This window comes from Flavisolibacter nicotianae, assembly GCF_003628535.1.
In the GTDB taxonomy this organism is placed as follows: domain Bacteria; phylum Bacteroidota; class Bacteroidia; order Chitinophagales; family Chitinophagaceae; genus Flavisolibacter; species Flavisolibacter nicotianae.
This window is the reverse complement of sequence record NZ_RBCI01000017.1, coordinates 1-57,671: the sequence shown is the minus strand read 5'-3', so window position 1 is coordinate 57,671 and position 57,671 is coordinate 1. Positions and strand designations below refer to the sequence as shown.

The 57,671-nt window shown below is 48.2% G+C and carries 51 protein-coding genes (1 of these 51 running past the window's edge); 5 read left to right on the top strand and 46 right to left on the bottom strand.

What is annotated here, in order from left to right:
• The 31 genes from D6024_RS24915 to D6024_RS24765 all read right to left on the bottom strand — a co-directional run.
• Nucleotides 1–1,121, bottom strand: partial view of a glycosyltransferase family 4 protein gene (locus D6024_RS24915; protein ID WP_121357544.1) — the 5' portion only. 73 nt of this gene lie to the left of the window's left edge; only the first 1,121 of its 1,194 coding nucleotides appear in the window; it begins with the start codon at nt 1,119–1,121; the stop codon falls past the left edge of the window.
• 99 nt (nt 1,122–1,220) lie between these two features.
• Entirely contained in the window at nt 1,221–2,414 is a 1,194-nt protein-coding gene (locus D6024_RS24910) for a glycosyltransferase family 4 protein (RefSeq protein WP_121357543.1), read from the bottom strand.
• A gap of 152 nt (nt 2,415–2,566) precedes the next feature.
• Nucleotides 2,567–3,499, bottom strand: a complete 933-nt coding sequence (locus tag D6024_RS24905) for an SGNH/GDSL hydrolase family protein (protein ID WP_121357542.1) — start codon at nt 3,497–3,499, stop codon at nt 2,567–2,569.
• A 6-nt stretch (nt 3,500–3,505) separates the two neighbouring features.
• Nucleotides 3,506–4,936, bottom strand: a complete 1,431-nt coding sequence (locus D6024_RS24900; RefSeq protein ID WP_121357541.1) for an MBOAT family O-acyltransferase — start codon at nt 4,934–4,936, stop codon at nt 3,506–3,508.
• 75 nt (nt 4,937–5,011) lie between these two features.
• The gene (locus D6024_RS24895) at nt 5,012–5,635 is read right to left on the bottom strand and encodes an acyltransferase (RefSeq protein ID WP_121357540.1); all 624 of its coding nucleotides are present in this window, start codon (nt 5,633–5,635) and stop codon (nt 5,012–5,014) included.
• Entirely contained in the window at nt 5,628–6,893 is a 1,266-nt protein-coding gene (locus D6024_RS24890; RefSeq protein ID WP_121357539.1) for an O-antigen ligase family protein, read from the bottom strand. The genes D6024_RS24895 and D6024_RS24890 overlap by 8 nt, the downstream gene beginning before the upstream one ends.
• Nucleotides 6,894–6,962: 69 nt before the next feature.
• Complete coding sequence (locus D6024_RS24885) at nt 6,963–8,279, bottom strand: glycosyltransferase family 4 protein (RefSeq protein WP_121357538.1); 1,317 nt, start codon at nt 8,277–8,279, stop codon at nt 6,963–6,965.
• Nucleotides 8,266–9,078 carry an FkbM family methyltransferase gene (locus D6024_RS24880; RefSeq protein WP_121357537.1) on the bottom strand — a complete coding sequence of 271 codons (813 nt, stop codon included), beginning with the start codon at nt 9,076–9,078 and terminating at the stop codon, nt 8,266–8,268. Before D6024_RS24880 ends, D6024_RS24885 begins: the two co-directional genes overlap by 14 nt.
• Nucleotides 9,066–10,436 (bottom strand): lipopolysaccharide biosynthesis protein, encoded by a 1,371-nt coding sequence (locus D6024_RS24875; protein WP_162945014.1) that lies wholly within the window; start codon nt 10,434–10,436, stop codon nt 9,066–9,068. Before D6024_RS24875 ends, D6024_RS24880 begins: the two co-directional genes overlap by 13 nt.
• A gap of 302 nt (nt 10,437–10,738) precedes the next feature.
• The gene (locus D6024_RS24870) at nt 10,739–13,066 is read right to left on the bottom strand and encodes a GumC family protein (protein WP_121357535.1); all 2,328 of its coding nucleotides are present in this window, start codon (nt 13,064–13,066) and stop codon (nt 10,739–10,741) included.
• A 770-nt stretch (nt 13,067–13,836) separates the two neighbouring features.
• Nucleotides 13,837–14,010, bottom strand: a complete 174-nt coding sequence (locus tag D6024_RS26935) for a hypothetical protein (protein WP_162945013.1) — start codon at nt 14,008–14,010, stop codon at nt 13,837–13,839.
• Nucleotides 14,011–14,282: 272 nt separating this feature from the next.
• Nucleotides 14,283–14,687: a hypothetical protein gene (locus tag D6024_RS24860; RefSeq protein ID WP_162945012.1), complete on the bottom strand. Its 405-nt coding sequence runs from the start codon at nt 14,685–14,687 to the stop codon at nt 14,283–14,285.
• 314 nt (nt 14,688–15,001) lie between these two features.
• Nucleotides 15,002–15,346, bottom strand: a complete 345-nt coding sequence (locus D6024_RS24855; protein ID WP_162945011.1) for a hypothetical protein — start codon at nt 15,344–15,346, stop codon at nt 15,002–15,004.
• Nucleotides 15,347–15,436: 90 nt separating this feature from the next.
• Nucleotides 15,437–16,273, bottom strand: coding sequence for a hypothetical protein (locus D6024_RS24850; protein WP_121357531.1), 837 nt, complete (start codon nt 16,271–16,273; stop codon nt 15,437–15,439).
• A gap of 107 nt (nt 16,274–16,380) precedes the next feature.
• Nucleotides 16,381–16,770, bottom strand: coding sequence for a hypothetical protein (locus D6024_RS24845; RefSeq protein ID WP_121357530.1), 390 nt, complete (start codon nt 16,768–16,770; stop codon nt 16,381–16,383).
• 40 nt (nt 16,771–16,810) lie between these two features.
• Nucleotides 16,811–18,223 carry an NADH-quinone oxidoreductase subunit N gene (locus D6024_RS24840; RefSeq protein ID WP_205573368.1) on the bottom strand — a complete coding sequence of 471 codons (1,413 nt, stop codon included), beginning with the start codon at nt 18,221–18,223 and terminating at the stop codon, nt 16,811–16,813.
• 8 nt (nt 18,224–18,231) lie between these two features.
• Nucleotides 18,232–19,713, bottom strand: coding sequence for a complex I subunit 4 family protein (locus D6024_RS24835; RefSeq protein WP_121357529.1), 1,482 nt, complete (start codon nt 19,711–19,713; stop codon nt 18,232–18,234).
• An 87-nt stretch (nt 19,714–19,800) separates the two neighbouring features.
• Nucleotides 19,801–20,262: an IS200/IS605 family transposase gene (tnpA, locus tag D6024_RS24830; RefSeq protein WP_121357528.1), complete on the bottom strand. Its 462-nt coding sequence runs from the start codon at nt 20,260–20,262 to the stop codon at nt 19,801–19,803.
• Between the two features lie 114 nt (nt 20,263–20,376).
• Complete coding sequence (gene nuoL / locus D6024_RS24825; protein ID WP_121357527.1) at nt 20,377–22,305, bottom strand: NADH-quinone oxidoreductase subunit L; 1,929 nt, start codon at nt 22,303–22,305, stop codon at nt 20,377–20,379.
• 48 nt (nt 22,306–22,353) lie between these two features.
• A complete protein-coding gene (gene nuoK, locus D6024_RS24820) occupies nt 22,354–22,668 on the bottom strand; it encodes an NADH-quinone oxidoreductase subunit NuoK (protein ID WP_121357526.1) in 315 nt (104 codons plus the stop codon).
• On the bottom strand, nt 22,665–23,285 hold the full coding sequence (locus D6024_RS24815; RefSeq protein ID WP_121357525.1) for an NADH-quinone oxidoreductase subunit J family protein: 621 nt from the start codon (nt 23,283–23,285) through the stop codon (nt 22,665–22,667). The genes nuoK and D6024_RS24815 overlap by 4 nt, the downstream gene beginning before the upstream one ends.
• Before the next feature lie 51 nt (nt 23,286–23,336).
• On the bottom strand, nt 23,337–23,813 hold the full coding sequence (locus tag D6024_RS24810) for a 4Fe-4S binding protein (RefSeq protein WP_121357524.1): 477 nt from the start codon (nt 23,811–23,813) through the stop codon (nt 23,337–23,339).
• A 13-nt stretch (nt 23,814–23,826) separates the two neighbouring features.
• Nucleotides 23,827–24,252, bottom strand: a complete 426-nt coding sequence (locus D6024_RS24805) for a four helix bundle protein (RefSeq protein ID WP_240410157.1) — start codon at nt 24,250–24,252, stop codon at nt 23,827–23,829.
• Between the two features lie 45 nt (nt 24,253–24,297).
• Nucleotides 24,298–25,374 (bottom strand): NADH-quinone oxidoreductase subunit NuoH, encoded by a 1,077-nt coding sequence (gene nuoH, locus D6024_RS24800; RefSeq protein WP_121357523.1) that lies wholly within the window; start codon nt 25,372–25,374, stop codon nt 24,298–24,300.
• A 74-nt stretch (nt 25,375–25,448) separates the two neighbouring features.
• The gene (locus D6024_RS24795) at nt 25,449–26,594 is read right to left on the bottom strand and encodes an NADH-quinone oxidoreductase subunit D (protein WP_121357522.1); all 1,146 of its coding nucleotides are present in this window, start codon (nt 26,592–26,594) and stop codon (nt 25,449–25,451) included.
• Nucleotides 26,595–26,750: 156 nt separating this feature from the next.
• Nucleotides 26,751–27,203, bottom strand: a complete 453-nt coding sequence (locus tag D6024_RS24790; RefSeq protein ID WP_121357521.1) for an NADH-quinone oxidoreductase subunit C — start codon at nt 27,201–27,203, stop codon at nt 26,751–26,753.
• Nucleotides 27,200–27,751 carry an NADH-quinone oxidoreductase subunit B gene (locus tag D6024_RS24785; protein ID WP_121357520.1) on the bottom strand — a complete coding sequence of 184 codons (552 nt, stop codon included), beginning with the start codon at nt 27,749–27,751 and terminating at the stop codon, nt 27,200–27,202. Before D6024_RS24785 ends, D6024_RS24790 begins: the two co-directional genes overlap by 4 nt.
• Nucleotides 27,742–28,092, bottom strand: a complete 351-nt coding sequence (locus D6024_RS24780) for an NADH-quinone oxidoreductase subunit A (protein WP_121357519.1) — start codon at nt 28,090–28,092, stop codon at nt 27,742–27,744. The genes D6024_RS24785 and D6024_RS24780 overlap by 10 nt, the downstream gene beginning before the upstream one ends.
• 76 nt (nt 28,093–28,168) lie before the next feature.
• Complete coding sequence (locus D6024_RS24775; RefSeq protein WP_121357518.1) at nt 28,169–29,203, bottom strand: 2-oxoacid:ferredoxin oxidoreductase subunit beta; 1,035 nt, start codon at nt 29,201–29,203, stop codon at nt 28,169–28,171.
• 3 nt (nt 29,204–29,206) lie between these two features.
• Nucleotides 29,207–31,069, bottom strand: coding sequence for a 2-oxoacid:acceptor oxidoreductase subunit alpha (locus D6024_RS24770; protein WP_121357517.1), 1,863 nt, complete (start codon nt 31,067–31,069; stop codon nt 29,207–29,209).
• Between the two features lie 9 nt (nt 31,070–31,078).
• Nucleotides 31,079–31,426 carry a 4Fe-4S dicluster domain-containing protein gene (locus tag D6024_RS24765; RefSeq protein WP_121357516.1) on the bottom strand — a complete coding sequence of 116 codons (348 nt, stop codon included), beginning with the start codon at nt 31,424–31,426 and terminating at the stop codon, nt 31,079–31,081.
• A gap of 199 nt (nt 31,427–31,625) precedes the next feature.
• Between D6024_RS24765 and D6024_RS24760 the strand changes: the two genes are divergently transcribed.
• Together D6024_RS24760 and nifJ are read left to right on the top strand one after the other, a co-directional pair.
• Complete coding sequence (locus D6024_RS24760) at nt 31,626–32,090, top strand: pyridoxamine 5'-phosphate oxidase family protein (protein ID WP_162945010.1); 465 nt, start codon at nt 31,626–31,628, stop codon at nt 32,088–32,090.
• 12 nt (nt 32,091–32,102) lie between these two features.
• The gene (nifJ, locus tag D6024_RS24755) at nt 32,103–35,675 is read left to right on the top strand and encodes a pyruvate:ferredoxin (flavodoxin) oxidoreductase (protein ID WP_205573367.1); all 3,573 of its coding nucleotides are present in this window, start codon (nt 32,103–32,105) and stop codon (nt 35,673–35,675) included.
• Between the two features lie 305 nt (nt 35,676–35,980).
• Here nifJ and D6024_RS24750 read toward each other — a convergent pair whose 3' ends face one another.
• The 15 genes from D6024_RS24750 to D6024_RS24680 form a co-directional block, all read right to left on the bottom strand.
• On the bottom strand, nt 35,981–37,624 hold the full coding sequence (locus D6024_RS24750; protein WP_162945009.1) for a capsule assembly Wzi family protein: 1,644 nt from the start codon (nt 37,622–37,624) through the stop codon (nt 35,981–35,983).
• A 21-nt stretch (nt 37,625–37,645) separates the two neighbouring features.
• Nucleotides 37,646–39,049, bottom strand: a complete 1,404-nt coding sequence (locus D6024_RS24745) for an undecaprenyl-phosphate glucose phosphotransferase (RefSeq protein WP_121357513.1) — start codon at nt 39,047–39,049, stop codon at nt 37,646–37,648.
• 384 nt (nt 39,050–39,433) lie between these two features.
• Complete coding sequence (locus D6024_RS24740) at nt 39,434–40,219, bottom strand: glycosyltransferase family 2 protein (RefSeq protein WP_121357512.1); 786 nt, start codon at nt 40,217–40,219, stop codon at nt 39,434–39,436.
• A 2-nt stretch (nt 40,220–40,221) separates the two neighbouring features.
• Nucleotides 40,222–41,397 carry a glycosyltransferase gene (locus tag D6024_RS24735; protein ID WP_121357511.1) on the bottom strand — a complete coding sequence of 392 codons (1,176 nt, stop codon included), beginning with the start codon at nt 41,395–41,397 and terminating at the stop codon, nt 40,222–40,224.
• 99 nt (nt 41,398–41,496) lie between these two features.
• Nucleotides 41,497–42,876, bottom strand: coding sequence for a hypothetical protein (locus D6024_RS24730; RefSeq protein WP_121357510.1), 1,380 nt, complete (start codon nt 42,874–42,876; stop codon nt 41,497–41,499).
• Nucleotides 42,877–43,034: 158 nt separating this feature from the next.
• The gene (locus tag D6024_RS24725; protein WP_121357509.1) at nt 43,035–44,087 is read right to left on the bottom strand and encodes a glycosyl transferase; all 1,053 of its coding nucleotides are present in this window, start codon (nt 44,085–44,087) and stop codon (nt 43,035–43,037) included.
• A 57-nt stretch (nt 44,088–44,144) separates the two neighbouring features.
• Nucleotides 44,145–44,867 (bottom strand): class I SAM-dependent methyltransferase, encoded by a 723-nt coding sequence (locus D6024_RS24720; RefSeq protein ID WP_121357508.1) that lies wholly within the window; start codon nt 44,865–44,867, stop codon nt 44,145–44,147.
• Between the two features lie 5 nt (nt 44,868–44,872).
• Nucleotides 44,873–45,676, bottom strand: coding sequence for a methyltransferase, TIGR04325 family (locus D6024_RS24715; protein ID WP_121357507.1), 804 nt, complete (start codon nt 45,674–45,676; stop codon nt 44,873–44,875).
• A 100-nt stretch (nt 45,677–45,776) separates the two neighbouring features.
• Entirely contained in the window at nt 45,777–46,673 is an 897-nt protein-coding gene (locus D6024_RS24710; protein WP_121357506.1) for a glycosyltransferase family protein, read from the bottom strand.
• Between the two features lie 44 nt (nt 46,674–46,717).
• Nucleotides 46,718–48,040 (bottom strand): lipopolysaccharide biosynthesis protein, encoded by a 1,323-nt coding sequence (locus D6024_RS24705; RefSeq protein ID WP_121357505.1) that lies wholly within the window; start codon nt 48,038–48,040, stop codon nt 46,718–46,720.
• A gap of 52 nt (nt 48,041–48,092) precedes the next feature.
• Nucleotides 48,093–48,878, bottom strand: a complete 786-nt coding sequence (locus D6024_RS24700) for a glycosyltransferase family 2 protein (protein ID WP_121357504.1) — start codon at nt 48,876–48,878, stop codon at nt 48,093–48,095.
• Nucleotides 48,879–48,881: 3 nt separating this feature from the next.
• Nucleotides 48,882–49,610: an FkbM family methyltransferase gene (locus tag D6024_RS24695; RefSeq protein ID WP_240410156.1), complete on the bottom strand. Its 729-nt coding sequence runs from the start codon at nt 49,608–49,610 to the stop codon at nt 48,882–48,884.
• Between the two features lie 106 nt (nt 49,611–49,716).
• Nucleotides 49,717–50,796, bottom strand: coding sequence for a Wzz/FepE/Etk N-terminal domain-containing protein (locus D6024_RS24690; RefSeq protein ID WP_121357503.1), 1,080 nt, complete (start codon nt 50,794–50,796; stop codon nt 49,717–49,719).
• A 233-nt stretch (nt 50,797–51,029) separates the two neighbouring features.
• Nucleotides 51,030–53,462: an SLBB domain-containing protein gene (locus D6024_RS24685; RefSeq protein WP_121357502.1), complete on the bottom strand. Its 2,433-nt coding sequence runs from the start codon at nt 53,460–53,462 to the stop codon at nt 51,030–51,032.
• Nucleotides 53,463–53,765: 303 nt separating this feature from the next.
• Nucleotides 53,766–54,737 carry a glycosyltransferase family protein gene (locus D6024_RS24680; RefSeq protein WP_121357501.1) on the bottom strand — a complete coding sequence of 324 codons (972 nt, stop codon included), beginning with the start codon at nt 54,735–54,737 and terminating at the stop codon, nt 53,766–53,768.
• Between the two features lie 360 nt (nt 54,738–55,097).
• Between D6024_RS24680 and epsC the strand changes: the two genes are divergently transcribed.
• The 3 genes from epsC to D6024_RS24665 all read left to right on the top strand — a co-directional run bounded on the left by epsC (nt 55,098) and on the right by D6024_RS24665 (nt 57,578).
• On the top strand, nt 55,098–55,934 hold the full coding sequence (gene epsC / locus D6024_RS24675) for a serine O-acetyltransferase EpsC (RefSeq protein WP_121357500.1): 837 nt from the start codon (nt 55,098–55,100) through the stop codon (nt 55,932–55,934).
• Nucleotides 55,931–56,803, top strand: a complete 873-nt coding sequence (gene cysM / locus D6024_RS24670) for a cysteine synthase CysM (RefSeq protein WP_121357499.1) — start codon at nt 55,931–55,933, stop codon at nt 56,801–56,803. The genes epsC and cysM overlap by 4 nt, the downstream gene beginning before the upstream one ends.
• 346 nt (nt 56,804–57,149) lie before the next feature.
• Nucleotides 57,150–57,578 carry a DUF3322 domain-containing protein gene (locus D6024_RS24665; RefSeq protein WP_121357498.1) on the top strand — a complete coding sequence of 143 codons (429 nt, stop codon included), beginning with the start codon at nt 57,150–57,152 and terminating at the stop codon, nt 57,576–57,578.
• Nucleotides 57,579–57,671: the final 93 nt, after the last annotated feature.

Below are 57,671 nucleotides of genomic sequence, written 5' to 3'. Positions count from 1 at the left end.
GTCAGCAAGGTCAGCAACCGGTCGGCCGCTGTTGAAAAGTCATGGTATTGATCGATGTATGATCGTACTTGCTCTTTGTCCATTTCATCAACCGTGTTTGTCTCCATAGCTGCTTTCATTTTCGTGAAATCGCCGTCGCAATAAACGCCCAGCGGATAGCGGTTGAAAACATTACCCGGGTTCACATTCAGCGAGATCACCGGCACCCCGCTGGCCCAGGCTTCAAGGAAGATATTGGGAAAGCCTTCGAAATTCGATGTATTGATCAGGGCTTTTGCGTTGGCGATAACCTCCAGGGTTTCGGTGTGCGAAAGCCGTCCACGTAAAATGACGTTTTTCTTTTCCCGTAGCTTTTGCAGGATGATTTCCGATTTGCTGTCGTTGGCTTGCCCTACGACGACGATCGGCAGGCTGTCGTTTACCAGGTTAACAAGGCGGTGAAGGTTATCGGCACCTTTCAACATACTCAGCGACCCCACATGCACAAAATAGTCTTTTGCCGGCTGCGATGCGGTGGGAACTTTTGTTTTGTCGATGATATTCGGGAACACCGCCACTTTTCCCCGGGCAGATTCCAGGTTGCTGTTTTGACCGGCGTGCTGCAGGAGAACAATGTCGGCATTTCGCTGCAGGAACTTGGTTGCAATGTCGTTGGGCAAGTTCACGCCCAGGTAATTGGCAAGGCTTAAACTGCCTTTATATTCATTGCGGTATTGCTGGCTGTAACGCTGCACATCGATATCGGATGCAACAGCCACAATCAGCTTCCCTCCTGTTTTACGGGCGGCAAGGTAATTGGCGAGATGAACATAAGCCCGTGTACGCACATAATAGAAATCGGCTTTTTGTGCACGAAACAGTTTGTACAGAGCCGGCAGCCGGTTGGTGAACATGCGGAGACCCGGGAGACCGTTGTTCCAACCGGGTACAGTCAACAACCGTACACCTTCTGGCGTTACAAAGTCTTCCCCATTTGAAAAAGGATCTATCACAACCACATCATGACCTTTCAGGGCAAGGGCTTTTGCCAGCAGGGCAATCTGGACCTGCGCACCCCCGGATGTTCGACCAACCAAAGCACCGGCAACCTCTCCGAAAAAACAGAACTTATATTTCCTCATATCAGCACCAGTTATTCAGTTTGCAAGTTTTCTGTTTCAAAATGTAACGGATTATTCTTTCTCCTCTCACGAAACGGCTTTTAAATTTTTGCTTTTGTGCTATCGATTTCCGCTCTTTTTCTTTTTCAGGGATTCAATAAATGACAACAGCCTTTCTACCTGCACACGGTAATGAAATGTCGTTGTCGTCAGCTCGTAGCCTTTTTGTCCTACGGATGCGGCCTGCTGGTAATTGTTGAAAATGAACGCCAGCTTTTGCGCCAGCCCATCGGTGTCACCCGGTTCCACCAGGTAGGCATGCACGCCGTCGTTCAGGTAGGCAGGCACATCTCCCACCTTAACCGCGACAACTGGCTTCGACGTGGCCAGGAATTCCGACAATTTAGAGGGATACGACGCTTCCGATTGCAGGTCTTTGCCCCGTACCATGACCAATGCCCCGGCGTGGGTGATGTAGCGTGTAATTTCCTCCCGCGGCAAAAAGCCGAGCACCTGCACTTTGTCGGAAATGCCAAGTTCGGAAACAAGGTTCCGGATCTTTTCTTTTTCTGTCTGCGACGCCAACCCGCCAAGTACCAGGCGAACAGCCGGTTGCTGGGACGACATCCTGGCAAAAGCCCGAATCAGCAGGTCTACATTGTCCCGGTCGAACGTGAGCGAGCCAAAGTACCCGATGTAAGGTTCCTTCATCGGGTTAGTGCCGAACAAACGAAACCGCGTATTGTCGACCGTACTGGGTAATAGCAGAAGCCTTTTTTCGCTCACGCCTTTCTGCCGGAAAAACTGTACGAGGTATTGCGAAATGCAAATAATGCCGTCTGCCAGGTGCGCTTCGAGGTAACATTTGAACAGGCCCTGTTTGCGTTTCCAAAATCCATCCTGGTAATAACGAAGCGGGTGCTCGTTGCACTCATTCAACAGCACGGCACCAAACAATCGTGATAAAACCCAGGCATAGACATGAGTCAATGAAAAATTGCTGTAGGCAATGATCGACTCGATGCGCTGGGATTTGCTGATCTTTTTCAGCAGTGTATACGTATTCCAGTATTTTTTTACCGTCAGCCAGCGGCGAACGAAGAAGGAAGGATTACGCTCCTGTTGTCCAAACGGGTAGTTGAAAGGAATGCCATCCGCAACGCCGCTTGTTTCCTTTACATAATCGTTTCCGAAACAAACAACATCTACGTTCACGTTGCACTCTTTCAATCCCTTGGCATAGGTGAAGACCCGGTTGGTGGCGGCGCCCCCTTCCGGAAAATGAAACAAATCACCTAAAATAACAACTCCCATTTCTCTTTACGTGTTTGTATGAATATATTGATCGTTTCTCGTTTATACCGGCGTCGCAGCCAATTTAGCTATCCAACTGCCCCTTTCTGCACGGCCATTGAACAGGCAAAAAACAAACCACGGCCCAGTTCGCTGCATTCAACCGTCCACTCTCATCGTTTTGCGTAAGTTTTTGCCCGTATTTGCTCCGCAAGATCTTTTGACAAAGCTCTCGTGAAGATGGCGGCACCGGCGCTGTTCAGATGCGAATAATCTTTAAAATATTGTCCTTGCACGTATAAGGAATCTAACTTGGAATAATCCAGGTATACGGCGTTAGGATATTGAGCGCAGATGGCTTTGATCTGGTTCGATACCTGGTCGTGGACCGTATTCGTCAGGTAAACCGGGGAATTGACCACCGCCACCGGGATGTTGCGCTGCCGGCAGGTAGAAATAATTTCTTTGAGGGTAACAAATTTCTCCGGCGGATAAGGGTTGACGAAAGTTGCATTCATGCGTGCCGCCACGCCGCTGGTGTCGATCGTTCCATCGAGCGGCTTAAATCCGTTGAGCGTATCAGATCCGCGCTTCAGGTTACCGCTGATCAGCGAGGCGATGGTTGAGTTGTACGGATAAATCGAAGAGGCGAACTTCAGGTGTTCGAAATAGCCGTTCCCGGTCAGGGCGTTATAAATAAGCGAATCCCTTTTGTAATACGGCAGCAGCAGCTTCAGGCTTTCTTCGGGATTGGGCAGGGAAAGTGTACTGGGCGAAGCCTCGATCACAACAAAGCGCGGCGTGTACCGCTTCAGCGTTTCATTCAACTGGATCAGCGAAAACAGGAAGCCTTCACCGGCAAAACCACAATTATAGGTCGTCATTCCCGTTGACTGGCTAATGATGTTGGGAATGAAGTGATGTTCCGCACGGCTGCTGCCAAGAACTAAAATTTCCTGGCGGGTAGAGTCGAGCGTATAACGGAGTTTGCGAACGGTGTATTCGTTCGATCGCACATACAATTTTTGACAAACAACGCCAATGACTTTGTCGAGTGCGAGCACGATACCAAGGAAGATGAGAAGCCTGACCAGGTTCTTTTTCATAACAATTTAAAACTGGAAGTAAATAAACTGACTGCTGTCAAAAACACCAATCAACAGGATAATGATAATCAACATTACGTAGGCCAGTTGCTCTTTCAGCCAATACCTGGACTGGAACGGCAGCGGCGTATGAATGACGTATTCCTGCTTCATTTCCACCAGAAGCAAAAACAAGATGCTGATCACACAATAGGCCAGTTGCGGCAGATCGCCGATGTACAGCGGTCCCTGGAACTCGAAGATTCTGCGGACAATCAAAAAACCATCGTCGGCCGAATTGGCGCGGAAAAAGATCCAGGCAAAACAAGCCAGGATAAACGTGGTAAAAATTTGCAGAAAGCGGTGGAGCGATGGCTGCCGGTCCAGGCCGACAAAGGCAGTCAGCTTGTTCCGCCATTTTGCAGTGACCAGCGCAAACACAAGGTAAAACCCGTTGATGGCGCCCCAAATGATGAAGGTCCAGTTGGCCCCGTGCCACAAACCACTTACCAGGAAAACAAAAAACAGGTTGAAATACCATCGCGGCACCGACACGCGGTTTCCGCCCAGCGGGATGTAGAGATAATCGGTGAACCAGGTTGACAGCGAAATATGCCAGCGCTTCCAAAATTCCGAAATCGTGCGGGAGAAATACGGCCGGTTAAAATTCGTCATGAGTTTAAAACCCATGACCCGGGCCGCACCGATAGCAATGTTGCTGTAGCCCGAAAAATCGCAATAAATCTGGAAGGCAAAAAACACGGTGGCGAGCGCCAGCGTAAAGCCGGAATGTTTATCGGGGTTGTTGTACACCGCGTTCACATAGATGGCCAGCCGGTCGGCGATCACCAGCTTAATGAAAAAGCCCCACAGCATCAGCTTTAGCCCGTCCACTACCCTTTTAAAATCGAAGGAATGTTTTTCGTAAAACTGGTGCAACATGTTTTGCGGCCGCTCAATGGGTCCGGCCACGAGTTGCGGGTAAAACATCACGTACAGGGCATAGATCCCGAAATTCTTTTCTGCTTTTTGCTTGCGCCGGTACACTTCAATGGTGTAACTCATCGCCTGGAACGTGTGAAACGAAAGGCCAATCGGCAGCAGGATGCTCAGGTTGGGTATCGAGTTGCGATAGCCGAAGGAATTGAGCAAAACCGACAGGTTGTGGTTTAAAAAATTGTAGTATTTAAACACGGCCAGCACGCCGATATTGGCCACCAGGCTCGCGATCAGGAAAACCCTGCGGCCCTTGCCTTCCATCTTCTCGAGCCAGATGCCGGCAAAATAGTCGACGATAATGGTGCCCCCGAGGATCAAAATGTAAATGGGCACAAATACCATGTAAAAATAACAGCTCGCCACCAGCAGCATAAACCAGCGGTAGCGGTGTGGCAAAACAAAATAGAGTGTTGTTACCACGATAAAGAAAACAACAAAATGAAGACTGTTGAACAACATGGCGGACGGGTTTTGGTTGGTTCGCTCGTTTGGGTACCGATTGCGTTACCAGGAAATTGAAATGAATGGTTTGTTTTAAGGGTTGATTGTTTTGAGCACTTTACACGGATTACCGCCGGCAATCACGTTTGGCGGAATGTCCCGCACCACAAGACTGTTAGCGCCGATGATGGAATTTTCGCCAATCTCAACGCCTTTCAGTACAACGCAATTGAGGCCGATCCACACGTTGTCGTGGATGACCACCGGTGCCGGTTCCGTTTTGCTGATATCGGTGTGCCAGTCGAAATCGGTGATGACCGAATTGGCCCCGCAGAGTACATTGTTGCCGATCCGGATGTCTTTGGCCGCCCCAATGGTCACCCCGCTGAAGCCGCAGTTTTCGCCGATGACGATCGTTGCATTCTCTTCGTGGGTCGACAGGATGCATTTGCGATTCACGCCGATCAGGTTGGAGGTCTGGTCGGAACGAAAGGTGCAATTCTTTCCAATCTCTATTTGTGAGAAGGGATAGCGACGGAAGTGGGGAATGCCGTAAAACCGGCATCCTTTCGCAACGTTGATGCCTCTTAATTTGGCAATAATGGCCACCAAAAAACCGGAAGTGGCCTTGTAAAAGGAAGAGAAAAGATTGTCGGATTTGTGAACCCACCAGCTTCCTCTGTCCTGGGTAATTTTTGTCAACACATTTTTAGTCATAAGCTACGGGCAGATTATCAGTTAACAGGGCTTCCTCCGTGATCTCGTTTTCGTCGATTTCCACGATATAAATGGATTTCAGGAACCGGATATAGATGACAGCCAGCACAATTCCCATCTCGCTGAAATTAAAATACACCATCGTGGCATTGGCAAAGCAAAACCCAAGAAGGCCATAGAAGCTGGCCCAAAAGCCGTATTGCCGGCCAACGCCCCAGGCATCTTTCAACAGGAAGAAAAGGGCGAGCAAGAGAAACCCAAATCCAACGACACCATAGAAATATAAAAAGCACAGGTAACCAACGTGGATCAGCGGTGCTTCCCCCTGCAGCATCGCAATGACGTCCGGTCGTGTTTTGGGACCGACGCCAAACAGGGGATGTTCGGGAAACACCTTCAGGAATACTTCGTAGGACAAAACCCTGGCCTTGGCGGAAGCGAAATCCGACTCTTTTTCAAGGATCCGTTTTTCAATAACGTCGTTGATGTTGAAATTGGCCTTTTGCGCAACCACTCCCGCCACGGCGATCAGGGCCACAAAGGCACCAACAAAATAAAGCTTGCGTGTCATTGAATATTTTCTCGAGAAGAACAACTGCATGAACGCAATGATCGTGGAGATCATGATGTAGCGGCCTTTGGTAAGGAATGCCACGATGATGCCGGTCAGGATCGACATTGCCAGGATCGGCGTTTTACTTTCGTATACGCTGATCGCGATGGCCACGAGAATGGGAAAGGTCACACCCACCGAGTTTAGTCCCGTCCAGCTGTAGATAGAGGGCAGCCGCTCTTCATTGGTGTACGACAGGTCGTAATCCACCGCCGAATTAAAAAAGAAGTGCACGTCTCTCGTCTGCAATATGCTCACGACCAGTGACAAAAAAAGAACCACCAGGATGTTCCTGTTCATCCGCTCGATAAATCGTTCGTCGAACTGCGTATTTTCCACCACGATAAAAAACAGGGCGGCCAGTACGTTGGAATCGGAAAGAATAAAATACAATTTGCTCGATCCATCCGGCAGCGCATCGTTCACAAAGGCCGACCCAACGTGGTAAGCGGTAAAGAGCAGGAAGCACACCAGGTAATTCGGCAGCCGCTTGTTCTGGTAGATCAAAAAATAGATCGCCAGCGGAAACAGCAGGCTGGTAACCACCAGCTCAATCGGCTTGTGGGCAAACGAAAAACACAACCAGGCCCAAAATGGGTAGAATGGGTACAGGACACTGAATAAATTCAAACAATATTTATTCATGGCTCCAAATTAATTGACTTGGTGATTGGGTTGTTTTCATGCTGTTTGACAGGTAAACCGGATCTCTTTTTAATTGGCCACGTCTTCCACCGGCAGGGCTTCTTTTTGCTTCACGATATTGACGTTGCCAATGGATGCATAGATGTTAAGGAGGTTTTGAACGATCGCATCCGGGTGATGGCGCTCCAATGCCCGTTTGCGTGCATTGCGTCCCAAATCGGCCGCAAACCCCGGATTTTTTATCAACTCAAGGATGGCTCCTGCGAGGGCATAGGGGTCGCCGTCCTGCACCAGTAGACCTTCTTTATTATCAACCAGCAACGAACCGGTGCCGCCGGCATAGGTGGCAATCACCGGCATTCCCAGCAGCATGGCTTCGCAAATACTGTTTGCACTGTTGTCGATATGCGAGGGATGAATAAAAAGGTCGGCATTCAGTTCGGTTTGTACCAGGTCGCCAGCCGTCAGCTTTCCTACAAAATGCACATCGACATCACTGAATTTCAAGCCTGTCTTTTTCTCAAATATTTTCACCAGCACATGGTCACCGGGAATACCGGCGACCAGCCACTGGTATGGAAAAGCGTTGTTTTTTTTCAGCAAGGCGGCTGCTTCCAAAATTGTTTCGAGTCCTTTGTAAATGTTGGCCTGGATGGTCGAAACAAACACCTTCGCTTTTTGCGCATCCTTTTGCCAGCAAGCCCGGAAAAATTCTTTCCGCAGCATTTCGTCGCTGTGAAAATAACGGGCCTCCGGCGAAAGAACCTGAGTAACACGTTTGTCCCAGTCCGTCCGTCCCATAAAATAGCGGCCCAGTCTGAATATTTTCCGTTCCCGTTCGGCTGCTTTTTGAAAATACCGGTACCCATGTAACAGGCTTTCGGCTTTTAAAAAACTTTTCAGGGAAGAATGACGGACAAGGTCCGACTTTGACACATTCCCGGAAAACCATTTCAATTCGTACACGGACAGGATTCCCTGCAGGTGAATCACCACCGGCACGTTGACCTTGTCGATAAGCAGGCCAAACGCGTCTTCGGTCCCGAAAATATTGATCACATCGGGCTTGTACTCGTTGACGATCTGCACACAATAATTTACCAGGCTTTCATTGTCCAGGCGATTGCGGTGCCTGTCAGCGAGCAGTTTCTTTTTGGATGTGTTGTCCGGGATGGCGAAATAGGTCGTTCGGTTCTTCGAAAATTTTTGCAAGGCACCCTGTCCGTGCCGGAAGGCCACGCCCAATTCGATTTGCGCAACAGCGCCGATCTTTTCCTCCAGCGAATTGATCCAACCTCCACCGATTGTCGGAAGGTTCAGCATTTCAGCAGCGAGTGAAGGCGTATTCGTAAACCACAAGACCCTGGCTGGCTTATCTGTTTGCATAGATATTCAAAAAGTTGTCGAAGTTGTTGAGTGTTTCGGGTCCAAGGAACGGCGTGCGGTTGTTGATAATGGCCGATTCGATATAATACCGGAAGCCACTGGCACGCAGGGCACGCAGAATCTCGTCTAGCCGCTGTGGCTCATTGGCAATGGAATGGTATTCAATAAAAAGATGCTGCACGTTTTGTAACAAATCCTTGCAATCTTCGATCACCACGGCCTCTGCTCCTTCAATATCAAGTTTGAGGAAATCAACTTTGCCCTCAAGGTAGGGTTTCAGGCTCGTTGTTTCGATTTCCGTGATGGCCACATCTCCTGCAGTGCTGCCATTCTCCCCGACAATGCTGCCGCCGTCGGCACCTTCCGCCCGGAAACGTAGCGTACCCTCCGTATTCCAAACACCTTTGTTCACCAGCGTTACATTACGAAAGCCACGAGCCTCGACATTTTTTTCCAGGGTGGAAAAGATTTTCTTATCCGGCTCAAAGGCAATGATCCGGGCCTTGGGATAGAGCTTTTTAAAATAAAGAATGCTCATGCCGATGTTGGCGCCGCAGTCGATGATCAGTGGTTCATCGGTATCGGCCCTGAACTTGTACACGCTGCCATTCAATACCGAAAAATACTGCCCGATAAAAGAGGCAGAATCAACAAAACGGAAGTCTCCACCCAAAAGATTTGTCTCACCATTTTGGTAGCGCGGAATTTTTTTGATCCGCCCGATCTCCCGTGCTTCGGTCGAGTATTGGTAGGCTGCTTTTTTGGCAATCTTTTTCAGAATGTTAGTTACTTCCCCCATAATCCAGTGGCTTTGTTGTTGATGATTTTATTGTATTGAATCGAAATCCAAATCATGTTGATGACTCCCAGGATGACGTTTCCCAGCAGAACGCCGCCAACGCCGACGGCTTTTCCTAAAACGATTGCCAGGGGTATGTTCAGGAGCATGCCAACCACTCCTGCATACAATTGGATCTTCACTTTCCCTACCCCATTCAGGAACTGGCTATAGATGCCGTTCCAGGCATTCACCAGCACATAAACGGCCAGGATCAGTGAAATATTAAACGGGATGACAACCTGGTCGCCCACCCAAAAGCGGTAAACAAACGCCGAAAGCAAAAGCATGGTCAGCGTGCCGAAGGCAAGGAGAAGCCAGAACAGCTTCAGCTTTTTCATAGTGCCTTTAATCCAGGGAATATCCTGCTTGATCCAGGCTTCTGTAAAGGCGCTCCAGAACGGGGTGATGAATATGCCAAAAATCATCGGCACAACGCCAAAATATTTGTAGGCAATGTTATAGGGCGTTACCTGTGTGGGGCCAAAAAGCTGGGCGATGATGATGTTATCGGTTTGGTACAGGACTACGAAGGAAATCTGGATGATAAAAAATTTCATCCCGATGCCCATCAAATCTCTCGCATGGCGCATATTCACATACCGGAGTGAAGGCGCATATAACCTGTAGTCGCGTTGAAAAAACCAAAGCGTGGAGGCCGTCAGCACCACGATCGGCGCAGCACCCAGGGCCAGTCCCAGGTAAACCAGGTTCCCGGCCGTGGTTTTCGTAAGAATGTAAATGACGACCAGCGAAAAAACGCTGCCGAGCAGGTTGAAGGCGGCCGCTTTGGCAGGTTGCTGGTTGGCCGTAATGATCGTTGTGATGAGTTGCAGAACGAACTGCAGGCAAAAGAAAACAAAAACGATCAGGGCGAGTATACGCAGCTGGCCGCCCATCCCGGCCGGGGCATTGAGAATTTTCTCCCAGTTCAGGAAGGGATTGATGCAAAGAAAAAGCGCCAGCACAACGCCGATGATCAGGCCAAGGATGGCATACGTCGTGCTGACATAAACGCGGGCCTTTTCATGCTCGCCTTTGGCCATGGCTTCGGTAAACTTGTTTCGAAGCCCATTGCCGAAACCGATGTCGAAAAAGCCAAACCAACCGATGATCGAGCTGAGTGTCAGCCAAATACCGTATTGCGTGGGATTGACATAGTGGATGGTAAGCGGTACCAGCACCAGGCTGATAGCGATACTGCATCCCCTGATAAAAAAGGAAGCAAAGATGTTTTTGACGATGTTGGTGCTGCGGGCATGGCCCCTGTCGAAATAACTGCGAAAAGCCCTGATCGGTAAAGCAATATAATTCATCATTCCCAAAAGCAAATGTTTATTGCAGTGAATAGCGTTCCTTTTTCAGGACAGCCAACAACTGCGAATGTCTTTTTTGATGTGTTGAAATTTCTAACTGAAACGTCTGGAAGCCGCGGGGCGGATCTCATGCCAGGCTTTTGATTTGCACGGCGCCAGGAGGTTGGCGTTGCAATGACGAAAGGTCTTTTCTTTCTTAGCGAACAGAGCTTCGCTCATCCCAGTACCAGTCCGATACCAAGTTAATGAAAGAATTATTTATTTTCCTGCTGATCCGATGCGTGTTTTTCCTCCAGTCATTGCCGTCAGGTCGGCTCGGTGTACTTGGAAGAATACACATTTGTGTAGCCATAACCATAGCCATAACCGTATGTATTTTTTGCAAACCCTCTCGGTTTAATGCTGTTAAAGACGATCGCCAGGTTTTTCAGTGATTTGACCTTTGCGTTCTTGTCGAACAACTGCACGATCGTTTTTGGCGTGTATCCGTGGCGAACAACAAACAAGGTCTTGTCGCAAAAATCCGATAGCACGTATGCATCAATGACGGCATCGATCGGCGACGTATCCACAAGAACATAGTCGTAATTGGCTTCCAGGTAAGAAAAGAACTCGTTGGTTTTGTCGCTGTGCAACAACTCCGTTGGGTTGATTTCCGACCTGCCGGCTGGTATAATATACATATTGGAATACCCGCTTTGCTCGATTTCGATCTTGTGGATGGTGGTTTCAATTTTTATTTTGCCCTCGAGGAATTCGGCTACGCCTTTTTCCTGCTGCATTCCAAAAGTTCTGGATGTTTTCGGGCTGCGAAGGTCAAAGTCAACCAGGACCACTTTTTTACCCGACATGGCAAGGCTAAGACCCAGGTTTGAAGCAATAAAGCTTTTTCCTTCGCCTGAAATACTGGACGTGATCATGATCTTTTTCTCGTTTGCCACCTTGCTGTAAAGTCCAATAGACGCTCTTAACTGGCGAAACTGTTCGGCCATGAAAAGCTTTTTCGGATCCACAATGACCAGTTCGTCTTTGTGTTTGACACTGGTGATCTCACCGGCAACCGGCAGTGCGGTAAGGGTCTCAATCTCGGAACGGAAAAGGATTTTATTGGAGAAGAATTCTTTTGCACTAACAATGCCAATGCCCAGGATAAATGCCAGTACCAGGGCCATTGCGTAGGTCTGCATTTTTTTGGGGCTGACCGGTGCGGACGAAGCCACTGCCGAATCAAGGACCCGGCTGTCGGCCGCGATCGAAGATGATGATAATACAGCTTCTTCTCTTTTTTGCAGCAGGAAGGAATACACCCCGCTTTTAATCGATTGCTGGCGGCTCATATCCAGCAGAACACGCTCTTTTTGCGGAATGGTTCGCAGCATCGAAGTGTACGTACCGCTTGTGGAGCTCAGGTCCCGCCGGCTGGCCTGCAGGCTTCGCTGCTGGTTGCGGATATTCTCGAGCACCGCTGGTCGGAGCTGGTCGATCTCTTTTGCCACGGCAGCTACGCCTGGGTTGTTTTCACCAACCGTTTTTTTCATCGACTCGTACTTCAGCTCATTTTCGCTCAGGCGCTGGAGCAAATTCGTCAGGCCGGGGTCGCTCAAGCCAACAGTAGACGGAACCATCCCGGCCGCTTCGCCTTTGTTGACCACGTAGTTCTCCACCTGGTTCAGGATCGCCAGTTGGGCGCTGATGTCACCTACTTTCCTGTCGTTCTCACCTACGTTTTGCAAAAACTGTTTTCCCTGCTCGCTCAGATCCACGATACCTTTTGTTGCCTTGTAGTTCTGCAGGGTGCGCTCGATCGAATCAAGGTCGCGGGCCACGGTTTTCAACCGCTCTTCGATAAACGAAACAGCACTGGAAGCCATGCTGTTCTTTTCTTCAATCGTATATTTCGTATAAGTGCTGATCAGCTCATTCAAGATGTCCTGTGCACGGTTTGGCGACTCATCGTGATAGGCAATGTCCAATACCGTAGAAGACTTACTGGAAGGGTTAACACTGATGTTTTGCACCAACCCGCCGGCGGTATTCACTGGGAGGTTCAGTGTAAAATAGAGAGGGCCGGCTGCGGCTTGCTGAAAATTAGCGTTGCGGGTGAATTTTAAAACGCCGTATGGGGTGGTTACCCAGGAATTGACAGGATATTTACGGCCACCGATAGTAACGGCCGACTCAGCATTGTTGAACGTAAAAAAGATGCGGTCTTTGGCGGCGGTATGGTCCGGATCTTTGGCCTCGATGATAACCGGAGAAGTGGTATAGGCTGACACGTCTTTGAAACTTCCTTTTTCATAAACCGGCGCATACAACTTCAGTTTCGTCACGACTTTCTTCATCAAGTCTCTTGACTGGAGCACCTCAATTTCATTCTCAACAATTTTCTTCGAGGAGGAAATATTCAGCGATTCGAGGAGTTTAGAGTCGTCCGTTCCCTTTTTTTCATCTTTTATAACCACCGAAGCGGAGGCCAGATAAACAGGGGTGACCGTTTTTAAATATAGCCACGCCCCAATAGCGCTCACCACCAGCAAAAGAATAAAAAGAGGCCAGTAAGGGATAAATCGAAACCTGATCACGCTGATCAGGTTATCTTCTTTTTTTTCTTTTTTATAGGTCAGAATATTCATATATCAATGATGGTTGTCTCGTTTTCTCAAAACTATTGCCGGTGCCTTTTCTTCCCAGGACCTTTCAACTGATTTGTCCCTGCTTACGGTTTCAGCCGAACAGCCCCTATCCCTACTCTGCTTACACCTGTAGCGTCGTTAATTTAAAGATAAGTAAATCCTTTAGCAAAGTTTAAGCCTATCCATTTATCGAGCCGCCTCCCGGTCCCTGTCTTCAACATTTCTTTACCGCTTGTCCCCGGGCGGAGTTTTCTGGCACAATGCACTTTTCCTGCTGCAACTTCAATGGCAGCTTGTTGAGAAAAAATTGTGCCGCCCGACAATCACCACAAGCAGTTAACGATAACAAAATGACAAAGGCCTTTTAATCCAATTGTTCATTGCCCTGTTTTGGGATGCGTCATACACCGGTTACCCCTACACGAATGAATGGCCCAGCCATGCAATCAGAGAGCGACGGGAACGACACAGGAAAATTGAGATTTTACGAGAATGCGGACAGCTTTAAAAGCATTTCTCCCGGCTTGTCATGAGGATGATGGGTACTCAAATCGAAAGCCATTTTACTTGGCTTCCGGAAATTTCGACGATGGTAAAAGGTTTCAGTAGGATATCAGGTGTAACCAAATGTACAATTTTGTTGCCGAAGTTTTTGGTTCAGCAACCGGTCAGCCACATGGTTATGGGGATCTGCGTTTGTTTGGGCCGCAGTCATGGGGCTGTTTTTTCGTTCAGCTTTTGCCTGTTTGTAGCCAGCTTCCCATCCGGTACTAGCCTGCTACAGCTGAAAGATATTGGTCCATTACAGGCAGCAAGTCCAGCTCAGAATCGAATGAGGTGAGCATGAGATTTTGCAGATCGACCGTGCAACGGATATCCCCCGCCATGACCAGGAACTCCAACAGCTGACTCTTTGTTGCAAAATGTAACGAAATAGACTTCATTTTGGATAGGGTTGGATTACGCACAAACATAAAAGTTAACGCTTATTTCATCAACGTGAAACTACGCATTTTGGACGTCGAAAAAGACCAAACGCTTGTTATTCAGTCTTTACTCACATTGCTATCATTTATACTACGAGCCGGTTTTTTGCATACGGTCTGGTTGAACCGGACTTATCAATTTGGGGAAAATATTGCCTGAAATTGGCGATTGTAAAGAATGGATAGTTCGAAGGATTGCCCTTGCGTTGAAACAGATGGAATCCATTCTGTTAATTCAGGTGGTCGTGAAGGGATTGTTTTATTTGTGTGTCAAAATCGGCCGGCGTTTCGCCAGATAAACAATCAGTCAGATTATCCTCGACAAAAACGCGTTTACGGGCAAGAGTGAACAACAAATAACCGCAAACGCTGCAAGCCAGAAAGAACGTACTGTATTGCGAAAAGGAAAAACCGGAATGAAACCAGACCCAAACCGAATACACCAAAACAACAGGCATTAGAAAGACACCAATCCAACTGCTAACGATAAAAAAGAGCAAACCGAAACAAAGCCACCCATTGCCCAGAAAGAAAGCCGTCACCGGGATGGCCAGCATAAAAAGTAGAAACAGGCGGTAGAAAATGGAATAATACCCATCGCTCACGTACACCTCGGTCATTTGCTCTTTATCCATAAACTGGCTGATTGAGGGAAATCCGACCGGAAAATCTTCAACATCCATTCCACTTTGATTGCCATTGCCACTCGGAAAGGCAATCGCAGGGCTCTCGCGGTTCGGACCTTGAATTTAAACAAAACGCCAATACGATGGGGCTTTCAATTCTTGCAGGAAAACCCGGAAAGAAAAACCGAGCTTTTCCGGCAACGAGCAGTGCTGCAACAGAATATCGTTAAGATACGTGGCGACCACAGCTGTTGCAACAAAAGACCAGCGCCGGCCGACCGGGAGAATATTTTGTGTAGATGTTTGAAACCTCCAGGTTCCGTCTAATGGTGATTTTCCAGATGAGGCACCAGTTCGTCTTCCGATGCTACATGGACAAGCGTACCGCCCTCGCCAGTCCGGAAAATCCCGGCGTTCAGATCGAACATTTCCTTTAGTTCCTGCTCCACCCTTGCTGCAGAAAACCAGGACTTGATCTCCAGTGCACCATTATAATGGTAATGTCGGATGTATTCAATCCGGTCGGTTTTGTTCAACCGTGGCGGGTTAACAGCTGAAAATTTTTTCAATGGAGAGGCGTAAAATCGGATTTCGAGGCCCGGGAAGCATTCCCTGAACCGGTCCTCTACTTCTTCAATCGTCATGCAATCGCTGATATGTAAGAACATGTTTGGGTAATTTGACGTTTTCGTTAGGTTGAAATTTCATCGACTATGCCAATACAGTAAAAATACTGGCCCTAGGTAAACACGTTAAATTCAATGATGCGCAATAAAAAGCGGCAGGTCTACCATCCGGATCAACGCGTCGGCATGGCTTTTCCTGAACAAATTAGAGACGATGCCCCTGCCATAAGCGCCCAATATGACGATCTTTTTTGTTTGCAAAAAGAAATAAGTAAACAGTTTTTCCTTTGCATTTCCTTTCAATACCTGGCGTGTCACCGAAGAATAATGCATATTCAACCAGGCCATCATCCGCTTTTGTCCGTCGGTACCTTTTTCGTTCTCCCCTTCTGCATGAACCTGCAGGAGCACTGCGCGGCTGTTTTTAAAAACGGGAAAAAGCAGGGTAAATTGTTTGATCGCAAAAACCGATGAAGCACTGTCATCATAACAAAACACCACCTCATTCACGCCTGCAAATTCTTTTGGTGAAAGCAATACCGGGCATTCGGAGTGAAGAAGGATCTCCCTGACCATTTGCGAAGGCGCCCCCTCGTGACCTGGCGAAAGCCGGAATTCAGGATCGATGATGATAAAGTCGGCAAACCGGCTTTCGCTGAGCGTTTTGACCACCGGGTTTCCCTGGTCGATAACCAAATCCAGTTCTACACCCGCAAAACGGCATTCTTCCTCGATCAAATTGACTGTTCTGTCTGTATTGGCCCGTACAAGGACAGCCTCGCCGGTTTGAACCACATTGGTGAAATACTGGAAAACCTCCGGTTGTTCCATTAAGACCGGTTCGTAATGGGTCGATTCAAATAAAATTGCCGTTAGTCCTGTTCGTTCTAAAGATGCGATCCGGGCAGCAAATTCAATCGACGGCACGTCGGGATGGTGCGCATTGACGATCAGTAAAATCCTTTCCATTGATCTTTTTTACAAAACTAATTTGTCGCGTAAGGACAGAATTGACATCCATTAGAAAGACAACTGATTGTGCTCAGGGATCGGGCTGTAGGCAGGCAATGACCGGGCTAGGACTGCTTTTCAAAATACGGCACTTCATCCCGGGCGATGGCTTCTTTTTGCTGCCAGTAAGCCAGCGTCACCACATGCCCGTCTTTAGTTTTGAGCAAGCGTCCAAAAACAGCATTGACCGGGTTGAACGTCACATCCGTCACACCTATGGTGAATGTTGTGGGCGCTGGTGGCGGCGCAGGGGCCGTTTCAATTGTTTCCGCAGCCGGAGCGGCAGGTGCGGTAGCCGCTTTGGGCGGTGCGCTGGGCACGACGACCACCGTGTATTGGTTCGATTCCAACAGGTCTTTTAAAAAATCCACCCGTTCCTGCGAAGCGTTCTTTTCTACGATGGCGCATTTCACACCATTCAGTTCTTCAAATTCGTGGTTCTTGTTAATGGCCATGAGAATTTTTGTTTACTTTTTTGAAATGATCCCGGCTGCCTTACTGCAATCCATAGCTGAGCGAATGAATGTACTCATAGATCCAGCTCACAAAGCCAACGACAATCACACCAACCATACAGGCATACAGTGCAAGACGAGGGAAAAGCGGGATCGTGATCTTTTCAATCGGCTCCGCATTGCTGGCCATAAAGATGGCTTTGACAATGCGCAGATAGTAGTAAAACGAAATCACCAAGTTGAGTGCAGCGATGCTGATCAGCCAGTAGTTTCCTTTTGCGGCACCGGCAAAAAGAAGGAAATATTTTCCAAAGAACCCTGCTGTTGGCGGCACGCCTGCCAGCGAGAACAAAGCAATTGTCAGCATCCAGGAAAGCACGGGATTGGTTTTGTAAAAGCCTTTGTAATCGGAAATACTTTCCTTGCCTGTGGCAGCGCTCACGACGGACACCACGCCAAACGCGGCCAGGTTGGAGAAAACATAGATCAGCACAAAATACACCACAGCACTCATCCCCTCCGGCGAACTACCGCCGATACCGATCAGGATAAAACCAATTTGCGCTATGGAGGAAAAAGCCAGGAAGCGCTTGAAATTATTTTGCCGGATGGCAAAGAGGTTTCCCACAAAAATGGTCAGCAGCGACAGGATAAAAAACATCAGGTACCACACACCGGCGATCGGACGAAAAACAGTGTACAACACCGACACAAATACAAACAGTACCGCACCTTTTGAGATGACGGACAAAAACGACGTGACTGCAACCGGGGCGCCTTCGTATACGTCGGCGGTCCACAGGTGAAAAGGCACAACGGAAATTTTAAAGCCAAATCCTGCCAGCATGAGTATGAACGCAAAGAGCTGCAACGGATCGCCGGTGATGTGCTGGGGCAATTGTGAGAAAGTCAGCGTGCCCGTTGTGCCGTAAATCATGGAAATACCAAAGAGCAGCAGGGCCGATGCAAAAGCCGAGGAAAAGATCAGTTTCATGGCCGCTTCGGAAGATCGCCGTTTGGTGAGGTCGAAATTGGCGGCTGCCGCCAGCGGGATGGTCGACAATTCCAGGCCGAGATAGAACATCAGCAAGTTGCCACCCGAGATCATAAAGAACATACCGAGCATTGTAGAAAGAAGCAGCATGTAAAATTCAGGTGTGTGCTTATGCCCTTTCAGCCAGGACCAGGACTGCAGGGAGATGATCAACATCCCCAGGTTCAGGATGTTTTTTTCCAGCACCATCAGGCCGTTGTTGCGAAACATTTCATTGAACAATACACCGTCCCTGTTGCTTATAAAACCGAAGATCAAATTGAGCAGCAACAAGCCGTTCACAATTTTCAGGTAGCTCTCGTTGCTGCGGTCTTTTCCCAGCTTTAGGATCAGCAGGAAAAAGATGATCACCACGAGTGCCATTTCCTGTTTCATGAGTAGCAAAAAATCGGTCCACATAATTCAGTCTATTTAAGTGTGATGGCTTTTCCCAGTTGCTGCATAATGACATCTGTGCCGGGGGCAATCAGTTGGTTCAACAAGAATGGCGCAACGCCAATGATCACAATACCAAGGATCAAAAGGCCCGCTGCCAGCTTTTCATTCCAGGTGGCGTCGGTGAGTGTTTCGTAGGCATTGCTCATGGGTCCCATGATGGTTTTGCCAGTTGCCCGCAAAATGTAAACAGCCGTGACCACGATGGAAGCACAGGCCAAAATCGTTGCAAAGCGATACCAGCCATCCGGGTTTTGCCAGGAACCCATAAAAACGGTCATCTCCGCCACAAACCCGCTAAAGCCAGGTAAGCCAAGAGAGCACAAACCGGCAATCACAAACACGGTGGAAATGAACGGCGTTACTTTCAGCAAACCGCCCAGTTGCGCCACCACCCTTGTATGCGTCCTGCTGTAGATCATCCCGATGGCGGCAAAGAAAAGGGCTGTCATCAACCCGTGCGACACCATTTGCAGCACCGCGCCGTTGATGGATGTTTTTGTCAGCATCCCGATCCCCAATAGCACAAAGCCGCAGTGACTGACGGAGGAATACGCATTGATGTATTTCAGGTCTGTCTGCATCATGGTGGCAAAGGCGCCATAAATAATGGCAATGGTTGCCAGCAGAATGATAATCCAGGAATAGCTATGTGCCGCATCGGGCATCAGGAAGGTAGCTACCCGCAGGCAGCCGTAGCCACCCAGTTTCATGGAAATACCGGCCAGGAACATCGAAGCAGCCGTGGGTGCCGAGGAGTGACCGTCCGGCACCCAGGTATGAAACGGGAACAAAGCTGTAAAGACACCAAAGCCCACAAACGCAAACGGGAAGAAGAATTGCTGCACCTCCAGTGGAATGGACGTTTTGGCAATCTGCAACATGTCGAAGGTTTGCGTATTATAGTAAATGCCTGCTAAGCCCACAAACACCAGGGCCGAACCGCCCATGAGCATCAGGGCCAGCTTCATGGCGCTGTACTCCTTTTTACCACTGCCCCAGATACCAATTAGCAGGAACTTCGGAATCACGGCCACTTCAAGGAAGAAAAACAACGTAAACAAATCCAGCGAAATAAAGAAGCCGTACGCTCCCACGCTCAACAACATCAACAGGAAGAAGAATTCTTTGCTCCAGGTTTCCTGTGCCCAGGAAATGAGTACGCCTGCCATCACTACAAAGGCCGTCAGCAGGATCATGGCAATGGAAATGCCGTCTACTCCTACATGGTAATTAATGCCGAGTGGCTTGAACCAGGTGTAACTATCTTCAAACAACATGGGTGAGGTAACAGTGGAACGTTGCTGCCAATACTCCGTCAACAGAAAAATTGACAGGGCCAGTTGCACAACAGAACCGGCAAGCGAAAATGTTCTTACCTGTTTCAGTCCCTTGCTAAAGAGCAGGCTGACGGCAGTAAGTAGCGGTACAATGATCAATAGTGATAAGTTCATAATGCGTTATTTAAGAGCCGTAGGCTCGACCTGTTAGTAGATAAAACAGCAACGATCTTGAACATAGCTCCGTAGGAGCGACATGTTTCAATCATAAAATTCAAAGACGTATTTTTCATCGTAAGCTATCCCGAAACGCTCCAGAAAATCATGATATTCCTCACGAAAATTTTTTCTATGGTGGTGCAGCGGCTGATTTAAAATATAGTCCACTACTTTCTCCGTTTGTGATTTAGAATAACTAAATGCGCCAAAACCTTCCTGCCAGCCAAAGGCGTCGTTGACATAACCCTTTTCCTTGATAAATGCTGTAGTACTGGCTTTGACGTCCCGGACCAAATCTGAAACGGCCATGTCCGGCTTCAGGCTAACCAAAAGATGCACATGGTCTGGCATGCAATAAATGGCATAAAGCCTTTGTTTTTTATGGTTGATGATACCTGCCATATACCTCTGTATTTCTTCCCTGAAAGATTCGTTTATGAAATTTTGCCTGCCTCTGACTGCAAATACAATCTGGATGTAGATCTGTGAATAGGTATTTGGCATGATTGATTGCTTTGGCTTTTTATTTCGCTCCCACGGAGCTTAGTTTATCTATTTACCATTTCTGCCTACTAACGTTTGGCTCCTACGGAGCCTGTCTTTTGTACAAGCATTCTTTTATTTCCAGAGGTAGACATATAAGACAACAAGACCCGCAATGCCGGCGAAAAAGTACAGTGCATAATTCTGTACCCGGCCAGACTGCACGCCTTTGATCAGGTTCGACGTGGATGCCGTAACATAAGCCAGGCCGTTCATCATGCCGTCAATCACATTGCGATCGATCCAGGCAGCCGGACGGCCAATGAGATTGAAGACGACTTTTTTGGTGATGAACAGGTACACTTCATCAATGTAAAACTTCCGCTTTGCAGCCGTGTAAAAGCCACCCAACGCAGCCGCAAGTCTTGCCGGCTTTTCGTTTTCAGTTTTATAGAGATTTGCCGCTATAAGAATGGCCAGCACTGCCAATGTTACTGGTGCAATGGAAAACACAATATCCATATGCGTTTCCAGCGGTGAACCATCGGAAGTAATGAAGTTGGCAAAGGGAACAAGGCCTGCAAACAACGCACAGACCGACAAAATAACCAGGGGCAGTTTCATGGAAACCGTGCCTTCTCCATGATGCCCGTGCACGGCCGCTTCCCGTTTCCAGAAAATAGAGAAATACAGGCGGAACATATAAAATGCGGTGAGTGCGGCTGTAAACAAAGCAATGCCATACACCGCTTTGTTCGCGTTGTAGGCTGCGAATAAAATTTCTTCTTTGCTGAAGAAGCCGGCAAATGGCGGAATACCGGCAATGGCCAGACAGGCAATCAAAAACGAAATGTGCGTGATGGGCATCAGCTTGCGCAGCCCTCCCATGTCCTTCATGTCGTTACTGTGCACCAGGTGGATTACGACACCGGCACCCAGGAAGAGAAGCGATTTAAAGAACGCATGTGTAAAAAGATGGAACATGGAACCCATGTAACCCAAACCGTTTTCACCCCCATAACGTGAAATTCCCAGGGCAAATATCATGTAACCGATCTGCGACATGGTGGAATAGGCCAGCACCCGCTTGATATCGGTTTGCGTACAGGCAATCACCGCGGCAATCAATGCCGACGAAGCACCCACCCAGGTGACCACCTGCAGTGACGCTTCGTCAATGGAAAACAGCGGGAAGAGCCGGGCCACCAGGTAGACGCCGGCCACCACCATCGTTGCCGCATGGATCAGGGCCGATACCGGTGTGGGACCTTCCATCGCATCCGGAAGCCAGATATGCAGGGGGAACATGGCCGATTTACCGGCGCCGCCCACAAAAACCAACGTCAGCCCCCAAGTGAGCATGGAAACATCCAGGAATGAGGCTGTCGTTATTCCTATAAATTGCGTTGACTGTGTTGAGGTCAATCGTTCGATCAGTGTTCCAAAATCCAACGTGCCGCTATAGAATCCAAGGATCAAAATACCGATCAAGAATCCAAGGTCAGCAAAGCGGGTCACGATAAAGGCTTTTTTGGAAGCCGCAACCGCCGATGGCCGGTCGTAGTAAAACCCGATCAGCAGGAAGGAAGACACACCCACCAGTTCCCAGAAAACATAGATCTGGAAAATATTGGAAGAAAGCACCAGCCCAAGCATTGAAAAAGTAAAAAGTGAAAGAAATGCATAGTAGGTGGCAAAGCGCTTCTCCCCTTTCATGTAGCCCAAACTAAACACATGCACCATCAAGGATACAAAGCTCACCACCACGATCATCATTACGGAAATGGGATCGAGAAGGATGCCCATGTCGATGGAGAGATTGGGTGAAAACTGCAGCCAGGTAAACTTTACCGCTTCAATTTTTTGGTAAACACCGTTCACCTTGCCGTCAACAAAAAAGTATTGATAAGCGGTAAAGAACGAAAGCACCGTTGAAAAAAGCAGTGATGCGGTGCCAATGATACCGGAAGAGGCATTGAAATATTTTCTGCCGAATAATCCTAAGATCACAAAGGTGACCAGTGGGATCAGTGGAATCAGAAAAATAGTTTGTTGGTAGCTCATAGAGAAAAATTCAAAAGTTTGTGACCCAATATCTTAATATCCCAATTCCTAATATCTCAACTCCGCTGCGTCTTCCACATCAATGGATTTATGGCTGCGGTAAAGATTGATGATGATGGCAATGGCCACCGCGGCTTCGGCGGCAGCAATGGTGATGATGAAAACGGTGAAAAACACCCCATCCAGTTTGTCCGGGTACAGGTATTTGTTGAAGGCAACAAAGTTGATGTTGATACTGTTCAGGATCAGCTCAATGGACATCAGCATCGAGATCATGTTCCGTCGTGTAAACAACCCGTACATGCCGATAAAAAACAGTGCGGTGCTGACAAACAAAATATGTGTTAGTGGTACTGCGCTCATGATGCGACCTCCTCTTCGATGACGGTTTCGGAAATAACGACAACGGTTTCAGCCGGCGCCGGTTTCAGTTCTGTTCTCTTCACTTCGGCTTCTTTGGGTTCTGCCGGTTTTTCTTCCGCAGGTTTCATGGCAATCACAATGCAGCCAACCATCGCAGCCAGCAGCAACATGCTCACCACCTCAAAGGGAAGAATGTAACCGTGCTCCGTTGTGCTCAGCATTTGCGTCCCCATCTCACTCACCGAAACAGTAAACTGTTTTGTTGACGATTTGAAACCGTATTCGGAAATCAGGTTGTAACTGGCCCCAAAGCCAAACAAGGCAGCCAAGACCGAAAAGATGATTTTACGCAGTTGAGGCTTTGGCATTTCCTTCCCCGATTCCTGGGTAAGAAAAATGGAGAAGATGATCAAAACCACAATGCCGCCAACGTACACCACGATCTGCACAGCGGCGATAAACTCCACCTGCATCCAGAAGTATAGGGCAGCAATTCCCACCAGGGAGAACAACAACCAAATGGCGGAGCGAAAGATTTTTCGCGAGGTTACCGCCAGCAAACCTGCTCCCAGGATGAAAGCAGAAATGGCATAAAAGATAATAGCTGATGCATTCATAATTCAATTCATTTTATTCACGTTCCTCACTCATTCATCACTCATCACTCATCATTCAACTCCCTCCCTGATTTTTGAGCCCGGGTTATTTAATTTTTTGGTGAGCATGCTGCGGTCAAATACGCTGTGCTCAAAGTTTTGTCCCATTTGGATGGCGCCAGTCGGGCAAGCCTCCACGCAGAGGCCGCACATGGTACACAGCTCCAGGTGGTACACGAAGGTGTCGAGGGCTTTTTTCTTCTTGCCTTCGGGTGTCAGTTCAAACTTGGTAATGATCTTGATGGTGGCATTCGGACAAGCCAGTTCACAGGCCGTGCAACCGGTGCAGGCATGCTCGTTATTCTCGTCGTGCGGCATGATCACTTCGCCACGAAACCGTTCGGCCATTTTAAGCGTGTCGCGGTTGTCAGGATATTGCTCGGTGATGATCTCCTTTGGGTGCACAAAATAGTAGCCGGTCCGCTTCATGCCCGTAAACAGCGATTTTGTGGCGTTAAAGATGTCCGAGAGGTATTCTTTGATAAACATGAAAGTTTTGTGTTTAGGGTTTAGTATTTTGAGTTGACGAGTCTCTGTTTTTATATTTAGTCCCCTTATATTCAGAAATGTTTAAGTATTTTATCCAGGCACCTAGTTTGTTGCCGATATCCTCAGTTAGCTTGTAGAGCTGGGCGAACTTTTCTTCTTCTATGTATTTCCTGTCCAAAAGCCGATACAATTGGGATCTAACTTCAGCACAAGATGCTTTTGCGATGGTTAAGAAATTTATGAACTCAATCCTGCCACCTCTTTCAAAGCCTTCGGCTATATTGTCCATAATAGAACCTGCGGCTGCATTGATTTGATCCCTGAAACGGTAATCCTTACTGAGAGCCGTCTCAGAAGAAATCAGAAATACTTCGCTGGCAAGCATTCGGGCCTTTTGCCAGGCTTCTATTTCTTCAAATTTTTTTATCGTAGCCATCATTTTGTTTTTTTATGAACCCAAAACACAAAACCTAAAACTCGAAATTTAAAAATGCCAGCCCAGTATTGCAATCAGCGTCACCAACAGCAGGTTGAACAAACTGATGGGCAACAGGTATTTCCATTCCAGGTTCAGTAGCTGGTCCACACGCAATCGTGGAAAAGTCCAGCGGAACCACATGATCAAAAAGATCAAAAACAATGTTTTTCCAAAAAACCAAACCGAAGACGGGATGTAATCCATGATGTGGTTGAACCCCTGCCAGCCACCAATGTGCAGCGGCATCCAGCCGCCCAGGAAAATGGTGGCGCCAATGGCGCACACAATAAAAATGTTGATGTATTCCGCCAGGAAGAACAAGGCGAACTTCATCCCCGAATATTCGGTGTGAAATCCCGCTGTCAATTCCGATTCGGCTTCTGCCAGGTCAAACGGTGCCCGGTTGGTTTCGGCCGTTGCGGCAATAATGAAAATCACAAAAGCGATGATCACAGGAATGTGTCCTTTCAAAATCCACCAGCCGTTTTGCTGTGCATTGATGATGTCCGTAATCTGTAAGCTGCCGCTCAGCACCACAATGCAAAGAATGGAAAGTCCTGCCGAGAGTTCATAGCTCACGATTTGCGCCCCGCTGCGCATGGCACCCAGCAGGGAATACTTGTTGTTGCTGGCCCATCCCGCCATCAAAATACCGATCACCGAAAGGGAAGAAACCGCTGAGATATAGAGCACACCAATGTTGATATCCCAGATCTGAAAACCGTTGGCAAATGCAATTGGCGCCAGCAGCAGCATTCCCACAATCATCACCACAAAAGGCGCCAGGTTGAACAGGAATTTATCCGCGCCGTCAGGTGTTAATCCTTCTTTCAAGATCAGCTTCAGCGTATCGGCCGAGGTTTGAAAAAGTCCCATCGGTCCAACACGGTTAGGACCTAAACGGATCTGCATGTGTGCTGCCACTTTCCGCTCCATCCACACCAGCATCAAACCCAGTACGGCAAAGAGACCAATCGCCAGCAGGATCACGATCAGGCTTTCAACGATCACCACCCATGTTGCTGGCAGGTTTGCAGTCAGCCAGTTTTGAATCCAATTTGTTATGCCTTGTAAACTAAACATAAGAGTTTGGGGTTTGGAGTCTGGGGTTTGGCGTTTAGAGAGCACAATGTCTACCGCCAATACCCAGGCAGTTATTATCTGTCAATATCCGGGATCACCAAATCCAGTGTGCCCATGGTTGCCATCAGGTCGCCGATCTTGCTGCCGCGAACCATGTGGTCCAAAGCAGAAAGATTGGAGAAACCCGGTGAACGGAATTTTATTCTGTAGGGCGTCGTTCCGCCTTCACTCACAATGTATACACCCAACTCCCCTCTTGCCGTTTCCACCCTTGAATAAAACTCACCCTTCGGCAGTTTCAGCACCGCCTTGGTCTTTGCTTGGAAATCACCTTCCGGAATGCCATCAATCAGTTGCTCAATAATGCGGATGGACTGTTTCATTTCCGCAATGCGAACCAGGTAACGGGCAAACGAATCACCCTCCGTTTGAAGCACTTCATCAAATTCGACCTGGCTGTACACCTCGTAAGGAGACAATTTGCGGATATCGCAGTTCACGCCACTGGCTCTTGCCACCGGCCCCGAGCAACCGAAGGAAATGGCGTCCTCTTTCGACAGGTAGCCAATGCCTTTCATGCGGTTCTGAAAAATGACGTTGCCGGTCACCAGTTCATCGTATTCGTCAATGTGATCTTTGAAGAGCTGAATGAAAGCTTTGACCTTCCGAACAAAATCAGGATGAAGATCAGCCATCACCCCTCCCGGCACCATGTAGTTCATCGTGAGTCGTGCGCCGCAGGTTTCTTCCATGATCTCATTGATGGTCTCCCGTTCACGGAACGCATAGAAGAACGGTGTAAAGGCGCCAAGATCCATCGCCATGGCTCCCCACCACAGTTCGTGGGAAGCAACACGGGTCAGTTCGTCCATGAGTACCCGGATGTACTGGGCCCGCTGCGGCACTTCAATCTGCATGGCCTTTTCCACCGTCATGGCACAAGCGTGGTTGTTGATGTGCGCCGAGAGGTAATCCATGCGGCTTGTGACGTAAATGAATTGCCGGTACGTGAGGCTCTCGCACATTTTCTCGATGGAGCGGTGAATGTATCCTAAGTGTGGTTCTACTTTTTTGATGGTCTCCCCATTCAGCGTGATCACCAGGTGCAGTACACCGTGTGTTGCCGGGTGTTGCGGTCCTACATTGATAACCAACTCTCCTTCCGAACCGTTGGCGGCTGTTTGGGTGGTGTCTTTCAGTATCTGTGTTTCTGTGTACATGAACCAGTTTGAAGTTTATGGTTTTTCGTATTTGGTTCTTCTAATTCGACATTCGCTATTCCTTGTTCACCTGTTCTGTAGTTTGCTGACACGCCGGTGACGTGTCCCTACATTCCCCTGCCCTCTTTTTGATTTGTTCGCCTGTTCTCCTTTTTCCTAAAGTCTGATCATGTTGACGGGGTCTTCAAAATCCTTTCGTAGCGGGTATCCTTCGAAATCATCCGTCAGGATCAGCTTCCGTAAGTCGGGATGGTTGATGAAGTTCACGCCAAACAGTTCGGCCACTTCCCGCTCGTGGAATTCCGCCGTGCGCCAGATGTCCGAAACCGTTTCGATTTGTGCATCGCCCCGGTCAACTTTTGCTTTGACAACGATCGTGTGCCGGTGCGAGGTAGACGTCAGGTGATAAACCATTGTCAGATGTGCCTTCCAGTCAATACAGGTCAGGCAAAAGAGGTAATCCATGTCAAACGGCGCATTGCGGATCCACTGTGCCAGCCGCCGCCATTGTGCCGCTTCGATATTAATGTTCAGCCATTCGCCGGTTTCGTCATAGGTCGCCGAAGGCAATATGCTGGTGATAAACTCTTTGATCTCTTCGTTTGTCATGATGCAAGTTTTTGCGTACGGATTTGCTCCCTGGTCCAGCCCTGCTTAATTTTTTCCTGCAGCGCAATCAGCGCATGCAAGAGTGCTTCAGGCCGTGGTGGACAACCGGGGATGTACACATCCACCGGGATCACGTGGTCGGCGCCTTTTACCACTGAATACGTATTGTAAAAGAAAGGTCCGCCGCTGATGGCGCAGGCACCCATCGCAATCACGTATTTCGGATCGGCCATCTGGTCGTACAGGCGTTTCAGCACAGGCGCCATTTTGTTCACGATCGTTCCGGCAATGATGATCACATCAGCCTGCCGTGGCGTGGCCCTCGCCACTTCAAAACCAAAGCGGGAAAAATCGTATTTGCTCGACGCCACACTCATCATCTCGATGCCGCAGCAGGAGGTGGCAAACGTGAGCGGCCACAGCGAATTGGAGCGGGCCCAGTTCATCACATCCTGGATGGTGGAGGCGATAATACCGCCGCCGGGGCCTTCAATGATCTGGCCGGGAAAATCCTTGTTGCGTTCCCGGATTTGTTCTCTTACATCCATTTCAACGCTCCTTTTTTATGGGCATACAAAAAGCCCATGAACAGAATAAAAATGAAGATGCCGATCTCTACCAGCGCCGTGATGCCGATCTTCTTTACCACTACAGCCCAGGGGTACATGAATATGAGTTCCACATCGAAAATGAGGAAGAGCAGGGCGAACAGGTAGTAGCCGACATTGAACTGGTGCCAGGGCGAGGTGTTGGTGGGAATACCGCATTCGTAAGGCTGGCCTTTCTGCGGATTCTTGCTTCCCTTGTTGAACAATCTTCCGGCGAGGATGCCGCCTGCAGAAAAAAGTACGGCGGCAAGAGTTAACACAATGAGTGAGAATGCTCCCATAACGGATAATTTAGTGAATAGCAGGATAGCGATCGCTTTGGTAATTTACGACATCAACGTCTTTTTTTAAAAATCTCTACAGAATCGTCCAAGTTTTATCGCCGGAAAGGATTTTGCCCAGCGGTGTCTTCCCTGCCCTGTACGCTACTTTCTTCGACAGGTCGGTCAGCGACTCATCGTAGGTCGGACGTTCATCGGCGTAGATCACGCCAAAGGGCCGCGGAAAATGAACACCGGCAAACGTAGTATCGAAAAACCGGGCAATGAGGTTGGCTTTTGTCTTGTCTTTTTCGTCGTGCACCCACAGGTCGTTGTGGCACTCGTCGTTCACGTCGAAGATCTCCGGCACCAATCCGTTCAGGCGAATGCCTTTTTGGTTGTGCTCGCCAAAAATGAGCGGCTTGCCATGTTCGAGGAAGAGCGCTTCTTCTTTTTTGGTTTCCTTGTCGGAAAAAGCAAAGAAGGCACCGTCGTTGAAAACGGGACAGTTTTGATAGACTTCAACAAAGGAAGTTCCTTTATGCTGGTGGGCTCTTTTGAGCACGGTCTGCATTTGTTTCGGATCGCGGTCCTGCGTTCTCGCTACAAACGATGCCTTGGCTCCCAATGCCAGTTCGGCCGGATTAAAGGGCTCTTCGATGGAGCCGTAAGGAGACGTTTTGGTGATTTTCCCCTTTTCCGATGTGGGAGAATATTGACCTTTGGTCAAACTGTAAATCTGGTTGTTGAACAGCAAATAGTTTACATCAAAATTCTTTCGCATCAGGTGAATGAAATGGTTGCCACCGATGGAAAGGGCGTCGCCGTCACCGGAAATAATCCAGACACTCAAATCCGGGTTCGCGGCTTTTACCCCCGATGCAATAGCGGCTGCACGGCCATGGATGGAGTGCATGCCATACGTATCCATGTAATAGGTAAACCGCGACGAGCAACCGATGCCGGAAATGAACACAAAGTTTTCCTTCGGCACACCCAGTTCCGGAAACACGGTTTGCACTTGTTTCAGGATGGAGTAGTCGCCGCAACCGGGACACCACTTCACGTCCATGTCCGGTGCAAAATCTTTGGGCGACAGCTTAAAATCATTTGTTTGGGTCAGCGTTTCCATGCCTCAGGCGTTTAGCAGTTCAAGAATTTTTTCTTTCAGTTCGATCGTAGTGAACGGCAGTCCCTGTACTTTGGAATAGCCGGTAGCAGGCAGTAAAAATTTTGCCCGGATCAGTTGCAGCAACTGGCCACTGTTCATTTCTGGGATCAGCACATGGTTGAAGTTGTGCAGCAGTTCACCCAGGTTTTTCGGGAAAGGATTGATGTGCCGCAGGTGAACGTGTGCTACATCGAAACCTTCCTGCAGCAGTTCTTTCACTGCCGTTTTGATGGCGCCGTATGTAGATCCCCATCCCAGTACCACCAGCCTTGCTCCTTCCCGGCCGCTGTCCGGTAATGCCAGCGGAATAAGGTCTTCGATCTTTTTGACTTTTGTGGCCCGCAGGCGAACCATTTTTTCGTGGTTCAGCGGGTCATACGAAACATTACCGGTGTCGGCCTGTTTTTCCAGTCCACCGATGCGGTGTTCCAGTCCCGATGTTCCCGGTTTGATCCAGGAACGCACAAACAATTCATCACGCTTATACGGAAGCAGCTTTTCGCCTTCGGGGAGTTTTTCCAAAAATCGCGGGGTAATGTCTGCAAGGTCTTCCACTGCCGGAAAGCGCCAGGGCTCGGAGCCGTTGGCAATGTAGCCGTCGCTTAAAAAGATCACGGGAGTCATGTGCTCCACCGCCAGTTTGCAGGCTTCAAAAATGGTGTCAAAGCAATCGGAAGGTGAATGCGCAGCCAGTACCGGAAGCGGTGCTTCGCCGTGGCGGCCATACATGGCCTGCAACAAATCGGCTTGCTCCGTTTTCGTCGGCAAACCGGTAGAAGGCCCGCCTCGCTGCACATTCACTACTACAAGGGGCAGTTCCAACATGGTTGCGAGTCCAAGGGCTTCTGTCTTCAGCGACATGCCGGGACCGGAGGTTGTGGTAACGGCCAGATCACCCACATACGAAGCGCCTATAGCCGAACAAATGCCGGCGATCTCGTCTTCCGCCTGAAAGGTTTTGATGTCGTTGGCTTTGTACTTCGATAACTCCTGCAGAATGTCCGTCGCCGGTGTGATGGGATAGGAACCAATGAAAAGCGGCAGAGCGGCCTTTTCTGCAGCAGCCACCAGCCCGATGGCTGTGGCCTGATTGCCGGTAATATTCCGATACGTTCCCGGAGGCAGTTTTGCCGGGGCAACCTTGAACTGCGTCGGGAAAATCTCGGTGTTCTCGCCATAGTTCCAGCCCGCCTGCAGCACCTTGATGTTGGCGTCTGCGATCTCCGGCTTCTTCGCAAATTTTTCCCTGATAAAATTCACGGTATAGGCTAGCTGTTTGTCAAACATCCAGAAAAGCAGGCCCAGCACAAACATGTTCTTCGACCGGTCGATCTCTTTTGTTCCCAAACCCGATCCCACCAGGCATTCTTTCGTTAGCCTGGTGACATCTACTTTGTGTACAATGTAGTTATCGAGCGATCCGTTTTCGAGCGGATTTGCGCCTTCAGGATATTTTGCCAGCAGCAGGTTTTTGGCATCAAAGCCCTGCGTATTGGCGATGATGATTCCACCGCGTTTCAGCCGGGGCAGATCCACTTTCAGCGCAGCGGCGTTCATGGCCACCAGCACGTCGTACTGGTCGCCGGGAGTGTAAATTTCCGTGCTGCCAAAGTGCACCTGGAAGCCGGAAACGCCGGCAACGGTTCCCTGTGGCGCACGGATCTCGGAAGGATAATCCGGGAAGGTGCTCAGGTCATTCCCCAGCAGGGCCGCCGTGTCGGTGAACTGCATGCCGGTGAGTTGCATGCCATCGCCGGAGTCGCCGGTGAAGCGCACCACCACTTTGTCAACTTGCTTTACCTGGAGCTTTTTTTCTACCGCTTCCATATACAAAAATTAAGCGTGTAAGGATTCTTTTTTTGCCAGCAACTCTTCTTTTGTTTCGGCAAAATCTTCATCGGGCACACAGCAATCAACCGGACAAACGGAAGCGCACTGCGGCTCTTCGTGAAAGCCCTGGCATTCGGTGCACTTGTTGGGCACGATATAATAATGGTCGGCTGACAGTGGTGCCAGGCGTTGTTGTGCAGTGACAACGGTGCCGTCTTTCAGTACATAAGATTGCGTAACATTGGTCCCATCGGCAATGGTCCACGCTACGCCGGATTCATAAATAGCATGATTGGGACATTCGGGTTCGCAAGCGCCGCAGTTGATGCATTCGTCGGTAATTTTGAGAGCCATACGTTTTGGGTTTAAGCAGTTCGAAAAATATTTCTGTGCACTAAAGGAAGTCCCAATCCGGTTCAAACGGCATGAGAAAAGTCAGTCAAAAAACTGATTTATGCTCACCATAATTTCCATTTGTTTTTCAACCTTGGTCTGGTCAAAACGGCTGCCCTTTTTGCGACAGCCCCTCTCCGTTTACCGAAATACGATCAACATGAATGAACGAATCACGCAATTTCTGCAAGCACAAAAAGTAGCAACCGTTTGTTGTGTGGATGAAGAAAACAATCCCTACTGCTTCAACTGTTTTTATGCCTTTGATGAAACCCGCCTACTTCTTTATTTTAAAACATCTGCAGCAACACGGCACGCCCATTTACTCGCCAGCAATCCAACTGTTGCCGGTACGGTTCAGCCAGACAAACTCAACACGCTGGCGGTTCGGGGAATACAGTTTACCGGGCAGGTGATGGACCCTGACAAACCGATCGCTATCGACGCTTCTGCAAGCTATCACAAACGCTTCCCGTTTGCCGTAGCCATGAACGGTGATGTGCTGACCATAAAACTCACTGCCATAAAAATGACCGACAACACCCTGAGCTTTGGAAAAAAACTCCTGTGGGAACTGGAACCGGCACATCCCACCCTCGTGCCCAACAATATTGTCAGCAATTAAAAAATTAGCAACATGCAAACGCTTACAGCCCCCATGCCCGTTACCGTTAGCCCGGCAAAAAAAGCAATCCTGTCTGTGATGGATGGTAACGAAGCCGCAGCCTACATTGCGTACAAGACAAGCGAGGTCTGTGCCATTTATCCTATCACGCCTTCATCGCCGATGGGTGAATGGAGCGACGAATGGAGCAGCGACAACCGCACCAACATCTTTGGCCAGGTGCCAAAAATCATAGAGATGCAAAGCGAAGCCGGTGCTGCCGGCGCCATTCACGGTGCCTTGCAGGGCGGCGCCCTCGCATCAACCTTTACCTGTTCGCAGGGATTGCTGTTGATGATCCCTAATATGTACAAGATCGCCGGAGAACTGACACCAACCGTGTTTCACATTGCAGCAAGAGCGCTGGCTACACATGCCCTGTCCATCTTTGGCGATCACAGCGACGTAATGGCCGTTCGCTCCACCGGATTTGCACAATTGTTTGGTGCCAGCCCGCAACAGGCCCACGATATGGCCCTGATTGCCACAGCGGCCACACTTCGTTCCCGTATACCGTTCCTGAATGTTTTTGATGGATTCCGCACCTCGCACGAACTAAATGAAGTGGAGGTGCTCCCCGATGACATCATCCGGCAAATGATACATATGGAAGACGTGGAACGGCACCGCAACCGCTCGCTTAATCCATCGACTCCGTTCATCCGCGGAACTGCACAGAATCCTGATGTCTTTTTCCAGAGCTGTGAAGCGGTCAATGGATTCCACTGGCAGGTACCGGAAATCGTAGAAGAAACCATGCAGGCATTTTCCGCCTTAACGGGACGCACGTACAAGCTGTTTGACTATCATGGTCATCCGGATGCAGAACGTGTCATTATCATTATGGGTTCCGGTGCCGGAACAGTGGAAGAAACCGTTGATTACCTGGCCAACCGCGGCGAAAAAGTTGGTTTCCTGCACGTACATCTTTTCCGGCCATTCTCTGTAAAGCATTTCCTCTCCGCGCTGCCGGTAACCGTTAAAGCAATTGCCGTATTGGATCGCTGTAAAGAAACCGGCGCCATTGGCGAACCGCTTTATATGGATGCGGTGAATGCTTTGCACAGCGGTTGGGAAGAAGAAATGCCAGGGATCATCGGCGGACGCTATGGGCTTGCTTCAAAAGAATTTACACCTGCCATGGTGAAAGCGGTATTTGACGAGCTTGCCAAACAAAAGCCGAAGAGAAACTTCACCGTTGGCATTGAAGACGACGTAACCTTTACCAGTCTTTCCTATGACAAGACATTTTCACTGGAAGACCAGCATCTGTTCCGCGGCCTTTTCTTTGGTCTTGGTGCAGACGGCACCGTGAGTGCGAACAAGAATACCATCAAGATCATTGGTGAAGTAACGGACAACCATGTGCAGGGTTATTTTGTCTATGATTCAAAAAAATCCGGTTCGCTAACGACGTCGCACCTGCGGTTCAGTGAAAAACCCATCCAGTCGACATACCTGATTAACTCCGCCAATTTTATTGCCTGTCACCATTTTCATTACCTGGAGAAATACGACATTTTGAAAGATGCCGTTCACGGTGCAACATTTCTGCTGAATTCACCTTTTGAAAATGACAAAGTGTGGGAGCAGCTGCCCAAAAAGATCCAGGAAGAGATCAGGGAAAAAGAACTGCGGCTATTTGTGATCAACGCCTCGCGGGTAGCCAGGGAAACGGGCATGGGTTCACGCATCAACGCCATTTTGCAAACCTGCTTTTTTGCCATCAGCAATGTGATGCCAAGAGAAGAAGCCATCGAATACATCAAAAAAGGCATTCGCAAATCCTATGGCCGCAAAGGCGAAGTGGTGGTGCAGAAAAACTTTGATGCGGTAGATAAAACACTGGACAACCTGTTCGAGGTAGATTATTCCATGTACTCCGTAGGCAACAAGGAAATAGAAACCATCAGCGCCAACGACGCACCGGCCTTTGTACAGAATGTGCTCACACGGATCATTGCCGGAGAAGGCGATGAACTTCCGGTTAGCGCCTTCCCCGCCGACGGCACTTATCCATCCGGCACAACCAGGTACGAAAAACGCAACATTGCTGAACAGGTGCCCGTTTGGGATCCGACGTTGTGCTCACAGTGCGGCAAGTGCTTTTTTGTATGTCCGCATGCCGCCATTCGGCCAAAAGTGTACAGCAACGTGCAGTTGGAAAACGCACCGGCCTATTTCAAGCACACGACGCCAATCGGCAAGGAATTTTTCAAAGACACCGAATCCTATACGTTGCAGGTTTCCACGGAAGACTGCACCGGCTGTAACCTTTGTTACGAAGTATGCCCGATCGAAAGCAAAACGGAGCCGGGTCACAAGGCCATCAATATGCATGATGCCATGCCATTAAAGGAGACAGAAAGGCAAAACTGGGATTTCTTTCTTTCCCTCCCCGATATCGACCGCACAAGAGTAAACCGTAACACCGTGAAAGGCTCACAGTTCCTGGAGCCGCTCTTCGAGTTCTCCGGCGCCTGCAGCGGCTGTGGCGAAACGCCGTACCTGAAACTGCTCACGCAACTCTTTGGCGACCGAATGCTAGTGGCCAACGCCACGGGTTGTTCTTCCATCTTTGGCGGCAACCTGCCCACCACACCCTGGACTCACAACAGCGAAGGCTGCGGACCGGCATGGGCCAACTCCCTGTTTGAAGACAATGCTGAATTCGGACTGGGCATCAAACTGGCCAACGACCAGAAGCGAGAGTATGCAAGAAAGCTGCTGACTGAATTGAAAGCACGAATTGGCGAAGAACTGGCCGACGAGATCCTGGCAAATGAAGAAACGGCCGAATCGGATGTGATCCGGCAACGGCAGCAGGTGAACGAACTGAAAAAGCGGCTGCGCCTTTTGGATGTACCGGAAGCGATGACCCTTCTGACTATTGCCGATGCCCTGCAGAAAAAATCCATGTGGATTGTGGGCGGTGATGGCTGGGCCTATGACATTGGCTTCAGCGGTTTGGACCATGTGCTGTCAACCGGCGAGAACATCAACATCCTGGTGCTGGACACCGAAGTGTACTCCAACACTGGCGGCCAAAAGTCAAAGTCAACACCGATCGGTGCCAGCGCAAAGTTTTCCATCAAGGGAAAAACAACCGGCAAAAAAGACCTGGCCCTGCAGGCCATCGCACATGGAACAGCTTATGTGGCGCAGATCGCGATGGGAGCCAACGACGTGCATGCCCTGAAAACAATTCTTGAGGCAGAAGCTTATCCTGGCCCCTCCATCATCATCGCGTACAGCCATTGCATCTCGCACGGCTACGATATGTGTCATGGCATCGAGCAACAGAACCGGGCCGTGAATTCGGGTTACTGGCCGCTGTTTCGCTTCAACCCGCTCAAGGACAAAGGACAACGTTTTTCCATCGACAGCAAAACGCCGGCTGTAGCGCTGGAAGAGTTCCTTTATCACGAAAACCGCTTTGCGACGATCAGGAATAATTTCCCGGAAAAAGGAGTTGAATTTTTGGAAAAAGCAAACGACATCGTCAAAAACCGGTGGGAAAAACTACAGGTATTGAAGGAACTATAAAAAGGTGATGATTGTTTTCGGCTTGTCCGAAAAAAGGAGTGCGTGGATTGGTCCGGTGGATCAATCCACTTTTTTTGTTGGGGAATTTGAAGGTTGAGATTAGCTGTGGAATGGTAAATTTTTCACTACGAAAAACAGTGATGTAAAAGTTGGGAAAAAGCGGAAGTGTATTTTCGAAATGCTGGTAAGCCTGAATGAAATCCAGGTGGATTGTTCAACAATTCATTGCAAAGGAGGACGACCGCCTGCTTTATCGATGTCGGTAATATCCTATCGAATTCAGACGAAGGAGAGAGCGGGATTTCTTAAAAGACGTAAGAAACAGAGAGCGCAGCATGGATATTTTTCCCATCGTTATCGCGTTCCCATTGGTAATTAATTGAATTGACCCATGCCAGCCGTGCATCGTAGAGGAAATGATTTTGACGCCAGCTTTTGTTCAACTGAATGGATATATCAACCCAGTGGCGCCAGTATTCACCCGTGGAAGCAAAGGCGGAGTAATAAAAATCATTGTTGTGCACTACTCGTTCCAACTGAATGCCGGTTTGCCGCAGGCCGTTGATCCATTTCAATCCAAGGCTTTGGCTGTTGCCGCCTGGCCCGATGCCCGCGCCAATGATTTGCCCCAATTGCGTATAGCCGTCGCGGGCCCTGTTGTGCGTGTACCAGCTTTGTTGTTCTCGCACCAGTTGCGTGGTTGGTAATTGCAGGTTGGTGAGCTCAAACGTCAGCTCCAGGTCGCCGTTTTTGCGGGTCGGAAACAACTTCCGTAATCCAATTGTAAAAGCGCTGGAATGCTCCGGCTCCATGACCAGGTCTCTTGAATTTCCGGCATGATCATTCCGGCCAAATTCTGCATAGACCTCCGCTTTTTCTTTTGGAAGCAGCAGGCGGAAAAAGATGCTGAACAACTGGTCTCGTCCCAGCGAGTCTTCGTTGACCGCATCCGCCACGCTCCCCTTGAAAACCTGTCCGATAACAGGCAAATAGCCGTTGAACGAAGAGCGCATATTGCTCCTGTTGACATAAAAGACACGGGAAAGTCCGAGAAATAAACCTTTTGTCCACTTTGGCTGCAAGCTCAAGACCATGCCGTTCAAATAGCGGTCTCCGCCAGGTTTTTGTTGGTAAATCGGCTTGCCATTTAACCGCCGGTTTGTATCCGGAAGCAAGTAGCCGGACTGTTGCAGCAAACCGCTGACCAGTTGACCTTCGAGCGTTCCGAACGGCAACTGTAGCGGCTCCGTGGTATTGAACGTGAGATGCGGAAAGCCCGGTGCATTGTTGCTCATGATGAGGGCATTTCTGACTCCCGGTCCCCACCACAGGTTTTCGGTGGATATGCCAAGCGAAAACTTTTTCAACTGAAACCGAAGACTCGACTGGCCAGGAAAGAATTTCCGGTAAGCCCGGCTCCCAAACCGTTCCGGTGCATCAATGATGTTTGAATAAAGAGAATAGTAACTGGCCCAAAGCGAATCGGAAAATTGCGCCGGGAAACCCGGGAATGCGCTGTTTTGTGCAAATACAAATTCGGGTTGTACCTGTAGGCTAAAATGACCTGCTTGGGCAAAAAAACCGGCCGACACCAGGCTTTGATAACCTTTTGCCTGGATCATTGCCCCGTCATTTCTTCCAAACGGATGATGCGTGTTGTATTGCTGTTTTACGGTTAGAGGCAGTAACAGGAATTGCCTGTTTCCAGAAATATTAAGAAGAGGTGTGGTGAAGGAAAGTTCATCCTGTTTCGTACTGCTTGCCTGCCGGGATAAAGCCGAAAGCGATAGCGGCCGTATGGTGAAAGAAACATTGGTATCGGCCTCTCCCCTGACCTGTTTTAGTCGCCAGGATTCGTCGAGCAACGGCGTACCCAAAGGCACTACCTGCGAGCGACCCACCTTGCAAAGAAGAAAAAAAAGAACAGCGAAAGCGATGCAATTTTTCATGGCGGACCTAAGCATCAATAGTTAGTAGGCATTTTTTTCACCCTTTACGGCATTGACCACGGTTTGCAAAATGATCTGCAGATCCAGCCAAAAGGTCCAGTTTTCGATATACCAGAGATCGTACTGAATCCGTTTCCGCATCGAACCGTTCGCCTTTGTTTCTCCACGGTAGCCGTTCACCTGAGCCAAGCCGGAGATCCCTGGTTTTACCCAGTGCCGCATCATGTATTTTTCCACACAGTCTTTCGACTCAATGTTCAACGGAACCGGGTGCGGACGGGGACCAATGACGGACATAGAACCCAAAAGAACATTGATGAATTGAGGCAATTCATCCAAACTTGTCTTACGCAGGAAACTGCCGATCGGAGTAAGGCGTGGATCATTTTTCCTGGCTTGCTGGTACCGGCCCTCCGCGTCTACGTCCTGGCTCGCCGCCATCATGGTCCTGAATTTCAGGCAAACAATGCTTTTGTTGTTCAGGCCCCAGCGTTCCTGTTTAAAAAACACCGGTCCCCGCGAGGTACACTTGATGATAAGGGCAAGGATGGGAAATAACCAACTGGCTACGAAAACCAGGAAAAAAAAGGAAAAGAAAATATCGAAGGTGCGCTTGTAAATACGGAGGTCAATCGAATCGAGTGGAAGCGACCGAAGCGTTACCATCGACAACGAACCCATACGGTCGACATGCATCCGCTCGTTACCAAATGTTTCGTAATTGTGGATCAGGCGTACCCGTTTGCCTTCGCGTTCGGCAATGGCGACAATCCGTTTAATCTTTGTTTCCTGCGTAATGGGTAGTGTTACAACGATATCATCCAGTTCATGTTGTTCAATCACCCTGTTGATATCGGCTGTTTTACCGAGATAGTGCCCGTTTAAGAATGCCTTTGACTCATCATCGACAAAGCCTGTTAGTTGATAGCCGTATTGATGGTCGCGAACATAATTGTCGTAAAATTCAAGACCCGTTTTACCGGCCCCGACGATCAGGACTTTCCGCAACATATTGTTGCTATTCCAGAGACGCTTGAAAAGTACGCGGATGAGAACTTTTTGTGCTGGTAGAAGAAAAAAACCGAGCGCAGCCTGTAATAAAAACTGGTGCTTGCCATACGGGTAACTGGCAAATACCTGGAAGGCAATAAAGGAGGTGACAAGAACATATAAGCCAAAGGCTTTCAGGAACATGACCCACTCGATGGAAAACTGTCGGAAACGCAGATCGCCGTACAAACCAAAAGCCCTGGCACAAAAAAGCCAGGCCAATGTACTGGTCAGCAACACCAGCAGAAATGGCGAAAAAGCATTGACAGTATCCGGTAAATTAAAATGGCTTTGTACACCAATAATGATTGCATTCAGGAGAGCAAGGTCCATAATCATTTTGGCACGCACCAGTATCACAGATTCTCTAAGCATGGCTCGGTGTTTTCAGTAGGTTTTGCGGCAGCTCCAACTGCAAGCCAATCAAATTCATTAGAAAATAAGAGGACAATCAAATCACTGAAATACCCGACACAGACCTCTTTGAAATCCTTGAAATGCAGTTAGTTTGGGACTCAAACATACGTTAATTTGGGCATTTACAAACAACAAACACCAATCTTTTTTCGCCCGGCTCGCTAACGGTGAAGCCCGCATTACAATGTGCTAACGATTGGAGTCATTTCTCTGCTTTTGTAAACAGCCCGGAGTCAAAAATAATATTTTATTTTAATTTGTAAATAGGCCTTGCTTTCGTTCCGATGCCGGTAGGTAGAATTTGAATAATTTGCCGTAAATGGCGGTATTGGAGAAAGGGAATCAGGAGAAATTCAGGTTCCGTTTTAAAAAGAAACGGAAAAAACTTTTCATGTGAATCATTTTCAGGCGGGAAAAAAGGGGTTTTGCACTGTCCCTGCAATACGCATGGATAGCCGTAATACCGGGATCATAAACAATCGTATACCCTTTCCGTTTTATCCTTGAGCACAGGTCGGCGTCTTCGTAATACATGAAGAAACGCTGATCAAACATGCCGACCTGATGGATGATCTTTTTCCGGGTAAACATAAACGCACCAATCACCCAGTCAACCTCGACAGGAACGGTACTGGAAATATAGCTGAAGACATTATGGTTCTTGTAAAAAGAAAACCGTTGCGCATATTTTTCCAGGCGGAATCCCCTGATAAAAAACGTAAGCAGGGAGGGAAATTTTCTTGCGTTTTCCTGGACTTTGCCATCTTCATAAAACAATCGCGGTGAAACAATGCCGGTTGACGGATTTTTTTCAAAATAATCGATGATAGCTTTGAGATCGGTAGCGGGTGTAAGGATTATATCGGGGTTGAGGATCAGAACAAAGTTTCCCTGTGCCAGCGCAATGCCTTTGTTATTGGCAGTTGCAAACCCGTAATTTTTTTCGTTCCTGATCAACCGCACATTTTGTTTTTGTTGCAGGATAGACTGAGTCGAATCGGTCGAAAGGTTATCGACCACAATAATCTCGTAGGAAAGTCCGTGCAAATTTTGTGTGATAGAGTTCACACACGTCCCGATGTATTTTTCCGAATTGTAGGTTACAATAATAATAGAGAGATCGAGCATTGTTACTGTTCGTTTTTTAGAATTTCACTGTACAAAGACAAAAGGGATTGCTGATACCGCGCCGGTGAATAAAGCAACAGTGCGTTGGCTCTTGCGCTTTGGACAGCACCGGTAAGTTGCGAACGGCGGGAAAGGTAAAGGGCTAGTTTGGAAGCAAGGTCCTGCGCATTTTCGTTTTCGAACAAAAAGCCGCTGCCGATTGCTTCGATAATCTCTTTTTGTCCGCCAAAATTTGATGTAATGACAAAGTTTTCTGCTACGACCCCTTCAATCAAAACCAGGCCCAGCCCCTCTTCGATTCGCGATGGTAAAATCAGAACATGCGACTCCAGTAAGAGTTCGGCCACATCATCGCGAAAGCCGAGCATCTCTATTTTTGCATTTGCCACATTCCGGCACTTGTCGACACTTTCGAGTATTAGTTTTTTATAGTTTCGGTAGTAAGCATTGTCTTTGGGGATATCACCGATGATCCGAAGTTCCACATCTTTTATTCCCTGCTGTACTGCCAACAACTCGAACGCTTTCACTAAAATGTCGAGGCCCTTGATCGGTGCGATCCTGCCAACGAAGCTAACAATGACCCTTTCTGTATCTTTTTGGATGGTTTTGCGCTGATAGGATTCAACATCAATGCAATCGGCAATTGTCGTCAACTTGCCCGCGAATTGCTGCCGTTGCTTTTCTGTAAAATTGGCGTACAGGGCCGTATTGGAAATGCAAACGATTTTTGCAGAAGCGTGTGCAATGTAATGGTAAAGGATCTTTGACAAACGGTTCCTTGTGTTCCAGGCTTCGCGAATATGATAGACAATTTTTACCCCGCTGGCTTGCGCCGCCAGGCTTGGAATCAGCAGGTTGCTCGAGTTGTTGTGAACAAGACCAACGTTGTATTTTTTATAAAAGTAGAGGAAGCGGAAATACCCGGCAATGCATCCAACCAGGTAGCGAAAAATCCGGAAACTAAATATGTCCTTATCAATCGGAAGCGTTTGAGTATACACAATCCTGACATTGTTGCCCGGGAAATCCAATGCTTTTGGCCCCTTAGGGATAAACAGAACAATGGGTACATCTTCGTTACGGTAATGCGACAGGAATGTCTTCAGTACCGTAAATGGTCCCGCAGTTTCGTTATACGCGTTAACGATACCAATGGATTTTTTCCTTTCCTTCATCTAGAATGCCATGCCTTCCTTGTTTTCAAAAGATGAAATCAACCTGCTTTAGGTGCAGGCCAGAAAGCCAATAGATAATTGAACAATGCCTCCCCACCATTAGGTGGTTGCAAGGTTTCCCTGCAGGGCCGTATCGGGCGGATTTGCCGTCTGCTTTTTCGAAAAATAAAGCACACCGAAAAATGAAAATACAAGAAAGTCGATCCGGTGAAAAAAGAAGACAACGATGAGAAATGCATAGTACCGGCTGATATCGTCAGTGACCACAAAATTCCCGGTTAGCAGCAAATAAAGTAAGACCGCGAAAAGGAGACCCATTTCAGATGCAAAAAAGATCCACCCCATATCGAAATGGCCTTTGAACTGACCGGACTCCAGCAGTTCGAGATTCCAGTCCACAACAAAGTATTTTACCGGAACATGTTTGTAGTTGCCCGAACCGAATCCTGACAATAGCATTGCCTTGTTGTCCTTGAAATAATTTACGGCCGGCAGTTCCAGGTCTCTTTGCAACGGAAAACCAAACAAGTCGTTGTTTTCTTCCTGCAAGGCCACGTCGAAGCGCTCCAGCGCCCTGTTCAATACCACTTTTGAAAAGGCGGATTCGGAAGATGAACCCAGGAGCTGATCAAACACCACGTTCACCAGGTTGAACAGCAGGAAAAAAGAAAGAATGGCAAGAAAGGCAACAGCGCTGACCCGCTTCAGCAAGCGTGAAAAGAACGCGACAAACACAAAAGCCAGGACGACCAAATAGAAGGTTTGGCTCACCGTCAATACACCGACCGCAAAACAAGCGCAAGCCGGCAGGTATTTTTTCGACTGGAAAAACAGGGGCAAAGCCATGCCCAGGATCACAGAAAGGCCTTTGGGTTCATAACAGAAAGCCTGCACCCTTACCAGGTTCAGGCTTCCCACTGCATAAAAATATTTGTCGCCGCCGGTGAGTCCAAAAATTTCACGCATCGTGTTGTTGGGCACCAGGATAAAAAGAAACAGTTGCAGCACTGCCACCATACAGGAAAGCAGGGCGGCTTTTTTAAAGCTTGCGAAAATCCGGTCCTTGTCTTCGCCATACAACAGGAGAAAGTTTGTGATGACCAGGATGGGAAGCAAGTATTTGAGAACAAAGTAGAAATTGTTCAGAAGGATCTCGGGAATCCTCAGGTTCCCAAGGTTTGTATGAACAAATAGCTGTACGACAAAAAACAGGCAAAAGCTCACCAGGACAAGGCCGATCAGCTGGATCGTTTTGCGGTGGATGAGTTGTGTGCGGAAAAGAAGATGCAGGCTGATGGCATACGAAACAAGAAACAATACATCAACCGTAGGTCCTAAAAACCGGATGGAATAATAGCGGAAAACCGTTGCGTAGATCAACGATTCCACAATCCCAATCGATTGCGTCCAATAAAGATGAACGATCCGGGCGGAAATCAGTAGACAGAGCAGTGAAACAAGAAGTGTAACCAGGTCCATCAGCACAAATCAAGCGGCAATCAAAAGCCGTTTATGGAAATAAAAAGAGTTGTGAATGCGATTTGCTTGCGAACGAAACGGAAACGCGGTGGAAACAGTTTGCCCTGTTTCTTACAGAGAAAAGCCACTGTCACGAGCCGGCAGCAGGCGAAACGTTGTCAATTCGCCTGCTCACTGCCATGCAAAGACGTGAAATGATAGTGCTTTTTCATCCGAAGGTCAATGAATTTTGAAAGCGAGATTCGGCCCGTCCGCAATTGTTTCAACCGCTCCTTTACAAAGAAAAAATATGTCTTGCTATACGAAGGCGAATTTTCCCGGGCACCGTTCACATTAAATTGTATTCCCTCTGCCCTCACCTTCATTTCCAGCCGTTGCAGCTCTTCGATGTAAGGCTTGTACAAAAGTTTTTTTACATCCGGGTCAAGTTCGTACAGGGTACCGGAATAGGACACCACTTTGTCGGAAAAAAATTTGACGCCATGAAAATGGAAGAAAACAAGAGGCGAAATCTTTCCGGTTTGTTTATTGACCAACCGGATTTCGCGGTTCTCCCGAACACACTGAAACTGCTGCACATTCCAGGGAGCGATGCCCCCTCCTGCGTTCTCCATCACATGAACACCACGAAAACGGGAGGTCCAGTCATCAAGGTATTTCTGGTCGCCAAACTTTCCCTCTTCTTCTCTTGCATAGCACCATTCGATACACCGTTCCCGCCACCATTCCAGTGCTGTACGGCCTTCAGGATTGTTTTTGAAATAGAGGAACTGAACACAATAAATCCCACTGGCTTTCGACTGGTCGTATTCAGGTGTATAACGATGTTCGGTCAGTAAGATCGACCGATCGCCCATTTCATCAAGAATCACCTGCGGATTTTGATAAAAAATTAAATCCGCGTCGACGTAAATGCAAAACGGAAGGCGAAAATGATCAATACAATAGCGAACCACAGATGGCGTGCAGGTCCAGCAATACTCCGCGGCCGACCGTGTGGGCTTAATGCGGAGCAGCTGCTCATCTTCAAAATCCGAAAGAGAAACCGGCGTCAGGTGGGGAAGCTGCGCCTGCCGCAGGTAGTTGTAGCTTTCCTGGTCAAACGCAATGACATACAAATGAAACGAGGGACAGACCTTCTCCAGCGATTCATACAGCGCAAGTCCCCTTGTCAGGTAATTGGAATTAAATAAAGTGCAAAAATGAATCATGATCGTTGTTCAGAGATGCGTGTTTGCAGGAAGCGTTTAATGCCAGTTGATGATTACTTAGTTTTTCTTCGCTAAAATGATGTTATCCAAAAACAGGTCGCCGTTGGATGGAAGGATCGCACCGGCAACCCGTCCGAGAACATTTACAGGAAACACGACAGAAAACAGCGTCAGGTAATACAACACCTTTCCTTTTGTCATTAATTTTTTATAGACATAGGCATTCACCAGCTGGAAAATCGCCGATACGTCGTCAACGGATTTGATCTGCCGGCAAACGCTAAAACCGTTCTCTTCCAGCAGGTATTTCAGCCCGAACGAACTATACCGTGCAAAGTCGTTCGGCTGTTCGTGTTCGTCCCAGATAAACGGTACCGTCAACAGCAGGTGGCCGTCTTTTTTTAAAACCCGGTTGATCTCCTGCAGAAAATGCGCTGGTGTAAATACATGCTCCAGTACCTGGTTGCAGATCACATTGTCGAATTCGCCATCGCCAAGCGGGAAAGTCTTGCCGTCGTAATAAATATCGATGTCCTCGTTCAAATGCGGATGCCCGGGATTTTCGATATCCAGCCCGATGTATTCCGAATATCGAAACAGGTTCTTATACGGCTTTCTCCCGCAGCCGACGTCCAAAATTTTACCGGTGATGGTTTCCGATAGCGCCTTGATATTTTTATGCAGGCCTTTCCGCGCAAAATAAAATGGGTTGACCATCAGCCCGAGAGGCGACGGTGCAAAGGCTTCTTTTTCAAGGATGTTTTTAATCCGCTCTTTCATTCACTTCAGTTGGTATTGCTTTTCGACAGGAAAAACCCTTTGAAATAGGTATTTTTTTTATTGCTGTAATCCGAATTATCAAATGCTGCCCTTATTTCATACCTCGTCAGAAACGGTGCTAAAAAACGCTGTTCATTGAAAAACCAGGCGGGATAAGAGGCTGGATATATTGCAGGATGAACTTTCTGTATTGTGAGTTGATGGTTGTCGCTTTTAGTAAACGCAGTCCGGTCGATGAATATGTACGGGATATCCTGCTCCAGAAAATTGTCCACAATTGCAAACGGATCTTCCAGGTATTGAAGCACAGATGAAAGCACGAGCAGTTTCGGATTCATTTTTTTCCTGCTTTCCTCAATGCTATTGCAAAACAATAAAATGTCGGATTGCAGATGCTGCTGGCCGAACCGGACAAATTGTGGCTGCTCTACTACAGTCCATTTCACGTCGTGTAAAGAGTTCACCAGCTTTTGATGCTGAAAATAGCTGCTGCCAAGTGATCCTCCAAAATCAATCACGTGCAGCGAACCAGCGTTTTGTGCTGCGACAAAAAACAAGCAGGAAAGAAGCTGCCAGTTGTATTCATCCTTAAAAAACAATACACCATCCCGTTCAAATTTCGCCACTCCGTTCTTGACCCGCAGGACCGCGTCCGTCACCTTCTCAAAAATCAATTCCGAGTCGTATCCGCTACACTCATTTTGTGCATCGTGCCACGAGTCATAATTGCCGAACCATCCATATTTTGAAGGAGACCGCAGTGCCGTTGCGACCACCGGAGGAAGAATTTTCTTTAGCAATTGCTTCATAGGATTGTTTTAGAAACGGAGTGCGGCAACCACTCTTTCGCTACTGCCTAATATTTGAAATCAAAGCTGTAGTCTCTGCTCGTCATTTGACAAAACGTCTTTACAATTGTAGCCTTAGCCACTTTTTCAGCTTTCCTGCCGTACTTAAATTTTCGAAATAATGTCGGCCGATCATCCGGCGGACTTCTTTTTTTTCTTTTAATGGAAGGTCGATCAAATCGATCCTGTGGGAACTCAGTTCCGCGGATGAAAGTTGGTCGTCCTTCACATGCGTGCCACTACCATCGCCCCCAATGTTTCTGACCAGGGAACGGCTGGGATAAAGCGTGAGCTTATCCTGCAAATAGGCAGAGGCATACCACCGAATGGCCCAAGAATCCACCTTGCCTTCATTTTGAAGGCGAAGCATATTGGTGTAGGCATAGCTTCCCAACAGGTCGAAATCATAGGTCAACTTCCTGTCTTTTAGCTCCCGCAGCAATTGCGCTGCATCCGGGTTGAACAGTTGCCAGCCCCGTCGCCAGGTTGCCCATCCCCAGCAGTCGGCACCACGCAAAAAGAAAACGGGCTGAGAATAGTTGTTGGGCACACAGTAACCGTGGATAGAAATCACCTCCTCCGTGTGTTCGTATTTTGCCAGTCCCTCATTCATGTATTGCAGGAAATAGGGCGACAAAATCATATCATCCTCCAGGACGATGAGGCGATCGTAAAGGCGCAAGGTTTCCGTCACACCGTGTATGACAGAATTCGCAAGACCTTTATTGGCCTCGGCGCGGTGCACAGTCAGCCGCTTGCACCAGGTCTGTGCCTGTACCAACCGATAGACGCTTTCAATTTTCGTTTGTTGTTCCGTCGTGGCACCGGGTTTTGGCCCGTCGATATAGACAATCAATTCTGACTCGCCGGCGAGATGGTTTTCGGAAAGAGAACGCAAGGTTTGCTCTGTGTGCCAGGGCCTGTTGTAAGCAAAGAGAACGATGGGAGCAGTCGTCATAAAAAATTCACGTCAGCACGTGCAGTTGAAAAGTGATGTTTGCTTTATTGTTGCACGGCAAGCCGCTCGAAATACTTTTTCTTGAAAGTTAAAGACAGGTAGTAGTAGATAACAAGGTAAACGGTGTTCGCCAACAACGAGCTCACGGCCGCACCATAAACACCCCATTGGGGAATTAGCCACATGCCCAATGTCAGGCTGATCAGGCTGACAAACAGACCTGCGTACGAAATAAATTGAGTTTTTTCGAAATAGACAAGGTAATTATTGAATAAGGTGGCCAGTGATACAATGATTTGCGTGACAAGCAACAACGGTAGAATCAGGGCTGCCTGGTTGTATTTGTGCGGAATGATTCCCTTCCAAAGCAGGCAACAAAACAAGAGCCAGATACACAATGCCAGTCCGGCAAAAAGGATCACCATTTTCTTCGAAAGCTTTTTTGAATTTTGAATATTTTTTCCCAGGTCTTGCTCTTTTAAAAACTGCGGAAACCATACGTTCTGCAACGATGTAAAGATTAAGGGAATGATGCTCGCAAAGGAAAAAGCCAGGTAGTAATTGGAAAGATCTTTCAAACTGCCAAATCGTTCCAAAAAAAACTTGTCGCTGAAATTGATGACAATGCCAAAAAGCGCAGAAAGCATCACCGGAAGCCCCATTTTCAAACTGTTTTTCATAAGGCGCCAGTCGAATTGCGGCACCCATTCTTTCAGGTAAGAATGCGCAAAGAAAATAAACAAGACGACTTCAACAGCGTATGACACACCCAAACGGATTTGCACGGGATCAGATTTCAGGATAAACAACGTTGAAAGCGCCAGGATGTTGACAAAAATGACACGGTATAGATTATAGGTTTTAACCTGGCGAATTTTTTCACTGGTGTAAAAAAAATTCGTCAGAATAAAACTTGCAATCGTGATTGGCAGCGCTGCCAAAACAACCACCCTGTAGCTGCGATAGGATTGGCTGTTTTTAAATAACAGCCCAATCAGGTTGGCATCCCAGCCAAACAATATCAATGGCAGCAAAATGACCAAAAGGGCAAGAAACAAGGTCGCTGCAATCGTAAACAGCAAACGTCCACGCTCCTTTTCTGTATGATATGTGTGATAAAGTTTGCTTTGCGGTATGTACAAACCAAAGTTCAATACCAGCGAAAAGGTCTGCACAATGGAAAGCAGGTAATTGTACAAACCAAATTCATCCTGGCTCATCAGCCGCAGGTAGAGAGGGATGAGAAGAAACGCAGACGCTTTTACGAGAATGTCAACACCCAGCACACCGGCAAACTTTTGCAAAAAAAGATTGCGTCGGTAGGTATTAGCCAATGAGGTAGGCACCGTATTTCCCAGGAATTTCATATGCACCTAAACTGTCTGGATTCTATTCATTTCAGAAATCTGAAAAACAAGTTCAACCCCGAAACTCCCTCCGCAAATAAAAAGAGAGTCCGAGCTTTCCGAGGAGCCGCTTGCCGATGATTTTCACAAACTGGCTAAGAAATTCGATGTTGATCAGAATGGGAGTACTAACACAATTGCCCAATTGCGCTTTCCGCGTTTCAACGCTTGTTTTTATGCGGTTACTGACGCCTCCATCGGTCATATCAACGGTGACTGCGTCCAGAAAACGAGCATTCAGTTGCTCCTTTGGTCGCAGCAGCAGTTCGTAGTCGCCGGCAATCTGGTAACCCGTATTGTAAACGCCATATTTCTCAAAAAGTGAGCGGTGATGCAGCGAACCCGGATGGGCAACAACCGGCTTGTACCGAAATTCCTGCCACTGCCATGGCCAGCCAAACACCCGCTTCTTCACGCCTTCCGGGGAAACGATCTGAACTTTCGAAGAAATATAGAGCACGCCTGCCATGTCTTGCTTTTGCAGAAATACATTGTAGTGGAACAAGGCATCCGGCCGTAAATAATCGTCTGTTCCAATAAACAGGATCCATTCACCTTTGGCCCGTTGCAACCCTTTGTTCCAGGCGTCATAAATACCCTTGTCGGGTTCACTGATCCAATAATTGATGCTGTCTTTGTTCCTGGCAATTATTTCAAGAGAGCCGTCAGTTGATCCTCCATCGACGACGATCAATTCAAAGTTCCGGAACTGCTGGTTCCTTACACAGCCAAGACTTCTTTCAATGGTTTTTTCCGCATTGAAAGCAGCCATGATGATGGAAAAAAGAGGCTGTGGCATAACCTAGTGCAGTGGAAATTTTTGCTCTTTAAAAATGAGGGTATTGTAGGTCTGTGCAAAGAGCCGGTAGCCATTTGCCAACAGAAATTCGGTGCCCTGCGTTTCTCTTTCGCCGGACGGTTTTCGCAATTCTTCGACCAGGACGATGTTGGGCCGGTACTTTTCCCAATTGTTTGACTGGAGAACGTCAAAATCGAGGCCTTCCACATCGATGCTTAAAAAATCGATCGTATCGCCTGGCTTCAAATGCTTGTCAAGGATATCAGACAGAGGATAAACCCGCACCTTTTTCTGTTCGACAATGCGATAGCCGTTGAGGCCATTTTTCCGGTTTGCCTCCTCTTCGTTGAACGTGTTCAATGCAGGCTCGTTAAAAATGGAATAGGTCAACTCTCCTGTTGCCCGGGCAATGCCCGCTTCGATGTTAATGTCGTTTGGCCGTAACTTTTCAAAAAGCCGCATGCTGCCCGGCATTGCATCGATGTTGATGCCATGCCATCCCTCGCGGTAAAACTTGTATGTATTGGAATATTTTTTCGGATGGTGAGCGCCGACATCTACAAAAAAGCCGTCTTTTTTTCTTCCGAAAATCCGCGATAAAATTAAATCTTCCCCTTCCTGCGAGTACGAGACGTTCAAATATGAAACATTCAGCAGGAAATCTTTCAGCCTTTGCGGGGTGAGGTCAAGAAAAAACGAGGCAATATTTTTAACGGGATGCATGATTTTCATAGAAAATTTCTTTCACGAGCACCGGGTCAGCATTACCAGCCAGCCACAAAGAATACAATCCTTCCGTATTCCGGTGAAGATAAATCCAGGATTGATCTTTCTGTCGCTAGGATACCGAGGTTTCTGTTCGTGCTGCTTTTTTTGCCATAAACAGCAGGAAAAACGGAAAAGCGACAAGAACGAAAAGCAAGCCTGCAGAAAAAATTGATACAGCCAACACAGCTAGCAAACCTTTTTTATTATCGTTCAGTAAATAGCCGGGCCGATCGAGCAACTGGATCACCGGTGTTTGCTGGGACAGCAGCATTTTACTGGCTTCCAGGTTTTTTGTTACTTCTGCATAGAGGGTACCCAGCACGGTTTTGTCACGGGTTGCAATTTCAACCGGCACTATCGCCGTGCGGATGCCAGGGTTGATGTCGAGTGGCTGACTGGCGGCGGCCCGGTAGGACTTGTTGTTCAGCAATACCAGCAACGAGTCGGATCGCCTTTGCAGTTGCCGGATATTTTCCTGGCCCGTACCAATCCGCAGATCGAGGTACAACTTGCTTGCCTCCTGTACAATGCGTTCTGTCATCAAGCGGGCAAACTGTGCATCAGCAGCAGAAACCTGCACTTTGATGATTGTTCCCTGCTTACTCATGCGCTCAGTGGAGAGATTTTGCTTGAGGATTGACTCATAAATCACATTCAAAACACTATCCTGGATCGGGCTTAATTGTTTTCTTGCACCGGCAAAGTTGAAAGAAGGCAGAAGGCCTTTTTCCTGCCATTTCTTTTTTATGCCGGTAAACTCCAGATAGCGGTCTGCCAGCGTCGTACCTGTTGTAAGGGTATCGTTTACTGGACTAATCAGGACTTGCTCGATAACTGTTTTTGATTTAAGAATTTCCAAAATGTTTTCACTACTGAACATACTCCCGCCGCCCAGGCTGCCCAGGTTGAAACCAAACTGCGAAGCTAATCCTGACAGTCCACCGCCCCCACCAGACTTTTCTTCCAGGATGAAGGTGCTGACAGCTTCGTACCGCGGTTTTTGCCTCGAGTAATAGAAGAAGCCCATACCAACGCCAAGGATGATAAACAACAAAAGCAACCACCATCTTTGACGCAGGTAGCGCAAATAGGCTTGTGTTTGCTTCACGATTTCCCACAATGAATAGTACTCTTTGGGGCTGTCTTTCATTTACAAAATGATTTTTACTGATGGCTATTCCACCTTAATGCAGTGGTATGCGCAAGGCTTCGCCGTTCCTCAGTCACATTCGTTTTTCTACTGAGGATTACATTTTTTTTGCGGCGCATCCGGTTTGCTGTTTCGGTTTTAGCGTCCGGGAAACGGGAAATCAGCAAGATTTCCCATTCCATCTCACATGCCTGTTTCTTGCCCGAACAGCAAGCATTCATTTGCACCGAATGCTATCGGCTGATCACCGATATCGTCGTGATTAACGCCGTGATCGCCGATATCAGGATTCCTGCCTTGGCTGCATCAAACGACCCTTCTTTCTTGGCCCTTTGCGGTACAAAAATGTTGGCGCCGGGCTCTATTTTGGGATAGCTGGGAAACAGGCCCAGAACCTTCCTGATTTTTGCCGACCGGCCATTGGCATAAATGACAAAAGCCTTTCTCCGCAATCCCGTCTGCGTTACGCCACCGGCATCGGAGAGATAATCGTGCATGGTTTTGCCTTTTTCGTACATCACATCCACCGGGCGGAAAACTTCGCCGTTTACACTTACTGTGTTGTTGATGCGGGGTATCACCAGTTCATCGCCTTCTTCCAGCGTGATGTCATCGGCGGTACCGGGGTGCTTTAAAATATAATCCAGGTCTATCGCCACATCAGTGGTGTTCTTCTCCGGAACAACCACTTTTGTCTTGGTTGTATCCTTTACCACCGACTGAAACAGCCGCTTTATTTCGGCCGAGTCGATCACCTCGATCTTTTTACGGATCAATTTGGCCCCGCCAACATTGGCCGTATAAAGCAGCCCGCCAGCCCGTTTGATCAGTGAACTCAATCGCTCTTCACGGCTCTGCAAGGTGTATACAGCCGGCAACAAGACCTCGCCGGAAACCTTGACACTAATCTGCTTTTTATAAAAAGGATCTTCTTTAATCGTCACAATGTCGAATGGCTTCAGAACGATGTCTGTGGCCGTGCCGGCAAGGTCTTTATCGCCATTGATCCGGATGAGTTCCACGATGTCGCTTCCCGACCTGTTGACGTCGATGTCGCGTTTGCGGCGGGAGATCTCGATGCCCATCCCGGTCGCATTGTCGGCATAACCATTTGCTTTCAGGATGAGCGATTTCAAGGAAAGACCCTCCTCGTACCGGAAGTTACCCGGGTTGCGAACGGCACCGTTGATGGTCACAGTCGCCGTGTCGCGAATGCCAAAAATGGACGCGACGTGAATGCTGTCTTCCTTTTGCAGGACAAGGCCGGCTTCTTTCCCGCTGATGAGCGGCTTCAGGTCAATTGCAAGGTACTCTTTGGAAAGATCGTCGCGGGTCCGTACCAGGATGGCCCTGTCGGTAAAAACATCTTCCTTCAGCCCCTGGGCTTTCTGGATTAATTGCTTCAAGGTCATGCCGCTTTCCAGCGCATAAGCGCCGGGCTTGAAGACGGCCCCACTAATGAGCACACGGTTTTGGTAGCGGTTTACAACCGAGTCGATAAAATATTCGTCGCCGTTCTCCGGCTTGAAAGCTTGCAGTGCATCGCCTGCCACGTCCAGTACCTTCCGGTCGAAATCACCATAACGGTTGCCCGTGATTCGGCCGCGGAAAGCCTTGCTTTTAAATCCACCTGCAAATTGGATGGCGTCTTTCAGGCTTTCGCTTCCGTGCATTTCGAAAATCCCGGGGCGGTTTAGCTCACCATTCAGCGTGATCAGCAAGCTGGCAAACGGAACACGAATGACATCGTTGTCTTCGAGCCGGAGGTTGCTGCTCAAATCACCCTTCACCAAAAAATCATAGAGATCGGCAACCTGGACGACCTTATTGGCCCGGATGAGTTCAATGTTCCGGAACGACCCGTTCTCGGCTGGTCCCCCGCTTACATAAAGGGCATTGAACAGACTGGCCAGTGATGGCAAGGTGTAGGTTCCCGGCCGGTTGATGGCACCAATGAGTGTCACCCGGATGCTGCGGATATTACCAACGGTTAATTGCAACTTGGTCTGCCCGCCGGAAAGCCCCGGGTAGTACCGCGACAAACGGCTGCGCAACAGTGCGGTTGCCGCCTCAATGGTCAGGCCGTTCACATTGATAATGCCGGCATATTTGACATTGACCGTGCCTTCCGGTGATACTTTTAAATTCTGCTGGCTCATGTTATAGCCGTAGATATTCAAGATCAGTTCGTCGTCGGGACCAATGATGTAATTCTTCGGCGTGGGCATGCGCAGGTCGGGCTCGAAAGTGAGATTGGTATTGGAAAACAGCTCGGAACCAAAAATCTTCGACCGCCGTTTGATGCTTTCGGCTGTCTCGTAATCGAGCGGCTTGATGGTTGTAACCGTGCGTTTCGAATTTTCGGGAAGCGTTTTGACGGGCTTTTCCAGTTCATTCCCTGTTCCCATCGTGCCGTTTGCTTCCAATTGTTGGATGCGCTGCTTGATTTCAGCCATTTCGGACGGCGGCAGACCCCTGCGAAGAAATTCCGCCTCCAACTGGTCGGCCGTTACCCCACTGGCCTTCGCCTGGTTAAGATATTGCTGCAACTGGCTGTCGGAAATCTGGGATGCTTTTACCGTGCTGAGATCGGAAGGAATTTGCGCTACGACATAAACCGAAAGAAAAGAAAACAGCGAAATGAGTAAAATCCTTAAGCAGATCATGGATTTGGATTTAAGTCTTGTCTCGGTTAGCTTAGTAAACTACACGCAAGATGCGCGGCGCTAAGTTATTAGTTTACATATTATAACAAAAATCTTTTAAGAAATTTTAGGGTCTGGGCAGGTCCCGGAAAGAACAGCCAGAGTCCATGTTATTGCAAATATTTAAATAATAAGTAATTACACCTATATCTTCCCTGGAAAAACGGCTTTTAGCCGTTGGTTAAATGGTGACGTTTTTATGTACTATTATACTTTCCGTCGTTAAAATGAGGCTAACTCCCTGCAGAGCCCGGTTAGTTATTTCTATTTTTTACGGCCAAGCCAGCTCCCGATTGTTGCCACAAGGCCGTTGCCGGTTTTTTGATTTGCAAGTTTGGCTTCAAGGCCCATGGTTACCGGTAGCGAAGAAAAACCCTTCTCGTCATTCCTTGCAACAGCTTTCCCGAAGAGCTTAAACAGGGATGCGTATTGCGGCAGTGAAGACAGGGCCAGGTCGGTACGGTGCCTTGTAACTGCATCCGGAAGTTGGGGGTCATACCCGCTGAAATGGAAAAAGACAAGGGGATAGTCGCCGTTCACCCGATAAACGTTTCCGGAAGACGCCAGGGTACGTTCACTGAAATTCCAGTAAGCCAGGTTATAGCCGGGGTGAAAAAAAACACAAGTCTTTTGAAAATACAGCGGCACCAGGTTCAGCCACAACTGGTCGACAAACAAACCTTCGCCAATGTTATTATAGCAATGGTATTGCAGCCTTTCCTTCCACCAGTGTAAAAAGGAGCCGGTCACAGCATCGTTTTTCAAACCAAAAAAACCGGCATTAAACACACCTGCCCGCAACAGATCGCGTTCCGTTGGCAGCGATTCGGCAGAGGGCAGCGCCTGAGAAAGATGGGGAGTGAGAAGAATAGAGTCGGACTGCAGCGCTTCTTCCGCCTCGTGAAGGGTATGATATACCAGGATATCGGAATCAAAATAAAACAACAGCTCGCAGTCACGGAAGGTCTGAAAAAGATAGCCGGCCACAAATGGCTTCAGGGCGCAACTAAGTTCGAAAATGGTATACCGCTGATTCATTTCTTCCAAAGCATCGATGTTCATATCCGTAACGGGAATGATCGTGTGCGGGGCAAAAAATGCCGTATCCAAACCGGTAAATGTATCAGCCAGGGCTATCACAAACGAATAACCCGGATTGTGCTGAATCACAGTGTCGGCTAAAGACTTGGCGTAGGCAAGGTAATTGGCCGAGCAAACAGTGAATGCGATCTTCATTGGTCTATCCTGGTAGATTTAAGCGGTAAAGAAATGGAAATTATCCCTGACCCGAAAGGCGCCAACGATTTTTCATACCGGCCGCAATTCGATTCACCTGTCATACGGTTACCTGGTTCATCGGCGGGCTGCCGTCGATTTTGAACAGATGCAATCCACTTAGGTTTACCAACGAACACGAGCAGGTATCGCGTTGGATTGCAACTGATCGACGCGACCCGATATAGGCATTGCATTACCACCATTCTGAAGAAATTGTTCCGGGGGAAGCCACCACTTCTTACAGCTGTGTGACAAAAGTCTTGCTGGCGACCACCATCTGTTGGTATTTTTACAACAACCAATGGTTCGAAAATTACAATGAAAGCAATGCCCCTGCCGGATGACTTTTTCCATGACCTGTTCCGCCAGCAAAAGCAAAAAGATGTGGTGCCCTCCAACCGCGAAATCACCGGATGGGCCGAGCGGCTCATTTGCGTTCTCTACCCGCAACTTTCAACCTGCGTGCTTTGCTCGGAAGAAGCCATCCGGAAAGTATTTGTCGAACTGGAGGTCGAACTAACCAACATCCTGAACACCACCACAGCCTGCGAGCATTGCAATAAAGCCGATATTGCCCGCCAGTTTTTTGCCGGCGTGCCGGAGATTTACCGGCTGCTGAATACCGACATTGAAGCCATTGTAAAAGGCGACCCGGCTGCACATACCGCCTTTGAAGTGGTCAGGGCTTATCCCGGATTCCTGGCGCTGAGTTATTACCGCATAGCCCATGCCCTGCACCGACTGGACGTGCCCTTGTTGCCAAGGATTTTAACCGAACAGGCCCATTCCAAAACAGGGATTGACATTCACCCGGCGGCTGCAATCGGCGAGTATTTCTGTATCGACCACGGTACGGGAATCGTCATCGGGGAAACGTCCCGGATTGGAAACCACGTCAAGCTTTACCAGGGGGTGACCCTTGGTGCACTGAGCGTGAAAAAAGAAATGGCTTTTACCAAACGGCACCCAACAGTAGAAGATCATGTCGTCATCTATGCCGGTGCTACAATTCTTGGCGGAGAAACGGTCATTGGTCATCACAGCGTGATCGGTGGCAACGTCTGGATAACGGAAAGTATCCCGCCCGGTTCGTTGGTTTATCACCAGCCCATTATAAATATTGTAGAAGGAAAATTTTTAAGCACCTCGGTATGAAAACAGTCCTCGACACGGTTGGCAATACGCCGCTGGTTCAATTGAAACATCTCGTTCCGAATCCTGCCGTTTCGGTCTATGCGAAGCTGGAAGGAAATAACCCGGGAGGCAGCGTGAAAGACCGGCCGGCTTTGAATATGATCCGTAGCGCATTGGAGCGGGGACAGATCAGCAGCCGTACAAAACTGATTGAGGCAACCAGCGGGAATACCGGCATTGCCATGGCCCTGATCGCGAACCTTTTCAACCTGGAAATCGAGTTGATCATGCCGTCTTCATCAACCCGCGAACGGGTGCTGACGATGGAAGCATTCGGCGCCAAAGTGATCCTTCTCGACAGCATGGAAGCCTGCCGCGATTATGCCGAAGAAAAAGCTTCCGGCGGCGACTATTTCCTGCTGAACCAGTTTGCCAATCCCGATAACTACTTATCGCATTACAAAACGACCGGCCCTGAAATATGGGATGACACCAATGGCGGGATTACGCATTTTGTCAGCTCCATGGGCACCACGGGCACCATCATGGGAACGTCGATGTATTTAAAGGAAAAAAATCCTTCCATTCAAATTGTCGGTTGCCAACCAACGGAAGAGGCCTCAATTCCTGGCATCCGGCGGTGGGCACCGGCCTACCTGCCAAAGATCTTCGATCCCAAACGGGTAGACAGGATCATGGACATTACACAGGAAGAAGCAGTTGATATGACGCGCCGGCTTGCTAAGGAAGAAGGAATTTTTGCGGGCATGAGCAGCGGTGGTGCCGCTTCGGCGGCGATCCGCTTAAGCCGGGAATTGGAATCGGGTACCATTGTCTTTATTGTTTGTGACCGTGGGGACCGCTATTTGAGCAGTGATCTTTTTGGCTGAAAAAATCCGGATGGCAATGACATAAAAAATCCTGCAGAAAAAACTACAGGATTTTCTTTTTTGAGGCTGGCGGGCAATCGGGGACAGCTTTCGAACCTTCTTGTTCAAGATTTACTGAAAATCAACGAGTTCATCAGCAAGTTTAGTTTGGACGAATGACAGTTACCATTGCCAGCTAATTTTATGGCATTTAGCTTTGCGAGATGAAGAAATTCCGTTCACATTTAACCGAATCCGAGAAAACAGAACTAAGCCGACTATCAAGGCTCAACTTTTCCACTTATACCGAAGCTGATGTCAGGGAAGAATTTCTGGTCGAACTCTTAAAACTTTTAGGGTAAAGACCATGAGACAGGAGCGGTTGCCATCCGAAGGAAGGAAGTACGCCTCTTCTAGTTTGAGGCGCTACAAGGTGGTTTTGAAAATCTCCGGCAGTGAACCATCAGCAGTTGGAGACAATTCCAAAGAATTCAAAGGCTATGGCTATAGAGTTATTCTCGTCGAAAGACAATTTGAAAAGATCGGCAGGCAACTGATCCCAGAAAAGATCAGCATAGAAACCTTAGAAGATTGTCTAAAATTAATTTCTAAACAAAAAGAGTACAACCAGTTCCTTAGGAACTTTTCTTTAATTCAATCAGAGATTCCAAGGCTGGTCGAATGGGTTAAAAGCAATCCTTTAAAGTTAATTGAACATGACACTTGGGAGGAGACTCTCAAAGTCTGTAAATATTTTATTCAAAACTGTCGGCTTCCCTATAATTCGCTCATTTGAAAGTTAGCAAAGGCGCTTAATTTTAAATGAGTAAATATGAAAAAATCAAACTTCACCGAAACACAGATTGTCAAGGCTATTCAAGAGCACGAG

Excerpts from the sequence above, each read along its gene's own strand:
- D6024_RS26935 (WP_162945013.1), bottom strand. The coding sequence starts at position 14,010 with ATGAAGTCTATTTCGTTACATTTTGCAACAAAGAGTCAGCTGTTGGAG.
- D6024_RS24905 (WP_121357542.1), bottom strand. The coding sequence starts at position 3,499 with ATGAAAAAGAACCTGGTCAGGCTTCTCATCTTCCTTGGTATCGTGCTC.
- D6024_RS24880 (WP_121357537.1), bottom strand. The coding sequence starts at position 9,078 with ATGGGGGAAGTAACTAACATTCTGAAAAAGATTGCCAAAAAAGCAGCC.
- D6024_RS24740 (WP_121357512.1), bottom strand. The coding sequence starts at position 40,219 with ATGCTCGATCTCTCTATTATTATTGTAACCTACAATTCGGAAAAATAC.
- D6024_RS24805 (WP_240410157.1), bottom strand. The coding sequence starts at position 24,252 with ATGATGGCTACGATAAAAAAATTTGAAGAAATAGAAGCCTGGCAAAAG.
- nifJ (WP_205573367.1), top strand. The coding sequence starts at position 32,103 with ATGCAAACGCTTACAGCCCCCATGCCCGTTACCGTTAGCCCGGCAAAA.
- nuoH (WP_121357523.1), bottom strand. The coding sequence starts at position 25,374 with ATGTTTAGTTTACAAGGCATAACAAATTGGATTCAAAACTGGCTGACT.
- D6024_RS24795 (WP_121357522.1), bottom strand. The coding sequence starts at position 26,594 with ATGTACACAGAAACACAGATACTGAAAGACACCACCCAAACAGCCGCC.
- D6024_RS24690 (WP_121357503.1), bottom strand. The coding sequence starts at position 50,796 with ATGAAAGACAGCCCCAAAGAGTACTATTCATTGTGGGAAATCGTGAAG.
- D6024_RS24715 (WP_121357507.1), bottom strand. The coding sequence starts at position 45,676 with ATGAAGCAATTGCTAAAGAAAATTCTTCCTCCGGTGGTCGCAACGGCA.
- D6024_RS24720 (WP_121357508.1), bottom strand. The coding sequence starts at position 44,867 with ATGAAAGAGCGGATTAAAAACATCCTTGAAAAAGAAGCCTTTGCACCG.
- D6024_RS24910 (WP_121357543.1), bottom strand. The coding sequence starts at position 2,414 with ATGGGAGTTGTTATTTTAGGTGATTTGTTTCATTTTCCGGAAGGGGGC.
- D6024_RS24750 (WP_162945009.1), bottom strand. The coding sequence starts at position 37,624 with ATGAAAAATTGCATCGCTTTCGCTGTTCTTTTTTTTCTTCTTTGCAAG.
- D6024_RS24745 (WP_121357513.1), bottom strand. The coding sequence starts at position 39,049 with ATGCTTAGAGAATCTGTGATACTGGTGCGTGCCAAAATGATTATGGAC.
- nuoK (WP_121357526.1), bottom strand. The coding sequence starts at position 22,668 with ATGAGCGCAGTACCACTAACACATATTTTGTTTGTCAGCACCGCACTG.
- D6024_RS24890 (WP_121357539.1), bottom strand. The coding sequence starts at position 6,893 with ATGAATAAATATTGTTTGAATTTATTCAGTGTCCTGTACCCATTCTAC.
- D6024_RS24665 (WP_121357498.1), top strand. The coding sequence starts at position 57,150 with ATGAGACAGGAGCGGTTGCCATCCGAAGGAAGGAAGTACGCCTCTTCT.
- D6024_RS24710 (WP_121357506.1), bottom strand. The coding sequence starts at position 46,673 with ATGACGACTGCTCCCATCGTTCTCTTTGCTTACAACAGGCCCTGGCAC.
- D6024_RS24860 (WP_162945012.1), bottom strand. The coding sequence starts at position 14,687 with ATGGATAAAGAGCAAATGACCGAGGTGTACGTGAGCGATGGGTATTAT.
- D6024_RS24695 (WP_240410156.1), bottom strand. The coding sequence starts at position 49,610 with ATGAAAATCATGCATCCCGTTAAAAATATTGCCTCGTTTTTTCTTGAC.
- D6024_RS24835 (WP_121357529.1), bottom strand. The coding sequence starts at position 19,713 with ATGAACTTATCACTATTGATCATTGTACCGCTACTTACTGCCGTCAGC.
- D6024_RS24730 (WP_121357510.1), bottom strand. The coding sequence starts at position 42,876 with ATGGACCTGGTTACACTTCTTGTTTCACTGCTCTGTCTACTGATTTCC.
- D6024_RS24765 (WP_121357516.1), bottom strand. The coding sequence starts at position 31,426 with ATGGCTCTCAAAATTACCGACGAATGCATCAACTGCGGCGCTTGCGAA.
- D6024_RS24785 (WP_121357520.1), bottom strand. The coding sequence starts at position 27,751 with ATGGATGTAAGAGAACAAATCCGGGAACGCAACAAGGATTTTCCCGGC.
- D6024_RS24705 (WP_121357505.1), bottom strand. The coding sequence starts at position 48,040 with ATGAAATTCCTGGGAAATACGGTGCCTACCTCATTGGCTAATACCTAC.
- D6024_RS24845 (WP_121357530.1), bottom strand. The coding sequence starts at position 16,770 with ATGGCCATTAACAAGAACCACGAATTTGAAGAACTGAATGGTGTGAAA.
- tnpA (WP_121357528.1), bottom strand. The coding sequence starts at position 20,262 with ATGCCAAATACCTATTCACAGATCTACATCCAGATTGTATTTGCAGTC.
- D6024_RS24735 (WP_121357511.1), bottom strand. The coding sequence starts at position 41,397 with ATGAAGGAAAGGAAAAAATCCATTGGTATCGTTAACGCGTATAACGAA.
- D6024_RS24840 (WP_205573368.1), bottom strand. The coding sequence starts at position 18,223 with ATGTGGACCGATTTTTTGCTACTCATGAAACAGGAAATGGCACTCGTG.
- D6024_RS24775 (WP_121357518.1), bottom strand. The coding sequence starts at position 29,203 with ATGGAAACGCTGACCCAAACAAATGATTTTAAGCTGTCGCCCAAAGAT.
- D6024_RS24875 (WP_162945014.1), bottom strand. The coding sequence starts at position 10,436 with ATGATGAATTATATTGCTTTACCGATCAGGGCTTTTCGCAGTTATTTC.
- D6024_RS24815 (WP_121357525.1), bottom strand. The coding sequence starts at position 23,285 with ATGAATGCATCAGCTATTATCTTTTATGCCATTTCTGCTTTCATCCTG.
- D6024_RS24700 (WP_121357504.1), bottom strand. The coding sequence starts at position 48,878 with ATGCCACAGCCTCTTTTTTCCATCATCATGGCTGCTTTCAATGCGGAA.
- nuoL (WP_121357527.1), bottom strand. The coding sequence starts at position 22,305 with ATGAGCTACCAACAAACTATTTTTCTGATTCCACTGATCCCACTGGTC.
- D6024_RS24680 (WP_121357501.1), bottom strand. The coding sequence starts at position 54,737 with ATGAAGATCGCATTCACTGTTTGCTCGGCCAATTACCTTGCCTACGCC.
- D6024_RS24855 (WP_162945011.1), bottom strand. The coding sequence starts at position 15,346 with ATGTTCTTACATATCAGCGATTGCATGACGATTGAAGAAGTAGAGGAC.
- D6024_RS24725 (WP_121357509.1), bottom strand. The coding sequence starts at position 44,087 with ATGATTCATTTTTGCACTTTATTTAATTCCAATTACCTGACAAGGGGA.
- D6024_RS24760 (WP_162945010.1), top strand. The coding sequence starts at position 31,626 with ATGAATGAACGAATCACGCAATTTCTGCAAGCACAAAAAGTAGCAACC.
- D6024_RS24780 (WP_121357519.1), bottom strand. The coding sequence starts at position 28,092 with ATGGGAGCATTCTCACTCATTGTGTTAACTCTTGCCGCCGTACTTTTT.
- D6024_RS24850 (WP_121357531.1), bottom strand. The coding sequence starts at position 16,273 with ATGGAAAGGATTTTACTGATCGTCAATGCGCACCATCCCGACGTGCCG.
- epsC (WP_121357500.1), top strand. The coding sequence starts at position 55,098 with ATGAAAGCAATGCCCCTGCCGGATGACTTTTTCCATGACCTGTTCCGC.
- D6024_RS24810 (WP_121357524.1), bottom strand. The coding sequence starts at position 23,813 with ATGTTTATCAAAGAATACCTCTCGGACATCTTTAACGCCACAAAATCG.
- D6024_RS24895 (WP_121357540.1), bottom strand. The coding sequence starts at position 5,635 with ATGACTAAAAATGTGTTGACAAAAATTACCCAGGACAGAGGAAGCTGG.
- D6024_RS24900 (WP_121357541.1), bottom strand. The coding sequence starts at position 4,936 with ATGTTGTTCAACAGTCTTCATTTTGTTGTTTTCTTTATCGTGGTAACA.
- cysM (WP_121357499.1), top strand. The coding sequence starts at position 55,931 with ATGAAAACAGTCCTCGACACGGTTGGCAATACGCCGCTGGTTCAATTG.
- D6024_RS24770 (WP_121357517.1), bottom strand. The coding sequence starts at position 31,069 with ATGGAAGCGGTAGAAAAAAAGCTCCAGGTAAAGCAAGTTGACAAAGTG.
- D6024_RS24685 (WP_121357502.1), bottom strand. The coding sequence starts at position 53,462 with ATGATCTGCTTAAGGATTTTACTCATTTCGCTGTTTTCTTTTCTTTCG.
- D6024_RS24870 (WP_121357535.1), bottom strand. The coding sequence starts at position 13,066 with ATGAATATTCTGACCTATAAAAAAGAAAAAAAAGAAGATAACCTGATC.
- D6024_RS24885 (WP_121357538.1), bottom strand. The coding sequence starts at position 8,279 with ATGCAAACAGATAAGCCAGCCAGGGTCTTGTGGTTTACGAATACGCCT.
- D6024_RS24790 (WP_121357521.1), bottom strand. The coding sequence starts at position 27,203 with ATGACAAACGAAGAGATCAAAGAGTTTATCACCAGCATATTGCCTTCG.